We start from the raw sequence: 44,321 nt of genomic DNA on the forward strand, positions 1-44,321 counted from the left end.
GACTTTGAAAGGGGTAAAAAGTGACCTGTTGGCGAGGGAGCTTGCTCCCGTTGGACTGCGCAGCAGTCCCCATTTCCCATTTTTAGGGCCGCTTCGCACCCCAGCGGGAGCAAGCTCCCTCGCCACGGGTCGCTTTTCATTTGCACTCTTAGTAGATAGCCCCCGCCGCGCTGGCCGGCGCCGCTGAACCCTTGAACGCCGCCGCCAGGCTTTGCAGCCCACGCATCAGCACCGTGGTGTCCACGCCCACGGCGACGAACGCCGCGCCCAACTCAATGTAACGCCGCGCCAACGCCGGGTCGGCGCTCAGAATGCCGGCGGCCTTGCCGGCTTGGCGGATGCGTGCGATGGCGTCTTCGATCGCCGCCTGCACCTCGGGATGCCCTGGGTTGCCGCGATGGCCCATCGAGGCGCTCAGGTCGGCCGGCCCGATGAACACGCCGTCGACGCCTTCCACGGCCGCGATTGCATCCAGGTTGGCCAGGCCTTCACGGTTTTCGATCTGCACCAGCAGGCACATCTGCTCATCGGCCTTGTCGAGGTACCCGGCGATGCTGTTCCAGCGCGATGCGCGTGCCAGCGCACTGCCGACGCCGCGCACCCCCTTGGGCGGGTAGTGGATGGCGCTCACCAGTGCCTGCGCCTGCGCGGCGCTCTCGACCATGGGCACCAGCAACGTCTGTGCGCCGATGTCGAGCACTTGCTTGATCAGCGCCGTGTCGCCGATGACCGGGCGAATCACCGGATGGCTGGGGTAGGGCGCCACGGCCTGGAGTTGGCCGAGCATGCCGCGCAGGTCGTTGGGCGCATGTTCGCCGTCAATCAGCAGCCAATCGAAGCCGGCGTTGGCGGCCAGTTCCGCGCAGTAGGCATCGGCCAGTCCCAGCCACAGGCCGATCTGGGCTTCACCGCTGCACAGGCGTTGTTTGAAGGTGTTCACAGGCATATCCATCGAGCCGTCCTCCGCTTACACAAAACGACAGGCGATCGAGCCGAGCATGTCGTAGTCGACATGGAAGGTATCGCCGGGGTTGGCCGCCACCGGGCGGGTGAAGGAGCCGCCCAGAATGATCTGCCCCGGTTGCAGGGTCACGTCATAGGCGGCCAGCTTATTGGCGAGCCAGGCCACGCCCTTGGCCGGGTGGTTGAGCACGGCGGCCGACACGCCGGATTCTTCGATCACACCATTGCGGTAGAGCACGGCGGGCACCTTGCGCAGGTCGATCTCGGTGGGGCGCACGGCGCGCCCGCCCATCACCACGCCGGCGTTGGCCGCGTTATCGGAAATGGTGTCGAACACCTTGCGGGTCGCCTGGGTGTGCGGGTCGACCTGTTGGATGCGCGCATCAATGATCTCCAGCGCCGGGATCACCCATTCGGTGGCATCGAGCACGTCGAACAGGGTCACATTTGGGCCTTTCAACGGCTTGCCCAGGATGAACGCCAACTCGACCTCGACCCGCGGCACGATAAAACGCTCGAAGGGGATGTCGGTGCCTTCGTCGAAGAACATGTCATCGAGCAGCGCACCGTAATCCGGCTCGGTGATGTTGGAAGACACCTGCATGGCGCGTGAAGTCAGGCCGATCTTGTGACCGACCAGCTTGCGCCCGTCCTTGATTTTCTGGGCGACCCACGCGCGCTGGATGGCGTAGGCGTCGTCAAGGGTGATTGCCGGGTGTTCCAGGGAGAACTGGCGCACCTGTTCCCGGGAACGTTCCGCCTGGTCGAGGCGGACGGCGGCTTGTTGGATAAGCTGTTGATCGAGCATGACAAGGTTCTCTCAGTGAGGGTTGACGATGGCCGCCTGGGTGCGCAGCACCAGCACGCCACCGAGTGCAATGAGCAATGCCAGGGCGTAGAGGGCCAGGCTGGCGCTGTGGGTGGTGTCGCGCATCCAGCCGATCAGGTAGGGCGCGAAGAACGAAGCGATGCTGCCGAAGGAGCTGATCAAGGCGATGCCGGCGGCCTGGGTGTGGTTGGACAGGAACGCCGGAGGCAGTTGCCAGAACATCGGCAGCGCCGCGCTGGCGCCCATGCCGGCGATGATCAGGCCGCCCAGCACCAGGGTCGGGTTGGTGGGGGCGAGCCCGGCGATGGCAATGCCGCCCGCCGACATCAATAACGGCACGCACAGGTGCCAGCGGCGTTCGCGGTGGCGATCGGACGAGCGCCCGCAGCCGATCATGAAAAAGCAGCCGGCCAGGTACGGCACCGCGCTGAGCAGGCCAACCTTGCCGTCGCTGCCGACCCCGGCGCCGTGGATCAGCGTCGGCATCCAGAACGCCAGGGTATTGACCGCCAGCATCACCGCGAAATACACCGCCACCAACAGCCACACTTGCCGGTTGTGCAGAATGGCGGAGAACGAGGTGATGGATTTGCGCTGTTCTTCGCTGTGCAGTTGCTCGCGCAGTTGTTGCTTTTGCGCGGGTGTCAGCCAGGTGACACGCTCGAAACTGTCCGGCAGGCATTTGAGCACCACCAGCCCGAGCAGGATGACCGGCGCGCCCTCGATCACAAACATCCACTGCCAGCCGCGCAGGCCGCCCAGGTCATGAAAGTGCTCAAGGATGCCGCCCGAGAGCGGCCCGCCGATCACCCCGGCCATAGGCACCGCAATCGCAAACAACGCCGTGATCTGCGCACGCCGCCCAGCCGGGTACCAGCGGTTCAGGAACACCAGGATGCCCGGAAAGAAACCCGCTTCGGCCACCCCGAGCAAAAAGCGCAGCACATAGAAGCCCGTCGCGCTGTCGACCAGGAACATACAGGTCGACAGCGCGCCCCACACCACCATCAGCGTGGCGATCCAGCGTCGCGGGCCAACACGGTCCAGGGCCATGTTGCTTGGTACGCCGAACAGCGCGTAGGCGATGAAGAACAGACCGGCACCGAAGCCATAGACGGTGTCGCTGAAATTGAGGTCGGTGCTCATCTGCATCTTGGCGAAGCCGATGTTGATGCGGTCGAGGTGCGCGAACAGGTAGCAGATCAACAACAGCGGCATCAGCCGCCAGGTGATGGTGCTGTGGGTGCGATCGCGGACGACGCGCGCAAGGGTGTCGGCGGTATTGGCTGTGCTCATGGTTTTATACTTTTTGTCTGAGAGGCCGATGGAACGAACGGGCTGGGCGGGTTAACTCACCTGCGCCTTAAGGAAGGCGTGCACATTGTTCTGCTTGAAATTGAGCTGCTCGTGCAGTTCGATCATTTCAAACGACAAGGCCAGCAGGCGTTGGGCTTGCAGCTCGGCGAAGTGCGCGGTGATCACCTCGAAGAGTTTTTCGGCGACCTTCTGTCGGGTTGCCAGGTCACGGCCATGACCGACCTTGAGCGTCATGTGCACGAAGGCGTAGTCATGCTTGCCGTCGGCCATGCGCCAAGTGTCCAGGCGCACACCGCGGCTGCGGATGCCGCCCAGCGGGAACACGCCGCTGTCGCCCAGGGTGGCGTGGACTTTTTCGAACAGGCCCGGCAGGTCCGCCTGCTGTTCGAGGTTGTCGGTGTACTCAGCGATGAAGTGGGGCATGGGACCTCCTGCGTCGGTAGCTTTTAGCTTCAAGCGGCAAGTGAGTGTGGTCGGCTTGTAGCTTGAAACTTGCCGCTGCTCTCATTCAAACCGGGAAAATGGCGTTGATCTGTCCGGTGCCCGAGCTGCCGAAGGGTTCGGTGATGATCTCGGCGGGCTGGGTGTAGTCCGGCCCACCGAGCAACCCCAACAGCATGGCGGTGTCGTGCATCTTGCCTTCGCCAAAGCAGTGCTCGGCGTAGTCGGGGAGCATGGCGCAGAACTCTTTCCAGCGACCCTGGCGCCACAGTTCCACCACGTGCAGGTCGACCTGTTTGTCGAACTCGCGCGTCCAGTTATGAATATTGGCTTCGGCGTTGCGATCGTCTGAGAAACGGTGCGACAGCGACCCCGAGGCCAGCACCACGACTTTGCGGTCGCTCTTTTCGATGGCGCGGCGCACGGCGGCGCCGAAGGTGAAGCTGTCTTGCAGACGATGCCAGGCGCACCAGGCGGCAATCGACACCACGTTGAATTTTTGATCGTCCGGCACGCCCATGTGCATGTAGCGCATCGGCACCAGCGTGCCGTATTCCAGCTCCAGGCTCGGAATGTTGTGGGCCAGGGTGCGCACGTCGGCCGCATTGGCCTCCAGCGCAATCAGCTCGCCCAGCTCCGGGCAGCCCGGGTACTCGTACTCCATGTTCTTGATGAAGTGCGGCAGTTCGTTGCTGGTGTAGATACCCTTGAAGTGCTCGCCACTGTTGACGTGGTAAGCGCTGTTGACCAGCCAGTGCACATCGAACACCACGGCGGTATCTGCGCCCAGTTCGCGGGCACGCCGGCCGATTTCCTTGTGGCCGGCAATCGCCGCCTCACGGCAGCCATGGTGTTTGCCGGGCAGCTCCGACAAATACATCGAGGGAACGTGGCAGATTTTCGCGGCCAGGACGACTTCGCCCATGATGATTCTCCTGAAATTGTTGTTGTCTTAGGGGATTTTGGTGTTGCTCAGACGCCCCAGCGTGGAATGTGATGGCTGCCCATCGAGATGCATACGTTCTTGATCTCGGCGAACACCTCGAAGCTGTATTGGCCGCCTTCACGGCCGGTGCCGGAACCTTTCACCCCGCCGAACGGTTGGCGCAGGTCGCGCACGTTCTGGCTGTTGATGAACACCATGCCGGCTTCGATGCCATAGGCCAGACGATGCGCCTTGCCGATGTCCTGGGTCCAGATGTAGGACGCCAGGCCGTATTCGGTATCGTTGGCCAATTGCAGCGCTTCGGCTTCGTCCTTGAACGGAATCAGGCACACCACCGGCCCGAAGATTTCTTCCTGGGCGATGCGCATGTTGTTGTTCACATCGGCAAATACCGTCGGCTGGATGAACTGCCCTTTGCTCAAGTGCGCCGCCAGGTTGGCCGGGCGCTCCAGGCCGCCGGCGAGGAGGGTGGCGCCTTCTTCGAGGCCGATCTTGATGTAACCGGTGACCTTGTCGTAGTGGGCCTGGGTGATCATCGAGCCGACCTGGGTCTTCGGGTCTTGCGGGTCGCCGACAATCAGGCGTTTGGCGCGCGCGGCGAACTCAGCCACGAACTGCGGGTAAACGCTTTCCTGGATAAAGATCCGGCTGCCGGCGGTGCAACGTTCGCCGTTGAGCGAGAAAATCGTGAACAGCGCCGCGTCGAGGGCGCGCTCCAGGTCGGCGTCTTCGAAGATCAGCACCGGCGACTTGCCGCCCAGTTCCATGGAGTACTTTTTCAGGCCCGCGGTCTGCATGATCTTCTTGCCGGTGGCGGTGCCGCCGGTGAAGGAAATCGCGCGCACGTCCGGATGGCGCACCAGCGCATCGCCGGCGGTGGCGCCGTAACCCTGGATCACGTTCAACACGCCGTTGGGGATACCGGCTTCGACGGCCAGGCGCCCCAGTTCGTTGGCGGTCAGCGGTGACAGCTCGGACATCTTCAGCACGGCGGTATTGCCCAGCGCCAGGCACGGCGCGGTCTTCCAGGTGGCCGTCATGAACGGCACGTTCCACGGCGAGACCAACGCGCACACCCCTACGGGTTGGTACAGCGTGTAGTTGAGCATCTGGTCATCGACCGGGTAACTGTGCCCGTCCATGCGCGTGCAGACTTCTGCGAAGAAGTCGAAGTTGTGCGATGCGCGTGGGATCAACACGTTTTTGGTCTGGTGAATCGGCAGGCCGGTGTCGAGGGTTTCCAGTTCGGCCAGGCGCGGCACGTTCTGTTCGATCAGCTCGCCGAGTTTGCGCATCAGGCGCGCACGTTCCTTGGCCGGGGTGCCGGCCCACTTTGGAAAGGCTTCCTTGGCCGCCGCCACCGCCTGCGCCACTTCATCGGCGCCGCCGCTGGCGACTTCACCGATGGCTTCGCCAGTGGCCGGGTTGTAGTTGACGAACACATCTTTGCTTTCGACCTCACGGCCGTTGATCCAATGTTTGATCATGCTGCTCAAGCCTCTGTACGGGCGTTGAAGAACGCCGCTTCGCTGACAATTCGATTGACCAGGCGGCCTACGCCTTCAACCTCCACCACCACTTCATCGCCGGGCACCACATCCGCGAGGCCTTCCGGCGTGCCGGTGGCAATCATGTCGCCGGGTTGCAGGGTCATGAAGCCGGACAGGTATTCGATCAGGTAGGGGATGTCGAAAATCATGTCCTTGGTGCTGCCTTCCTGGCGCAGCTCACCGTTGATCCAGGTGCGCAGTGTCAGGTTGCTCGGGTCGGGCACATCGGCCACATCGACGATCCACGGGCCGACCGGTGTGGTGGCGTCGCGGTTTTTCACGCGCAGGTTGGGGCGGTAGTAGTTTTCCAGGTAGTCACGAATGGCGTAGTCGTTGCACACCGTGTAGCCGGCCACGTAGTCCAGGGCGTGTTCGCGCTTGACGTTGCGCGCCGGCTTGCCGATCACGGCCACCAGTTCACACTCGTAGTGCATGTAGGCGACGTTATCCGGGCGCCAGGTCACCTGGTTGTGGCCGGTATAGGTGCCGGGGGATTTGATGAAGGCCAGCGGCTCGGTGGGCGGCTTGAACGCCAGTTCGGCGGCGTGGTCGGCGTAGTTCAGGCCCAGGGCGAACATGCTGCCGGTGGCCGGTGGCAGCCACTGCACCTGGTCTTCGGCCAGCAGCCGACCATCGGCCAGGCGCACGGCGTTGTTGTCTTCGACATGGGCGAGGTGGACTTCGCCTTCAAACTGGATACGGGCGTGTTTCATACAAGCTCCTGTTACTCGGCCACGACGTGGTTGGCGAGGCGGCCCAAACCGCTGATTTCAACTTCAAGGGTGTCGCCCGGCTGCACGTCGACGCGACCTTCCGGGGTGCCGGTGATCAGTACGTCACCGGCGTGCAGGGTCATGAACTCGCTGATTTCGGCGATCAGCAAAGGAATGTTGCGCACCAGGTTGGCGGTGGTGTTTTGCTGGCGAATCTCACCGTTGACGTACAGCGTGATCGCCAGGGCGTGCGGGTCTTTGATCTGCGCGGCGGGGACCAACTCGGGCCCGACCGCACAAAAACCGTCACGGCATTTGGCTTTGACGGCAGGGCGGTAGTAGCTGTCTTCCGGCAGGCTGAATTCATTGACGATGGTGTAGCCGGCAACGTAATCGAGGGCATCGGCCGCGCTCACGCGGCTGGCGTTCTTGCCCATCACCACGCCGAGCGCCGGGCCGGGTTGCAAACGTTCGCCCTGGCCTGGATGCACCACCGCGGCGCCGTGCTGATTGCGCGTGTTGGGCGTCTTGATAAACAGCACCGGTTTGACCGGCGGCTTTTGATACGGCGGCTGTTCGAATTCGGCGAGACGCTGTTTGAGCAGCCCCTGGTAGTTCAGTGCGACACCGAACAGGGTGCCGGTGGCAACGTCATGCAAGGCACGGCTCATGCTTTCTCCTGGCAGAGCCATGGGGCTCCGATTTTTGTTAATGTGTTAACAGTTATAATTAAGATGTTAACTATCGTCAAGCGTGGCAGACTGTCTTCACGGTGGTTGCGCTGCGCGATTCGGTGCAGGATGAGCACCACGGCAATCACAATAAAAACGAGCAGCGTGCGATGACCGACCGTCAACCGATCCCGAACATCAACATCGGCCAGGTGTACGACCAGCGCTACAGCGACGCGCAGGTGCATTACGACCGGCTGGCCAACCTGGCGGGTTTCTTCGGGCGCAACATGCCGGTGCACCGGCACGACCGGTTCTTTCAGGTGCACTACGTCAAGAGCGGCACGGTGCGCGTGTACCTGGACGACCAGCAGTACGTCGAGTCCGGGCCGATGTTTTTCCTCACGCCGCCCACCGTGCCGCACGCTTTTGTGACCGAGGCCGACAGCGACGGGCACGTGTTGACGGTGCGTCAGCAACTGGTCTGGCAATTGATCGCGACCGACCCCAGCCTGGCACCGGCCGGGGCACAGCTGCCGGCGGCGTGTGTCGCGCTGGCGCGCCTGGGGCCGCACAATGCGGGTGAAATACGCCGGCTGGATTTTCTGTTCGATGAATTGAGCGAAGAGGTGGACGCCCAGCGCCCAGGGCATGGCGCTGCCCTGGACAGCTTGACGCGCTTGATCATGGTCAGCCTGTTGCGGCTGTGCTCCCATTCGTTGAAAGCCACGCCGGCGCGGCACGAAGACTTGAAGATTTTTCACCGTTTCAACGAACTGATCGAAGCGCACTACCTGCAGCACTGGCCGTTGTCGCGGTATGCGCAAGGCATCGGTGTGACCGAGGCGCGACTCAACGATGTGTGCCGACGCATCGCCGACCTGCCGTCCAAGCGCCTGATCCTGGAACGCCTGATGCAGGAGGCCAAACGCCTGCTGCTGTTCACCGGCAGCTCCGCCAACGAAATCTGCTATCAGCTCGGGTTCAAGGATCCTGCCTATTTCAGTCGGTTTTTCCAGCGCTACGCACAGCTCACTCCGGGGGAGTATCGCCAGCGGCAATTGGGTTTGCGTTGAGCCAGGCATGGGCCGTTGCGCCTTGGTGTTGTTGATCTTATAGCGATCAGCATGACCAGCGCGGCGCTTGGACAGAATGGCTTTTACGCGGAACCGATTGCACTTTTCACAGGCTTGCGTGCGTCGGTTGGCGACACTAAGCTGCCGACTCGCTCATCCACGTGGTGCCGATATGGCCAACCCCAGACCTTCGCTGACCCTGACCCTGCTGCAAGCCCGTGAAGCCGCGATGGCGTTTTTCCGGCCGCCTGAACAAACATGAACTGACCGAACAGCAGTGGCGGGTGATTCGCATCCTGCGCCAGCAGGGCGAGCTGGAAAGCCATCAACTTGCCCAGCAGGCGTGCATTCTCAAACCCAGCATGACCGGGGTGCTGAGCCGTCTGGAGCGCGACGGCCTGGTGCGTCGGCAAAAGTCCAGCCAGGACCAGCGGCGGGTATTCGTCGGCCTCACCGAGCGCGGCCAGCAGTGCTTCGTGTCGATGAGTGAAGGCATGGAAAGCAACTACCGCAAGATCGAAGAGCAGTTTGGCGCGGAAAAAATGGAACAGCTGCTGAGCCTGCTCAACGAGCTGAAGAATATAAAGCCTTGATGCGTAAAACTCATTAACAGGTGAACGTATTTGCCGGCTGGCGGCATGCAGGTGCTCCTTGCGCTATCCGTTTTCGGCACAAATGCGCGACCGGTCCTGAGTCCGGAATGGAACTTGCCTTGTAGATGACCCGTAAGCCTTGCAACTCAAAAAGGTCGGGTCCATGAACAACAATAATGAGCGGGTGCCTGCGGTTTCCAAGCAGGTTCGTTCGACGTCATCCCTGCAGCATTTCCTCACGAGCGATATCGATGAGCACGCCCGGAACATGCAGGGCTGGCAGGTTCGCTACGATCAGCTCTCGCCGGGCGCCTTTGAAGGCGAGCTGATCGCGTTCCGTTCGGAGTGGATGCAACTGGCTCGCGACCGCTCTAATCAAGCCATGATCAAAAGCGGAACGGCCTGGGACGGCGCAATCACCTTCAGCTTGCCGTTGAGTGCGCACGGCCCGGTGTACTGCGCCGGGCATCCGATTCACGAGCCCAGCCTGTTGGTTGCCCACGGGCACAACCTGCCTGAGCTGCACACGCCCCAGCACTTGGATCTGCTCAGTGTGGCGATTGACGAGCGCGTACTGGAACATGTGCTGGCGCGTCAGGGCAGTGCGTTTCGAATTACCGATCTTCCCAAGTGTTACCGCTTGGGCGACTCGCCTGTGCAACAGGAACTCGCGGTGTTGTTCGATGAACTGTCGGGCTACAACCAGGGGCGGGATGTATTGCTCGGGCACGACGCGATCCGTCGCGGCATACGCGATACGGTGATGCTTCATGTGCTGGAACTGATCGCGCCGGACCAGGCGCCCCCCCTCAATCCCACGGCACGTAAAAGGATGGTCGACCGCGCCCGTGAATATGCGCTGAGCCACCTCGACGAACCGTTGTCGATCCTCGACCTGTGCAACCACATCGGCGCCAGCCGGCGCAAACTCCAGTACTGTTTCCAGGAAACCCTGGGGATCAATCCGGTGGCGTATTTGCGTGCATTGCGCCTCAATGCGGTGCGTCGTGAACTGCGTATGAGCACGCAGTCCCAGGGCGTCCAGGAAGTGGCGGCACGCTGGGGGTTTTGGCATTTGAGCCGGTTCTCGGGCGATTACCGCACCCTGTTTGGCGAAAGCCCTTCGCAGACCCTGCGACGTGCTCAACTCTGCTGAAAACGGATAACCCGCTCGCGGCGCTGATTACTAGGATGGCCCACACCACTTGATGGGAGGGCATTCGATGATCAACAACAATAATGCAAACGCCGCACGCATGACGCTGTTCACCCTGGGGCTGCTCGGTTGCTGCGCCGGCGCCCAGGCCACCGAGAACGGCTCGCCGACCACGGCGGTCGGTGTGTATGACTTCGGCGCGGGGATGATGCCACCGGCCACGCCTTTCGGCACTCTGGGGCTGCGAACCGGGTTCTACTCAGCCAATGTGCAGAAGGACCGCAGCGGGCGCTCGGTCGACAACCATTTTTCACTGGATGTGTTGTCCATCGCTGCCGCCTATATGCACATGACGGATCACACCGTACTGGGTGCCAACTACGGCTACGGGGTGGTGGTGCCGTTTTTCAAGATGGACGCTTCCATCAAGGTCCAGACCCCGGTCGGGCCCTTGCACTTGGAAGCCGATCCATTTCGACTGGCCGACGTGCAATTTTTGCCGCTGATCCTGCAATGGAATCTGTCGCCGAACCTGTTCATCAACACCCAGTTGCAAATCCAGGCACCCACGGCGACTACGACAAAAATCGCCTGGTGTCGCCGGGGCTCAATCACTGGACATTCTCGCCGATCGTCAACGCCACTTACATCACCGACAGTGGCTTCGAGGTGTCTTCCAGCTTTGAAGTCGACGTCAACACCCGCAACCCCGCGACCGACTATAAAAACGGCGTCGAGTACCGCCACGAATTTGCCGTTGGCCAGCATGTGGGGCCGTGGACCCTGGGCCTGGGCGGTTATTACTACCGCCAGTTCAGCGATGACGACGCGCCGGGGCTGCAGTCGGGCAATCGCGCACGGGTATTGGCCGTCGGGCCGGCGGTAAGTTACTTCAAGCCCGGCCTGCCCCCCATCTGGCTGCATGCCTACAAGGAAACCGACGCCCGCAACCGGGCCGAGGGTTACACCGTGGCGCTGCGTATCTCTCAAAGTTTTTAAGGGGCCGGACATGAACCCATCACGTTCTGATAGTGCGTTACCCCGTCAAGCCACCGGCCGCCGTGAAGGGCTGGTGCTGATGCTGGGCAGCAGCCTGACCATCATGGGCGCGGCGATGGTCGCGCCGATCCTGCCCAAGCTGGGCGCGGCGTTTGGCCCGCTGGAGCCGCGTGCCGACCTGCTGGTGCCCTTGGCGGTGACCGGGCCGGCACTGGCGATTGCGCTGTGCGCACCCCTGGCCGGCTGGTTGGCCGACCGGGTAGGGCGCAAGGCGCTGCTGGTGATCGCCACCTTGTTGTATGCCGTGCTCGGGGCGTTGCCGGCCGTGCTCGATAACTTGCAGTCCATCGTGGGCGTGCGCCTGTTGTTCGGTTGCGCCGAAGCCGCAGTGATGACCTGTTGCGCCACCTTGATCGCCGACTATTGGCACGGCGAAGAACGCATGCGCTACATCAATCGACAGGTGGTGACCATCGGCCTCGTGGGCTCGCTGTTCTTTGTCGTAGGCGGGGCATTGGGCGAACACTCCTGGCGCCTGCCGTTCCTGCTGTACCTGCTGCCCTTGTTGCTGGTGCCGGTGATGATCAAGGTGCTGTGGGAACCCGAGGGCGTCCGGCAGCCGATCGATGCGCCTGAAGAGGGCCGGGTAGCGATCCTGCCCGTGGTGCTCGGTTACCTGCTGATTCTCAGCGGCATGGTCCTGAGTTTTGTGGTGCCGATCCAGGCCCCGATTCTGCTGGTTGGCCTGGGCGTGACGTCGAGCACGATGATCGGGCTGTCGGCCGGCCTGAGCCTGCTGGCGACCCTGGGCGGGTCGCTGGCCTGGCCGCTGCTGCGCCGCCGCATCGGTATCGCCGGTTGCAATGCGTTGCTGCTGACCTTGCTGGGACTGGGGCTGTGGCTGCTGATGCGCGCGCAAAGTTACAACGCGGTATTGCTGGCGACGCTGATCCATGGCCTGGGCGCCGGGCTGCTGGTGCCCAACGCGATGGCGCCGGTGATGAATGCCCTGAGCGCCAGGACCCGTGGGCGTGGCCTGGGCGGATTCACCTCTTGCCTGTATTTCGGCCAGTTCGTCAGCCCGTTGGTGGTGGCACTGCTCAGTGCCCGCTCTGGCGACCTGCGCCTCTCCATTCAGTGGCTGGCGCTTGCCAGTGTGATCGCGGCCCTGGTCTGGGCGCTGGCCGGCCTGCAAGCGCGGCGCAAGGCAGTCACCCGAACGCTCGGCTCAAGTCATTCGTAATCAAGAGGGCATGCACATGGACATCCACAACCTGCTGGACACCGAGGACGCGACCGGCTTGGCCGAGTGGCTGCGGCGCGGCGAGATACAACCCGGCGAGCTGCTGGAGGCGGTCATCGATCGCATCGAGCTGGTCGAGCCGCAGCTCAACGCTGTGGCCGAGTGCCTGTACGATTCGGCCCGTGAGGCCGCACGCACGGCGCGGCCCGGTGATGGGGTGTTTACCGGGGTGCCGACCTTGATCAAGGACCTGTTCTCACCGGTCAACGGCGCGGCGATGAGCAACGGTTCCCAGGCGCTGGGAGGCGCGCGCGCCGATTTCGATGCAGAACTGGTGACGCGTTTGCGCCGTGCCGGTTGCGTGATCGTCGGCACCAGCACCTCGCCTGAATTCGGTACCTCTTACTCCACCGAGTCCAACCGCTTCGGCGCCACCCGCAACCCCTGGAACACCAGCCACAGCGCGGGCGGTTCCAGCGGCGGCGCGGCGGCCCTGGTGGCGGCGCGCGTCGTGCCGTTTGCGCATGGCAACGATGGCGGCGGTTCGTTGCGTGTGCCGGCGTCCTGCTGTGGGGTGTTCGGCCTCAAGCCAAGTCGCGGGTTATTGCCGTCGGGCCCGATGGTTGGTGAAGGCTGGGCGGGGATGGGCACGCCCCATGCCATCACCTTGTCGGTACGCGACAGCGCCGCGTTGTTGGATGCGACGGCGGGCATCGACCTGGGCGCACCGTACGCCGCGCCCATGCAGGCACAGCCCTATGTCTCGGCGCTGCAACGTGATCCACGGCCACTGCGGATTGCACTGGTGGAACACCTCGGGCCGTGGTCGACATCCAGTGAAGCGGTCGAGTCCGTGCGTGCGGCAGCCAGGCTGTGCGAGTCCCTGGGCCACCGTGTCGAGCCGGTGAAGCTGCCGGTGGCGCTGCCGGAGTTTCTCGATCAGGTGTTTACCATCATTGGCGCCAGCACCCGTCATTACCTCGACGTGCTGGGGCAGATGCGCGGCTTTGCGGTGCAGCCTGAAGAGCTTGAAACCCGCACCCGGATTATCCTGCGCGGCAAGGGTGAGGTCAGCGGGGCGCAGTACGCCGGCGCGGTGGAATGGATCCATGCCTTGGGCCGTCAACTGGCGGTGTTCATGCAGGACTATGACCTGATCCTCACACCCACCCTGGCCCGTGAACCCGTACTGATCGGCGAGCTGGACTTGCAGGACGACCGCTTGAGCCTGGATGAGTTGATTGAGCGCTTCCACAGCTACTCGCCGTTCACCGCGCTGTTCAATGCCAGCGGACAGCCGGCGATGTCGGTACCGTTGCACTGGAGCGCGGCCGGCCTGCCGATGGGGGCGCATTTTGCTGCGCGTTTTGGCGAGGAAAGTACCTTGTTCGCGCTTGCGGCACAGTTGGAGCGGGCGCAGCCGTGGCGGGGGCGGGTACCGCTGATCAATGCCTGTGGCGAGGGAGCTTGCTCCCGTTGGACTGCGCAGCAGTCCCATTCTTTGTAAACAAAGAGCGGGCCGCTTCGCGGCCCAACGGGAGCAAGCTCCCTCGCCACAGGTTCAGGCCCACGCCACAGCCGTGTAGACACCCATGCCTTGCCGGCGTGGCGTTGCGCGCAATACCCGGCTCAAGGCAGTGACTTGATGGCCTGCACGAGTGCAGCTCAACGTGCGACAGCAACGCCTGGTACCGCTCCATCAACCGCTGGAACAGCAGCGCTTCCTTGCTCTCGACACGGTGATAAATCGCACGCATTGGGCGGTTGGCCAGACCGGCCCAATGCACAGCCACCTGATGTGCCTCGCTCAACCGAGCGTGTTCAAACACACCACTTTGGGTTGCGTCATTTCCTCGTAGGCGAAGCGCACGCCCTCACGGCCCAGGCTGCCGTATTTGGAACCGCCGAATGGCATCGCGTCGAAGCGATAGTCGGAAGAGTCATTGATCATCACGCCTGCGGCTTCGATCCTGCGCGCGGCGCTCAACGCCGTGGCCAAGTCGCGGGTGAAGATCCCGGCGTGCAGGCTGTAGTCGGGCTCGTTGGCCAGCGCGATGGCCTCATCGAACGATTCAAACCGCTGCAACACCACCACCGGTGCGAAGATCTCGTTGCGCCAGAGCTGGCTGGCGTGATCGACGTTTTCCAGCACCGTGGCGGCGTAGCAGGCGCCTTGGCGCTGATGCCCGCAAAGCAACGTGGCGCCCCGTGCCAGTGCGTCGGCTACTACACGCTCGGCATTCTGTGCCGCATGCTCGGTGATCATCGGTCCGATATCGGTCGTGGCAAGCATCGGGTTTCCCACCGTCAGCGCCTCGGTCTGGCTGACGAATCGCGCACGGAACGCCGCATAAATCGACGCATGCACCAATAGCCGCTGAGTGCCGATGCAGTTTTGCCCCGCCGCCCAGAACGCGCCCGATACGCAGCTCGCCACAGTGGCCTCAAGGTCGCAGTCCGCCATGACGATCACCGGCGCATTGCCGCCCAGGTCCATCGCCAATTTCTTCAAGCCCGCGGTGCGGGCAATCTGCTCACCGGTGACAAACCCGCCGGTAAAGGAAATCATGCGTACTTCCCGCGCCGCCACCAGGGCCTTGCCCAGCTCGGCACCGCCGGTGGCAACCGTGACCACCGATTCGGGCAACCCGGCCTCGACCAGGTACGCCACCAGTTTTATCGCCGACAACGGCGCCAGTTCGGACGGTTTGAGAATCACCGCGTTGCCGCCGGCAATGGCCGGGCCGAGCTTATGGGCCACCAGGTTCAAAGGGTCGTTGTAGGGCGTGATCGCGACGATCAAACCGAGGGGCTCGCGGGAGAACCAGCCCTGGCGCGACTCCGAGCCTTCATACGCATCGAATGGAATCACTTCTCCAGCATTGCGCTTGGCTTCTTCGGCCGACAACTTGAGGGTGTTGATACACCGCTTGACCTCCTTTTCGGCCTGCTTGAGGGTCTTGCCGGCTTCGTCGACGATCAGCCGGGCGAACGCGCGGGCATCGCGCTCGACGTGCAAGGCCGTCCGTTCGAGGATCTGCGCCCTGCGGTAACGTGGCAACGCAGCGCAAGCGCGGACGCCGTCGCGTGCCTGTTCCAGCAGGTGTGGAACCTGCGACGCACACACATCCGCGACGGTGCCGACCGGCGTACCGTCAAAAGGATTGAAGACTTGGATCTGCGGTGCCACGACCGTGCGGGCCAGGTGCGAGACGTTCATTGGTTTGCTTCCCGGTGCTGTGCGGCGGATTGATGGAGGCTGATGATGTCCGACAGCAGCGCGAAGGCTGTTTCCGTGCGTCCGGCGCCGGCCCCGAAACCGTCACCGTGCCGATCAGGTCGGTGGTGAACGACACCGCATTGGTGGCGCCGCCGATGCTGGCTAACGGATGATCGTTGCTCAACAGGCGCGGCTCGACGCTGGCGCTGACCGAGCCGTCGGCCTGGCGCGTGGCGGCGCCGATCAGTTTCCAGCGCGCGTTGTCTTGGCGAGCCTGGTCGATGTCGCCGCGGGTGAGGGCGCTGATACCCTTGCAGCGCACATCGCTGACATTGATTCTTGCATCGAGCAGTTCGTTGGCGAGGATCACCACCTTGAGCCGTACGTCATGACCTTCGACATCCGCCGTCGGATCGGCTTCGGCATACCCCAGCGCCTGCGCCTGCTTGACCGCCTCGGCAAAACCCAGGCCGCTCTCCATGCGGGTGAGGACGAAGTTGGATGTGCCGTTGAGAATGCCCTCGAAACCGCTGATGGTGCTGCCGGCCAGCAACTGCCTGGCCAGGCGTATGACCGGTGTGCCACTCATCACCGCACCTTCGTATTCGAAGCCCACGTGGTTGCGCTGGGCCAGGGCTTTCAAGGCTGCACCGTGCAGGGCGATCGGCCCTTTGTTGGTGGTGACGACATGCTTGCCATTTTCCAGCGCCCAGCGACAGAACGAGGTCGCCGGCTCACCGTCCACCGGGTTGGTGAACGTGGCTTCGGCAATCATGTCGGCGCCGGAGTCTTTGATCACGGCTTCATTGAGGGCTGCCGCGTCGCCCCCCGGCAGTTGCGCCAGAGCGCCTTGGGACATGGGCAGAGTCGCCAATAAGGCGGCATCCAGCCCTTGGCGATCGATCACCGAGCCGAGGAACAGGTCGGTGACGCCGACGATTTTCAGGCTAAAACCCAGTTCGGTTTTCCAGCGCTCATTGCGCTCGGCGATCAGTTGCGCCAAGGCCCGGTTGACACCGCCGAAGCCGACCAGCGCCAGTTTGTATTCAGTCATTTTTATTGCCCCTGATCTGGGTGAGGAGTGGTTGGGCTCTAGATTAGGCGGCCAATCAGGGCAGTGAAATATGCCTATTTGCTCTATTTTATGGGCATTTTGACCAAGGGCCGGCGTGCCCGCCCGGCATAAAAAAAGCCAGCGAAGGCTGGCTCTTTCAGCGGCGGCGAAGGGCTCAGACGACGGACGTCAAGACGAAAGACGTCACCGTGTTTTCAACGCCCGCCAGCGCAGAAATCTGACTCCACACCTGATGCACCCGCTGCGGGTTCGTTGCGCCGACACGCAGCATCAGGTCGAACTCACCGCTCATGACGTCGCACTGGATGACTTCGGGGATTGCACGCAGTGCCTGCAATACATCCTCTCCGCGCATACGGTCATAGCGATAGACGAAGATCACCGCATTGATCTGCGCGGCGGCTTGTCCACCGTCGCCTGTCAGGACGGTATAGCCCCGTATGGCGCCGTCACGTTCCAAGCGTTCGATGCGCTGGCGCACGGCGTTGCGCGACAGATTGACCTTGGCCGCCAGCTCCGCGTGGGCGGCGCGGGCGTTGAGCCGCAGCTCGGCGATGATGCGTTCATCGAGAGGGTCCAGAATGCGCTTCATTGAGCCTCCAATTACCGCGCCCTCACAGCGCGTCGAGCTGTTGAAGGAGCGGGGCAATATCGTCGGGCCTGATCCGCTTATGCGCCGGTCCGCCGGGCGCAGTGTCCCGGCAAGCCTGGCGCGGCACACTGATCCCCAACGTGTCGAGCAGCGCCGTCGATTTGACCGGCGAGATTTCCCCCAGCGTGACCATTGGCGCCACCAGGCTGCGACGGTACAGGCGGGCGGCAAGCACGCCGGTGGCGGTGTGAGGATCGACGATGTAGCCGGTGTCACGGTACAACTCGGTCATCTCATTCAGGGTTTCAGTATCGCTGACCGCGTAGGAGTCAATGATCATCCGCGCCTGCAACCAGCATTCATTGGCGATGCTCATCTCGCCACAGGCCTCCAGCCCGGCCATCAAGGCGCTCACCGCCTCGGCATCGTGTTCGTAAACCTCCCAGAGAAAACGCTCCAGATTGGAGAACGTCGACAGGTCCATGGCCGGTGACAAGGTGGTGTTGGCGCGCAGCCTGGAATAATGGTTCTTCAGGAACAGCTGGTGCAGGGCGTCGTTGGTATTGGTGGCCACGATCAGCTGGGTGATGGGCAAGCCCATTTTCTGTGCGATGTAACCGGCATAGACTTCAGCGAAACTCGCCGCCGGCACACTGAAGCCGATCGGGCGCTGGCCGCCGCCCAGTTGCAGGACCGCGTGGAAATACACCACCAACTGGGCCAGCACGTTGACCCAGTTGCTGGAGTTGAAGCTGATCGCCGCGTACGGTGCGCACGGCCATTGGTTGAACAGCCCGCTCACTATGCGCTGGCACTCGTCGAAGCTTCCGTCGACAGCGAACAGATGCATAGTGGGCTGCGCCACCGCCAACAGCGCCTGCAACTGATGCGGGGGCACGCCGTGTTCGGGATAGAGCACCACCACGTGGGCCTCGGCACAGTCTTTGAACGCTTCAATGGCCGCCAGGCCGGTGTCGCCGTTGGTGGCGCCGAGCACCACCGCGCGTCGACGCCGCTGGTGCAGAAAGTGCTGCACCAACTGTGCCTGCAACTGCGCGGCGAAATCCTTAGAGGAGCGGGTAGGGCCGTGGAACAGTTCCAGCACCCATTCGTTGCGGTCGACCTGATGCAAAGGTGCTACGGCACGGTGCTGAAACCGGCTGCTGGCGGCTTTGAGCAGGCGCTTGAGGTCTGTTTCGGCAATCGTCGCCCCCACGAACGGCCGGATGATCCGATAAGCCAGTTCGTCGTAGGGCAAGGTTGACCAGTTAGCGATGTCGTGGGGCGCGAACAACGGCAGATCGAGAGGGACGAACAACCCGCCGTCGTCGGCGATGCCGGACAACACGACCTTTTCGAAGTCGGCCTGCACGGCCGCATTTCGGGTACTTATGTAGCGCATGGTTCGGCTCCGGCCGGTTATTTGTAACGGTGTGCCTGCTCGACCAGCCAGGTGGAAAACATCACGGCGTCGGGATGCTCGTCGGCGCCTGAACCGCGTACCAGGTAAAACGACTCGCTGGCCTCTATGCGCTGGTCGAATGGTTCAACCAGGCACCCGTCCTGGAGCATTTCGTCGACCATAGAGGAGCGGGCCAGTGCAATGCCTTGCCCCAATTGCGCCATGCGCAACGTCGAGATCAACGTATCGAACTGCAGGCCGCGCGATGAGTCGACCGCGTCGGCGCCGACCATCTTCAACCAGTATCCCCAGCCCTCTTCGTAACCCAGCACATGCAGCAGCGTGTGCTGGGCGATGTCGTTTGCCGTGTTCAGGGGGGCGTGCGCCATCAGGGTCGGCGAACAGACCGGAAACAACGTGTCCCAGGTCAGGCGCTGGGACACCAGGCCGGGCCATTGGCCGTGGCCCCAGCGAATCTCCATATCGTCTTCGCCATCCAGTTCCTTGACCCAGATATTGCTGATGTAGCGGATATCGACGTGCGGGTGCCGCTGACGAAAGTCCACCAGCTTGGGTGCCAGCCAGTGCACGAAAAACGCCAGGCTGCCGCGCACCTTGATCGGCCGGCGTTTGTGTTGGCCGAAAATCTCGCTGGTGCCCACCGCCAGTCGTGTGATCGCGTCCTGCACCACCGGCAGATAGGCCTGGCCCTCTTCGGTCAAGCCCAGGCCCCGGGGCAGGCGTTTGAACAGGGCCACCCCCAGATGGCTTTCCAGTTGGCGGATCTGTTGACTGACCGCGCCTTGGGTCAGACACAGTTCGTCAGCGGCGTGGGTGAAGTTCAGGCAGCGAGCGGACACCTCGAAGGCTCGCAGCCAGTTCAAGGGGGGTAGCGGCTTTTGCTTCATGGTCTGGACCTCATCGACGCTGCACTGAGCACGCTGACCCACGCCGTCGAACGCGCCTAGAACGCATCGGACGGTTGTACCGTGGACGTGAGCGACAAGCGTCGTTCGCGGCTGTTGCGGGTAATGTAATACACGAAGTAGCACCATGCGATGAAGGGGATGCCGAAGTACAACGCTACCCGCTGTTCCGGATCGAAAGCGATCCCCACACAGGCCAGGCTGCAGCACGCCAGTGCGCCCAGCGGCACCCACGGGTAACCCCGAACCCTGAACTTGAGCTCGCGCACATCGCCGCCGTTGGCCACATAGTGCCGGCGAAAGGCAATTTGGCTGGCGGCGATGCTCATCCACACCACCACCACCGCCAGCCCGGAGATCGATACCAGCGCCAGGTACACGGTGTCGGCGGCGAATACGCTGCTGAGCAGGGATGCGCCGCCGCCGATCATGCTCAAGATAATCGCGTTCAACGGCGTACCCATGCGGGTCAGTTGCGAGAACTGCTTGGGCAGGTGGCCCTGGTCGCTCAAGGTCCAGAGCATCCGTGAGGCGGCGTAGAGCCCGGAGTTGGCCGCCGACAACAGCGCGGTAATGATCACAAAGTTCATGATGTCGGCCGAGTAGGGGATGCCGATATAGGTGAACACCGTCACAAAGGGGCTCTCCACCAAACCGGCCTGTTCGCGGGGCAGCAGGGTGGCCAGGACAAAAATGGTGCCGACAAAAAAGATCGCCAGGCGCAGCACGGTGGTGCGAATGGCCCGTGGCACGTTGCGTTGAGGGTCTTTGGTTTCGCCGGCGGCGATGCCGATCAGCTCGGTGCCCGAAAACGCGAACGACACGGCCAGCAAGGTCATCGCAATCGACATGAAACCGGTGGGGAACAAGCCTTCCCGAGTAAAGTTGGCCAAGCCGATGCTGTGCGCCTGATCGATATTCAACAGCCCGAGAATAGCCCCGCCGCCGATGACCAGAAACACCACCACCGTCACGACTTTTATGAGCGACAACCAGAATTCGGTCTCGGCGAACAGACGCACCGAGACCACGTTGGTAAGGAACACCGTGCCGGCGAACAGCGCACTCCAGATCCATACCGGCGTGTCCGCAAACCAGCGGGTCATCAGGATCCCGGCTGCGGTGAATTCCGAGCCAATGGCCACGGTCCATGTCAGCCAGTACAGCCAGGCCACGGTGTAGCCGGTGCCCGGGCCGAGAAAGCGGGTTGCGTAGGTGCTGAACGAACCGGTTTCGGGCATCTGCACTGCCAGCTCACCCAGGCACATCATGACCATGTAGACCATCAGTGCGCCGATAATGTAGGCGATGACTGCCCCTAAGGGGCCTGCCTGGTTGACGGTGTAGCCGGACGTCAGAAACAAACCGGTGCCGATTACGCCGCCCAAGGCCAGCATGACAATATGGCGCGTCTGCATTTCCTGTTTGAAACCGGCGCGTGCGTTGAGTTTTTGTTCTTTTATGGACATGGTTGTTCTCATGAAAGTTGTTAGGGCAGGTCGCAACCTCGCCACTACGTTTTATTATTATTCCTCTTCATGAAACGCCCCGCAGACGGCCCTGTCGTGGGGTTTGAGACTTCAGTTCAGGCCGGCTCGCGGCTTTTTTCCTCGCGCAGGCAGCGCACAAACGCGAACGCCTGTTTCAGGTCGTCAAGCAAGTCGTCGGTGTCCTCGATGCCCACCGAAACGCGCACCAGCCCTTCGGAAATACCCAGCGCCTGGCGTTCTTCCAGCGTGTTTTCCACATGGCTGGTGGTGCGGGCCGGGCCGTAGATGGTTTCGACCGCTCCGAGGTTGCCGGCGCAGTGAGCAAATCGCAGGCGCGGCAGCAGCACCTTGACCGAGTCCATGCCGCCAATCAGCACGAAACTGACAATGGCGCCAAAACCGCCCATTTGCGCGCAGGCCACCGCGTGGTTCGGGTGACTGGGAAGACCGGGGTAATTGACGGACGCGACCAAGGGTTCAGTGCACAGGAACTCCGCCAGGGCATAGGCGCTGCGTTGCTGTTGGCGCATGCGCAGCACCAGGGTCTTCATGCCGCGGATGATCATATAGGCCGAGAACGGATCGAGTGTGGCGCCATTGATTTCGCGGTAGTGCCGAACCTGGGCCATCAGCGCTTCGGTGCCGCAGACCAGGCCGCCCAATACGTCACCATGGCCACTGAGAAATTTGGTCGCGCTGTGGATGACCACATCCACCCCCAGTGCCAGCGGGTTCTGATTCAGCGGTGTAGCGAACGTGTTGTCAGCCACCACCAGGGCGCCGACACGCTTGGCCGCTGCCACCAGGCGCTGGATATCAAGGATTTTCAGGGTCGGGTTGGTCGGCGTTTCCAAGTACAGCAGCCGGCAGCCGTTGGCGATTTCGCGTTCGATCGCCTCGTGGTCGAAGGTCTCGCACAAGGTGACCTCCACGCCCATGCGCGGCAGGAACTCCTCGAAAATCTTGTTGGTTCCGCCATAGCTGTCCTTGGTGGACACCACGCGGTCGCCCTGGGCCAGGAAGGTGTAGAGCACACTGCTGATGGCCGCCATGCCGCTGCTGAACGCAACCGCGGCTTCGGCCATTTCCAACTCACCGATTTTGGCTTCGAGGGTTTCGACCGTCGGGTTGCTCATCCGGCTATAGATGAAGCCCGGGGATTTCCCCAGCGCCACGTCGTACCAGACGTCGATGTCGTCGTAACCGTAGGCGGCGCTGACCACGATAGGCGTCTGCGTCGCGTTGTAGGGGTGCCTGACTTGCTCTCCGCCCCAGACCGCCCGGGTCCCGGCGCCCGCATTTTCAAGTCCAACGCTGTGAGGTTTATCGTTCATTGAGGCTACTCGCACTGATGGAGTGACTGTCGGTTCGTTCACTGGATAGTGCGGCTCAATATAGGGATCGGTGGTGCGCCCGAGAAACGATGTTATCGGTGCCAAAGGGCAGCTTTTTTTAATGGGTATACGGATCGCCACTGGCGTTGCGCTGCCAATAGCAACCGCCTGTCAGCCCCGTGCGCGGTTTTGTTGAACGTATCGTGATGATGTCCGGCCAGATAAATCAGGGACTGGGCCAATGGTCGGCTCAGTCATCAACCCGTCAGCAGGTGACTCATCATGAAGAAATTCAGTCTGGTACTGTGCAGCATGTTGCTGCTGCACGGCTGTTTCGACAGCGCCGATAACGCCACCAAGAACAATACCGACGGCAGCAAATCGTCGGTGCAGATGCAGGAGGGCAAGGCGCAGGAGAGTCAGTAACCCCGGTTGCCTATCACGCGTGTCTACGTTGTCGTACAACCAATGCGCTATGATGCGCATTCCTCCGTAAACCGAGATTTGTGTTCTTGATGGACAACCCTAACGTCCAGCCCACGGTTCGCCGCCGGCACCGCAGCCTGGCCGAAGACCTGGTCACTGAGCTTTCCCGACGCATCTGTGCCGGTGAGCTGGCCCGGGGCACAAAGATGCCCACCGAATCGCAAGTGATGGCCGAGCACGGTGTGAGCCGTACGGTGGTGCGTGAGGCCATCTCGCGTCTGCAAGCCTCGGGCCTGGTGGAAACCCGGCATGGCGTCGGTACGTTTGTGAAGGATATCCCGAGCCCCAGCGGGTTTCGGATCGACCCGGACACCATCGTGACCCTGCAGGATGTGCTGGCGGTGCTCGAATTGCGCATCAGCCTGGAAGTGGAGGCTGCCGGCCTGGCGTGCCTGGGGCGTACCGACGAGCAACTGCGGGTGATGCGCGACTCGCTGGATGCGCTTGATTCGCGGGCGGTGAGTGCCGACTATGCGGTGTCGGCGGACTTTCAGTTTCACCAGCAGATCGCCCTGGCCACCGGCAATCGCTACTTCACCGATATCATGCTGCACCTTGGGATGAACATCCTGCCGCGTACGCGCCTGCACTCCAAACGCTTGGCCAACGACAATAAGGAGCCCTATCTGGAGCGCTTGAGTCGTGAGCATGAGGACATCTACAAAGCCATCCTGCGTCGCGATGCCGACGCCGCTCGCGCCGCGATGCGCCTGCACTTGTCCAACAGTCGCGAGCGCATGCGCCGCGCCTATGAAGCTGCCGCCGCCGAACTGTCGAACGGCCCGGCCGTGGTGAGCGCGTCGCCCTGAAACCTGCTGGTCGGCCCATCAATTGAACTGAATGCAGCTGGCTTGCCTGGCGCACGATGCGCGTGCGCCAGGCAAGTCGTGGGCTGCGTTACATGAAGTTGTACTGCACGCCCAGGCGCCAGCGTGCCTGGCGGTCTTCAGAGGTGGCGTTGACCTTCACATCGCCGATCTCCATGAACGGTGCCCATTCCTTGGTGAGCTTGTATTTGACGATCAGGTTCTGTTCGTAGTCGCTCTTCTTGTTGTCGTAGCGGATGTAGTCGGTCTTGAAATAGATGAACTGATATTCGTACGCCCATTTGCTCGCCGGCGTGTAGCCGAGCCAGCCCTCAAAACGATGCGTAGTCTGGTCATCCTTGATGTGGTCGGGCAGGTCTTCGTCGACCTGGTCGCGGTCGAGCTTCTTGGCGTCGAGGCGATAGCGCGTGGCCGCATAGAAGGCATCGTTGATCTTGTAGTTGTACTTGAGCCCGAATTTGTAAGTGGTCGAATCCTTGGAACTGTCCATCTGGAAGGCCGGGGTCAAGGTCGATTGCGGGCTGAGCTTGTAGTTGTAGCTGACGGTGAACTCGTGGCCGTTGTTGACCATGTTGTCGTAGGCCACGTCTTCGCGGTCGCCCGCCGTGCGGTATTTCATTTCTGCTTCAAAACCCAGGCCGCTGTCCAGGCGATAGTTGAGCTTGATTCGATCGGCGTGGGCGCTGTCTTCCTCGGTGAACTGGTGGCGGTAGTTGATGCTGGCAGAGTCAGCGCTGACATAGAGCGGCAGGCTGAAGGTCAGGGCGGTAACAAGCGTGCGTAAGGTGGTGTTCATACGGTCTTCTTTTTTGTTTTTGTTAGGGTCGTTTGAGGGTGTTTCGGCACTGGGTTGTTGCGTATGGCTCTCATCTATGCTGCCGATATACGTTATCGTACGACAAGATGACTCGTCTATGGGTTATCTGCTATTTTGAAACATCTTGAAATATATATACCCAGTGAATAGGGCTACAAAGCAAATGCAGTTATTCCTTGGTTGTCTTTAAAAACGGGGCTTTTGTTGGTTCTTTCGGAAAATACGCGGGTGGTGAAGGGAGGTTATTGGGTCTTTTCAAGCGTTGTACGATGACCTATGATCGATCGCAACAGACGACATCTCCCGTCTCAAATCCAATAAGAAGGCTCAAGACGTCCATGAGAATCACAGCAGTCAACGTCCAGGTTTTTTCCTACCCGACCCGCCGCGCAGTGGACAGCGCCGGCCACGCTCACCCCGGTGACGTCACCCAGGCGCAGATGGCTTTGCTGCGCATCCAGACCGAAGATGGCCAGGAGGGTTATGCCTTTGGCGCGCCCGAGTTGATCCGCCCCTATGTGCTCGATGGTTTTGTGCGCAAAGTGCTGGTGGGACAAAACGCGTTTGACCGCGAGAAAATCTGGCACGACCTGGCGCATTGGCAGCGTGGCAGTGCCAGCCAGTTGACCGACCGCGCGCTGGCCCTGGTTGAACAGGCGCTGTGGGATTGGGCGGGGCGCAAACTGGGCGTGCCGGTGCACAAGTTGATCGGCGGGTTCCGCGACAAGGTGCCGGCCTACGGCTCGACCATGTGCGGCGATGAATTGCCCGGCGGCCTGGCCACTCCCGACGACTACGGCCGGTTCGCCGAAACTCTGGTGCAGCGCGGCTACAAGGCCATCAAATTGCACACCTGGATGCCGCCGGTGTCCTTCGCCCCGAGCCCGCGCATCGATGTCGCAGCCTGTGCGGCCGTGCGTGAAGCGGTCGGGCCGGACATCGCATTGATGCTCGATGGCTATCACTGGTACAGCCGCACCGAAGCGCTGTATATCGGGCGCGAGCTGGAGAAGCTCGACTTTGCCTGGTTCGAAGAGCCGATGATGGAGGAGTCCGCGGAGTCCTATGCCTGGCTTGCGGGGCAACTGGATATTCCGGTGTTGGGTCCGGAAACCCTGTCCGGCAAACACCTGAGCCGCGCCAGCTGGGTCAAGCACGATGTCTGCGATATCTTGCGTGCCGGTGTGGCGGGCGTCGGCGGCATTGCACCGTGCCTGAAGGTGGCGCATCTGGCCGAGTCGTTCGGCATGGATTGCGAGATCCATGGCAACGGCGCCGCCAACCTGGCGGTGGTCGGCGCTATCAAGAATTGCACCTGGTACGAGCGTGGCCTGCTGCACCCGTACCTGGACTACGACGAAGTTCCGGCCTACCTCAAGCGTCTTGTAGACCCTATGGATAACGACGGTTTTGTGCACCTGTCCGACCTGCCGGGGCTGGGTGAAGACATTGACTTCAACTACATCGAGACCAACACGCTTAACAGCTTCTGACCTTTACACGGGTGGCTCGGCATGCGCCGGGCTGCCCAAGAGCCGTATAAATATAAAAAAGGCACTCGTGTTATGACTATTTTCCCTTCGCTGTGGGCGCGGGTATTCGTCGCCGCCCTGGCTATCACTGCGGTACCTGCAAGCTTTGCCAAGACCCCGGCCGATCAGTTGATCGTCGGCATGAGCATGATCAACCTGCTGTCCCTGGACCCGGCGGCCGCCACCGGCCTGGACGTGTCGGAGATCAATGCCAACCTCTATGACATGTTGCTGGTGCAGGACGTCGCCCAGCCTGATCGCCTGGTGCCGGCGCTGGCCGAGCGCTGGCAGGTCAGCGATGACCGCAAGACCCTGACCTTCAACCTGCGCGACGGCGTGAAATTCCAGTCCGGCAACGCCCTGAGCGCCGAAGACGTGGCCTGGTCGCTGCACCGCGTACTCAAACTCAACCTCGCCCTGGCGTCGACCTGGAAAGCCTACGGTTTCACCGCCGAAAACGTCGAGCGCTATATGCGCGCCACCGATGCCTCGACCTTCGTGATCGAGCTGCCGCGACCTACCGATCCGCTGCTGGTGCTCAACACCCTGGCGACCTCGCCGAGCGCATTTATCCTCGACCGCAAAAAAGTCCTCGAACACCAGAAAAACAACGACATGGGCGCCGCCTGGCTGGTGACGCACGCGGCCGGCAGTGGCGCGTTCGTGCTCAACGACTGGCGCGCCAACGATGTGATCCTGATGAGCCGTTTCGACGGCTACTGGGGCGGCCCGGCCAAGCTCAAGCGCATCGTCATGCGCAACATGACCGAGTCGCAGTCGTTGCGCCTGATGATCGAGCGCGGTGACCTGGACATTGCCAAAGGCATGTCCGCGCCGGACATCGAAGCCCTGCAAAAAAGCGACAAGGTGCGCACCCAGACCCTGCAGCGCGGCACCCTGTATTACGTGGCGCTGAGTGTGAAGCAGCCGATGTTTGCCGATGCGCGCGTGCGCAAGGCCGTGCGTTCGCTGATCGACTACCAGGGTATCAATCAGACGGTCATGCCGCATTACGGCGTGATCAACCAACGCCCGATGCCGTTGGGTTTGGCTGCGCGCCTGCCCGATCCCGGCTATACGCTCAACGTTGAACAGGCCAAGGCCTGGCTGGTCGAAGCCGGCTACCCGAACGGCTTCAAGACCACCATCCGCGTGTTGGCCGAGCCGCCGTTCATCAACATTGCTTCCAACCTGCAGTCGACCCTGGCCCAGGCCGGTATCCAGGCCAGCATCGTGACCGGCACCGGCAACCAGGTCTACGGCGCGATGCGTGAGCGCAGCTTCGACATCATCGTCGGGCGTGGCGGTGGCGGGGCGGAGCGTCATCCGCATTCCAGCCTGCGCACCCTGGTGTACAACCCGGATAACCGCGATGAGGCCAAGCTCACCAACTTCCAGGGCTGGCGCACCTCGTTCTACAGCCCTGAGCTGAACCGGTTGATCGAACAGGCGGAAGTCGAGCCCGATGCCGGCAAGCAACTGGCCCAGTACCGGGCTATCCAGGAGCAGGTCGATCAGCAAGTGGGCGCTATTTTGCCCGTCTCGCAAATGACCGACACCGTGGTGGTATACACCGACGTGGCCGACTTCCAGGGCCATACCGCTGCGACCACGCGCTACAAAGACGTCTACAAAAAGCGCTGATCGATTAATCAGGAGCTCACTATGTTTGTTATGACTGCCTCTGTCATGGGCGCTCGCGCTTCCAATACCCTGCGGCGTACCGGCACGGTGCTGGTGACCTTGCTCGGCCTGTTGGCGCTGACCTTTATCATCGGTCGGGTCATGCCGCTGGACCCGGTGCTGGCCGTGGTGGGGCCGGACGCGGACGCGTCCACCTACGACCAGGTGTACCGTTCGATGGGCCTGGATAAACCGATATGGACCCAGTTCGGGCTTTACCTCAACGACTTGCTCCACGGCGACTTCGGCAACGCGCTGTTGACCGGCCACCCGGTGCTGGACGACATCCTGCGCGTGTTCCCGGCGACCATCGAGCTGGCCACCCTGGCGATTCTGTTCGGCGTGCTCATCGGGTTGCCGCTGGGGGTGTGCGCGGCCAGTAACCAGGGGCGCCTCGGCGATCACGTCGCCCGGGTGATCACCTTGTTCGGTTACTCCACGCCGATTTTCTGGCTGGGCATGATGGGCCTGCTGGTGTTCTACGCCTGGCTCGGTTGGGCCGGTGGAGCAGGGCGCATCGACCTGGCCTATGACGGCATGGTGCCCGAGGTCACCGGCCTGCTGCTGATCGACACCAGCCTGGCGCGCGACTGGGAAGCCTTCGCCAGCGCCTTGCGCCACATCGTGCTGCCGGCACTGATCCTGGGCCTTAACTCAGTGGCGTACATCAGCCGCATGACCCGCAGCTTCATGCTGGAGCAACTGTCCCAGGAGTACATCATCACCGCGCGGGTCAAGGGTTTGTCCCGTCGCCAAGTGGTGTGGGGGCATGCGTTTCGCAACATCCTCGTGCAGTTGCTGACGGTGGTGGCGCTGGCGTACGGCTCGCTGCTGGAAGGCGCGGTGCTGATCGAGACGGTGTTCGCCTGGCCGGGGTTCGGCCAGTACCTGACCAGCAGCCTGATGCTCGGTGACATGAATGCGGTGATGGGCTGTGTGCTGGTGATCGGCTTGATTTTCGTCGCGCTCAACCTGATCAGCGACGCCTTGTACAAGGTGTTCGACCCACGCACCCGCTGATGCGCAACGCAGTACCGATAAAACTAATAAGAAGAAGGATTTTTTCATGACATTTTCGAAACTGCACCTTGGCCTGTTCGCGGCCGCACTCACCCTCGGGCCGATGACCCTGGCCCACGCCAAGACCCCGGCCGATCAACTGATCGTCGGCATGAGCATGGTCAACCTGTTCTCCATCGACCCGGCCAACGCACCCGGCCTGGATGCGTCCGGCGTCAACGCCAACCTCTACGACACGCTGATCAAGCGCGACCAGGGCAACCCGGAAAAACACCTGCCGCAGTTGGCCGAACGCTGGGACATCAGCGAGGACGGCAAGCAGGTGACGTTCCACCTGCGCCAGGATGTGAAGTTCCATTCGGGCAACCCGCTGACTGCCGAAGACGTGGCGTGGTCGCTGTACCGCGTGATGAAGCTCAACTTCGGTCTGGCCACCACTTGGAAGGCCTACGGCTACAGCGTCGACAACATTCAATCGCTGATCCGCGCCACCGACACCCACACCCTGGTGATCGACCTGCCGCAGACCATGGACCCGCTGCTGCTGGTGGACTCCCTGGCGATCTCGCCCAGCGCCGTGGTGGTGGACCGCAAGACTGCGCTGGCGCATGAAAAAAATGCTGACCTGGGTGCCGGTTGGCTGGTGACGAACGAGGCGGGCAGTGGCCCGTTCGTGCTGAGCAAATGGAGCGCCAACGACTCGCTGCTGCTGACCCGTTTCGACGGTTACTGGGGCGCGCGGCCAAGCTCAAGCGCGTGGTGGTGCGGCACATGACCGAATCCCAGTCGCTGCGCCTGATGCTTGAGCGCGGCGACCTTGACCTGGCCTATGGCATGGCCGCGCCGGACATTCGCGCCATCGATGGCTCGGACAAGATCCAGGTGCAGTCACTGCCGCGCGGGACGATGTACTACGTGGCGATGAGCATGAAGCAAGCCGAGTTTGCCAAGCCCCAGGTGCGTGAAGCAGTGCGCAACCTGATCGACTACAAGGGCTTGGATGAGCAGGTGATGCCGTACTACGGCAAGCTTAATCAGCAACCGATGCAGCTGGGGTTGCAAGCGCGCTTGCCGGACCCGGGTTATCACATGGATGTGACCAAGGCGAAAAAGCTGCTTGCCGAGGCGGGCTATCCCAACGGTTTCAATACCACCATTCGCACCTTGTCAGAGCCGCCGTTCATTGATATCGCCGCGCGCCTGCAAGCGACACTGGCCGAAGGCGGGATCAAAGCCAGCATCGTCACCGGCACCGGCAACCAGGTGTACGGCGCAATGCGTGCGCGCAATTTCGAGATCATCGTGGCGCGGGGTGCCGAGCGTTATCCGCACCCGTATTTCAGCCTGCGGACCTTCGCCTACAACCCCAACAACAGCGACGACGCCGGCTTGCCGAACTTCCAGGGCTGGCGCGCTTCGTTCTTCAACCCGCAACTCAACAGCCTGATCGACCAGGCCGGGGTCAGCCGCGACCCGGCGCAGCGCATCAGCCTGTACCACCAGGCGCAGAACCTCTACGACCAGCAGGTGGGGCCGATCCTGATGATCTCGCAGATGACCGACACCGTGGTCAGCGCGGCCGACGTCAAGGGTTTCAGTGGTGACGATGCCGAGGCCACCCGTTACCTGGGTGTCTACAAGCAGCGTTGAGTGCTTCCACAATTCACACAGAGAAGATGCTTATGAATGCCAACCTGTCTTCCATAGAGTCGGCGGCGAAGCGCCCGGTGGATCGTACGCCAGGCTCCAGCTTTGACGCCTTTTGCAAGAGCAGCCTGCGGGTGTTGCGGCATTTGTTGCGCAACCCCATGACCCTGGCGGGCCTGCTGGTGGCGTTGCTGTTGGTGGTGGTCGCGGCCTTCGCGCCGTGGATCGCCACCCACGACCCGGTGGCGCAAAACCTCGCCAACGCCTTGCAGGCACCGGGCGCGGCGCACTGGTTCGGCACCGATGAATATGGCCGGGATATTTTCAGTCGCCTGGTCTACGGCTCGCGCATCACCCTGTACATCATTGGCCTGGTTACGGTGATTGTCGGGCCTATCGGGCTGTTTATCGGCACGGTGTCGGGCTATTTCGGCGGGGCGGTGGACACGGTGTTCATGCGCTTGACCGATATCTTCATCTCCTTCCCCAGCCTGGTGCTGGCGCTGGCGTTCATCGCCGCCCTGGGCCCCGGCCTGGAGCACGCGGTGGTGGCGATTGCCTTGACCTCCTGGCCGCCGATTGCGCGGCTGGCGCGGGCCGAAACCCTGTCGCTGCGCAATGCCGATTTTGTCGTCGCGGTGGAGCTGCAAGGCGCGTCGCCGGCGCGGATTATCCTGCGCCACATCGTGCCGATGTGCCTGTCGTCGGTGATCATCCGCCTGACCATGAACATGGCCGGGATCATCCTGACCGCCGCGGCCCTGGGCTTTCTCGGCCTGGGCGCCCAGGCGCCGCTGCCGGAATGGGGCGCGATGATCTCCACCGGTCGACGCTACATGCTCGAATGCTGGTGGCTGGTGGCGGTACCCGGGGCGGCGATCATGCTGGTCAGCCTGGCCTTCAACCTGTTGGGCGATGGCCTGCGGGACATCCTTGATCCGCGCAGCGAATAATCGGAGGAACACCTTTATGTCCGCCATCAAACTGAATGTCGAAGGGCTGAATGTGCGCTTCGTCAGTGGCCAGAAAGAAACCCACGCCGTGCGCGATGTGTCCTTCACCCTGGGTCGGGAGAAACTGGCGATTGTCGGTGAGTCCGGTTCGGGTAAATCCACGGTGGGGCGCAGCCTGCTCAAGCTGCATCCGCCCAGCGCGAAAATCACCGCCAAGGCCATGGCGTTTGGCGAAGTGGACTTGCTGTCGGCCAGCGAAAAGGCCATGCAGAAGATCCGTGGCCAGCGCATCTCGATGATCATGCAAGACCCCAAGTACTCGTTGAACCCGGTGGTCAAGGTGGGCGATCAGATTGCCGAAGCCTACCTGGCCCACCACAAGGCCAGCCGCGGCGATGCGCGCGAGCGTGTGTTGCAGATGCTCGAACAGGTGCACATCCGCGACCCGCAACGGGTCTACAACCTGTACCCCCACGAAGTGTCCGGCGGCATGGGCCAGCGCATCATGATCGCGATGATGGTGATCACCCGTCCCGAAGTGATCATCGCCGACGAGCCCACCTCGGCGCTGGATGTCTCGGTGCGCCAGCAAGTGCTCAACGTGCTGGAAGAGCTGGTAGACCAGCAGCAGATGGGGCTGATTTTTGTCAGTCACGACCTCAACCTGGTGCGCAACTACTGCGACCGCGTGCTGGTGATGTATGCCGGGCGCGTCGTCGAATCCCTGGCCGCCTGCGACCTGCAGTACGCCGAGCATCCCTATACCCGTGGCCTGCTGGCCGCACTGCCGAGCATGGACAACCGCCGCGTGCACCTGCCGGTGCTCAAGCGCGACCCGCTCTGGCTGACCCAATAAGGAACCTGACCATGCCCATGATCCAAGCACACGCCTTGAACCTGAGCTTCGGCACAGGCGCCGCCATCAACCAGGTGCTGCACGATGTGAGCCTGAGTGTCGCCGACGGTGAATCGTTCGGCCTGGTGGGGGAGTCCGGCTCGGGCAAGACCACTGTGTTGCGCTGCCTGGCCGGGCAGTACCGACACTGGAGCGGCGCGCTGAGCATTGCCGGCGCGCCGTTGCAGCACAAGATTCCCAAGGCGCATTTTCGCAAGGTGCAAATGGTCTTCCAGGACCCCTACGGCTCCCTGCATCCCAGGCACACCATCGACACCGCACTGCGTGAGCCGCTGATTATCCACGGGGTAGGGGACAGGGATGATCGTATCAACGAGATCCTGCTCAAGGTCGGCCTGAACGATAGCTTCCGCTTCCGCTATCCGCACCAGTTGTCCGGTGGGCAGCGCCAGCGCGTGGCGATTGCGCGGGCGTTGATCCTGGAGCCACGTGTGTTGCTGCTGGATGAGCCGACCTCGGCGCTGGACGTGTCGGTGCAGGCCGAAATCCTTAACTTGCTGGCGGACCTGCGCCAGCGCGAGAAACTCACCTATCTGCTGGTCACCCATGACCTGGGGGTGGTCACCCACTTGTGTGATCGGGTGGCGGTGATGCAGCACGGCAGGATCGTCGAGTTGCTCGACTGTCAGGCGCTGAGCCAGGACCTGGCCGCTCACGACTACACACGCATGCTGGTGCAGGCCAGCCGAGACTTCAGTCAGGCGTCGGAGCGGCGTCGCGTAGGCTAAAAATGCATAGTCATCGTACGACTTTGTATTGGTCGTACGAATTTTATTTCGTTATTTCCTCATATTTTGCTAGGTATTATCCCGAAAGCTCCATCGCGTGCGTTTAGGCGGTAGCTTTAATAATAGTGTAGTTGTACGATGACTTACCTCTTAAGGTATTCCATTCATTTTCGATGTGAGGTTTGCGAACCATGACGCCACAAGAACTAAAAACAGTCCTGTCTTCCGGCTTGCTCTCGTTCCCGGTGACCGACTTTGACGCCGCCGGCGACTTCCGCGCCGACACCTACGCCCGTCGTCTTGAGTGGCTGGCGCCCTACGGCGCCAGCGCACTGTTCGCGGCCGGCGGCACCGGGGAGTTCTTCTCTCTGGAGGCCAAGGAATACACGCAGATCATCAAAACGGCCGTGGACACCTGCAAAGGCCAGGTGCCGATCCTCGCCGGTGCCGGTGGCCCCACGCGCCAAGCCATCGCTTACGCCCAGGAAGCAGAGCGCCTGGGTGCCGCCGGTATTCTGTTGATGCCGCATTACCTCACCGAAGCCAGCCAGAAGGGCCTGGTGGCGCATGTGGAGCAAGTGTGCAATTCGGTGGATTTCGGTGTGGTGGTGTACAACCGCAACCTGTGCCGTCTCAACGCCGACAGCCTGGAACAGTTGGCCGAGCGCTGCCCGAACCTCATCGGCTTCAAGGACGGCATTGGTGAAGTCGAATCGATGGTCAGCATCCGTCGCCGCCTCGGCGACCGCCTGACCTACCTGGGTGGCCTGCCGACCGCCGAAGTGTATGCCGCCGCCTATAAAGCCCTCGGCGTGCCGGTGTATTCCTCGGCGGTGTTCAATTTCATCCCGAAAACCGCGATGGATTTCTACCACGCCGTGGCCGCTGACGACCACGCCACGGTGGGCCGCTTGATCGATGATTTCTTCCTGCCGTACCTGGCCATTCGTAACCGGTGCGAAGGCTACGGCGTGAGCATCGTCAAGGCCGGTGCGCGCCTGGTGGGGCATGACGCCGGCCCGGTGCGCGCGCCACTGACCGATCTGCTGCCGGACGAGGTGGAACAACTGGCGGTACTGATCGAGGCCCTCGGCGCCCAGTAAGGCGCTCGCCAGGATCACCTGTGGGAGCTGTCGACATGTCATCGGCTGACGCGCCAACGCTCGACAGCTCCCACCTGCCACCTGCCTCGGTGTGATGACCGGCAAAACAAGGAGAACAATATGCCGCTTCAACCCTCGAAAAAGTCCTCGGTGCGTTGCGCGCTGACCCTCGCGGCCCTGGCTTGCAGCCCGCTGTCATGGGCGCTGCAAGCCCCGTCCAAGCTGCAAGTGCCCACGCTGGCCTATGACGATCAGCAGATCATCCTGGTCTGGGAAAAACCCACCGGGCACGCCGATGTCCAGGACTACCGGGTCTACGCCAACGGTAGGCTGCTGGGCTCCAGCAATGCCAACAATGACCAGGTGTCGCCAGCCAAGCCCTATATCGACCAGTTCTATCGGCAAGACACTGCCCATTTCCACCATCGCATCGGCATTCACAGCTACACCGCGCAAGGCCTGAAACCCGACACGGCTTACCGTTTCACCGTGCGTTCGGTGGACGGCAAGGGCAACGAGTCCGCCGACAGCGCACCTGTGATGCAGCGCACCACGAAAGTCGCGGCGGTGTTTGACGTGAAACGCTATGGCGCCAAAGGCGATGGTATCCATCTCGACACCCTGGCGATTCAAACGGCCATCGATGCCTGCTCCCCAGGCTGCAAGGTCTTGCTGCCCAAAGGCACCTACAAGAGCGGCGCGCTCTACCTCAAGAGCAACATGACCCTGGAGGTGGCCGAAGGCGCGACGCTGCTGGGCTCCGAACGCGCCGAAGACTACCCGCTGGCGGGTTACATCCAGTACCCGTATTCCACGACGGTGCGCCCGGCCTCGCTGATCAACGCCTTGCCCCGCGATCCGCGCCAGCACCAGGCGTTCGAAAACATCCGCATCGTCGGCAAGGGCACGATCGACGGCAATGGCTGGAAGCGCAACGCCGATGTCGTCGATGAGCGTGGCCAGGCCCTGCCGTTCTACGTGCCCAGCGACAATACACGCTATGCCCAGGACGGCGTCCTGGCCAAGGCGCAGGTGGAGCAGGCCGTGGCGCGGGGCATGAATGTCAAGGACGCCTACGGGCAGATGCGTTCCTCGCTGATCACCCTGCGCAACGTCAAGAACGTGTTCTACGGCGGCTTCACGGTGCTGAACCCGGCGTTCCACGGGATCATGAACCTGGAGACCGAAAACGTGGTGCTGGCCAACACCACCCACAAGACCTACGACGCCAACAACGGCGACGGTATCGAGTTCGCCAACAGCAAAGGCGCCATGGTCTTCAACAACTTCTTTGACACCGGCGATGACTGCGTCAATTTCGCCGCCGGCACCGGCGCGAACGCCGTGCATCAGCCGCCCCAGCAAGACGCGTGGATTTTCAACAACTACTTCCGCAAAGGCCACGGCATGGTGGTGGCCGGCAGTCATACCGGCGCGTGGATCCAGAACATCCTGGCCGAAGACAATGTGTCCGACGGCACCGACGCCGGGTTACGCATGAAGAGCACCAACTTCATGGGCGGCGGCGCGCGCAACGTCACCTTCCGCGATTCGGCGATTCGCAACACGCTCAAGCAGGCGTTCATCTTTACCCTGGACTACAACGACCCGAACGCCAAACTCGATTACCAGCGTTCCACGATTGCCGGGCAGTTCAAGGCTATTCGGGTGAGCGACGTCAGCGTCGAGAACGCCCAGGGCCGGGCGATCGAGGTCAAGGGCGACAGCCAGCACAACGCTTACCACGAAGGCCTGGTGTTCCAGCGCGTGCGTTTGCGTGGCGCGGCCGGGGCGCGGATCGACGGCTTGAAAGACTCGCGTTTTGAGGCGGTGGTGTTCAGCGAACACGGCAGCGCCAACCCGTGGCAGGTGACGGGCAGTTCGGGGCTGAGTTTCAAGGATGTGCAGCCGGTGCCGTAGCCCCGGTATCTGCCATCCGGACCTTCTTGGCAACCGTCTGCATGAGTGTCACTCTTGCGCAGTTTTCAGAATGGATAGATGTGCACGGTATGCCCAAGGATGCAGCAGCGACTCATACAAGCAAACGCGCCGGCGGAGCGGCCAACGCAAGAGGGATCTATTTTCAAGCCTCTGCTACGGCCTATGTCTGTCTTCGTATGTTGCAGGGAAAACCTGTCAGTTGGTTCAAGGATCTGTGCGCTGAGGCGCCTGTTGCGGTCATGCCTGAGAGTGGCGGCCCTGGTGACGATATTCGTATCGAGTTCAGCAATGGGATCACGGCGGAAGTTCAAGTAAAAAAGGGGCTGAAAGCGCGTAAGTTGCTTTGGGAAGTCTTGAACGCCTTGGCGCTGGCGATTCACCAGGGAAAGCTTGCTTATGGGATTCTCGTCGTCGATCCAGAGACGAGCAAAGCTATCCGACGCGATCTCGCCGACGCTATTGTTCGCGTCAGTGAGGGCCGGGAGGTTTCATGGAAGGGCGATATCGGGTGTTGGAAAGAGCAGCTTGAGTCAGCGAACATTCCGATCCAATCGGTTTGCGAGCGAATCAGGATCCAGATATTTCACGGCACTGAAGAGAATTGTTCGCAGGTCGAGCATGCGATTGATGCGCTGGGTCTTCTATTGTCGCCTGGCCATGATCCGCGACATGCGTGGAACACGCTTCACTATGCGGTAGAGCGTAAAACAGGTTCTCCCGGCCGAATGACCAGCGATTCACTGGTCGATATGTTCACCCGTGAGGGTTTTGCCCTCAATTCGACGAGGTGCTCGGCGGCTTTGCATGCGCAGTACCGAGGTTGGGTGGAAAAAAACCATTCGACCTTTTCTTTGCCGGGCAGAGGGCGGCGCTTGCCACTCCATAGTCGCCTTCCGATGGTGGTTTGCCGTTATGAGCACCGTACGCGCCATGGTGAAGATGTTCAGACCGTGGTTAAGCGCTATCGGGCGGGAGCGGAAGGTAAACGATCCAGCAAGAAATTCGACATCGACTGGCTCGCTCGTTTCAAGAGGCAGGCGGTTATTGTCGCAGGCCCTGGCATAGGCAAGTCCATGGCCTTGACGGTGCTTGCGCATCGTTATTGTGTGGATGGCTATTTCGTGCTGTTCGTGAAGCTCAAACAGGTCGTCAAGACGCTGAGTACAGGCTTGACCTTCAAGTCCGCATTGATCGATACGGCAATTGGCAGCTCAGTTCTTAGCCGCGAGGCATTCTTGTTGATTGACCCACGCCGGTGGGTGTTGCTGGCTGACGGCCTGGACGAGTGTGGATATGAGCGCGACTCGATAGCGCGAGAGTTGGAGCTTTTCGTGTCGGGTCACTCCGGCATGCGGGCCGTTATCACCACGCGGGTTGTCGGTTACGAAACCGATCAGCTTAAAGAATGGGAACATTACGAGATCATTCCTCCTGCGAAGGACGACGGGCCCGCCAATCTGGCCACGCTGATGAAGGCGGTTGCCGGTGACGACCGGACGCAAGAAGAGTGCGAACGGATTGCGAATGCTCAACTGCATAAATCACCAGCGTCTGAAGCCATCAGCACCAGCCCACAGCTGCTTGGGATGTCCGCATGTCTGCTGCTTAAATACGACCAGTTGCCGGAAAGCAGGACTGCGTTGTATATCCAGTTTTTGCGGCTGTACGACCAGCTTCCTTCCACGCTGAGTGTTGAAAATAAACGAGTGGCACATACGGTATTGAACGCACTCGGTTGGTGCCTGCGTCAAAAAACAGCGGTCGAGCGCGAAGAACTGGAGGCTCGTTGCATTGAGGAATTGATGTTCGTCTCAGGTTTTGCGGAGTACGACGCCGCAATCAGAGTGGACACCGCACTTTCACATTGGGAGAAATTGGGGCTGATTGAAGTGTTGAGGCACAGCAACACAGAGTTGCTTACCTTTACGCATCTGTCTTTCGCGGAGTTCCTCGCGGCACGACACTTGCTGGCGCAACAAACGCGACTGCTGGGTGAGGTGGTGTATGACCCACAATGGCAGGAAGTCTTGGGCTATGCCGTAGAACTGGGTATGGCCTCGTCGCTGTTCGACTACCTGCTTGCACGTCACGAAGAGGGTGATCCCGAGGCGCTGTATCAGGCCTTGCTCTGGTGCTCAAAACCCGGGGCCGCAGCCAGTGAGGCCTTATATGAGCAGTTAATCCAAGCCTCCCTCGCGGTTCTTGACAGTCCCACATCGCTACCTGAGTCGCTGCATTTCAAAGTGGGGCATGGTTTGTGTGAAATCGGCCCAAAGGCAAGCCGCTTTCTGATGCCTTGGGTAAACCGTCACCTTGAGTCCTCTGACGCTGCTCTCAAGCTTGTGGCGTGGAGCATTGCTTCACAATGTGCCTTTGCGCTGCCTGAAACGCTGCCGCCACGCTTGGTTTTCTCCGAACTGTTGGGCATTTATGGCAAGCCTTTTGATATTCAAGAGATACTCTCGAAGCGTGTGTGGCATGAAAATTTTTTGCTTCAATACATCGCCCTGCTAACACTCAATGCTTGCGCGCAGGAAGAGAGAGAAGCGTTTTCGAACGACCTGTTGGCAGATGGCCGCTTGCGCAAGTCCGACGCGTTCAGGCTTCAGCTTTACAAGTTTCGTTATGAACACGGCATTCGAGAGAAAACCACTCGCAGGGAATTAACCTTGCGTGATTCCTTCCCTGGGCAGCGGCCATCTCCCGAAGTTATTGAGCGCTATAGAGCTTTCAAACGTCGTGTAGAACGACTTTTGGCGGGGGCGTTTTGCACGGGGGCTGTACAGAAACCTATCGATGCTTTTCCGCAATTCGCTGCGTTTTTTCTGGCTACTAAAATTGATGGTTTCGACCTGCATGAGGCATTTGAGGGTGATTGGCCAGAAGACCTTCACAGCCTTGGCTTGACCTTCAGAGATTTCGCACGGCTTCAGCGACTGAATCTGGTTGAGCTCGCGGCGGAGGCCGGCGAGATCCTGAGGCGGCTCGAAACGGATCCGAAGTTTTCCCTGTTCAACGAGTTGCCCCGTGTAGACTTTGATGCCGACGATGGAGTCCAGAACCCTGGGTTTCAAGTAGGTCTGGAGCATGCGAAGCACAACTTTCTGCGGGGCTCGCGCAAGGTAATGTTCATCGCCGCCTTGGTCCTGCTCAAAGCCACTCTCTCCGAGCGCGATGTCACTGAGTTGCTGTACAGCGCACCTGACTCGGCATTAGCGTGTGCCTGCCTGCTGGTTGAAGTGAAACACCCTGAGCGTGCCGTCCAATTGCTTGTTCGCTATTTGCAGGATGTTGACTGCAAGGGCGCTGAGTGCATCCTGCAAAGCCTGGTGAGGCTGCAGGCGCCGCCGACAGCGACACTTGAGGCGCTCGCTATCGGTTACCTCACCGATAACAATCGTGAAGCCGTGGCCAGTGCTATCGACGTTATCCAGAGCTGGGTGGAGAAGGGCCAGTTTTCGCGCACGCAGCCTATCGACCGCGCATTGGCGTACTGGAAAGACCTGCCCCACATTTGTGATCAATCAGACCGGGATATTTGCTCTGAACTGAAGGGGTTACGGGCCGCTATGGCTGAGGTCGGTTAGTTCGCCGCAACCCTTCCTTATCAACGCATCTGCAAAATGATCGGACTGCTGCTCGCCGGGTCGGTGTGCCCGCGCAGCTTCTCGACAGCTTTTACCTCCACGGCGCCACCCCCATTGCCCCACGTACTGCGCACATACGTCAGCACCTCGGCAATCTCCTGGTCGGACAATTGCTCGCGAAAGGCCGGCATGCGGTACGCGTCCGGCACGCCTGCGGCCACGATGCGTTGCGAGCCGTTGAGCGTGATGTTGATGGCCGAGGCGGTTTCCTTGGCGAGAGCCGAAGTGGCGCCGGCCAGCGGTGGCATCCAGTCGGGCTGACCTTTGCCATCAGCGCCGTGGCACGAGGCGCAGCGCGTGGCGTAGGTGTGGGCGCCCGGGGTGGCGGCGCTGTGCGTCGCGACGGCCTGGTAAGCCCACGGCGTGCCGTCGCGTTGTGGGTCACCGGGCAGTGACTTGAGGTAGCGGGCGATGGCGGCCAGGTCGTTGTCGGCCATGAACTGCGTGGAGTTGTTGAACGCCTCGGTCATCGAGCCGTAGACCACGGCGTGTCGGTTGCGCCCGGTCTTGAGCAATTGCACGATCTCCGGCTCGCTCCAGCGGCCCAGCCCGGTGTTCGGGTCCTGGCGCAGGCTGGGTGCATACCAGCCGTCGAGCAGGGCGCCGGCGAGGAAGGGCTTGCCGGATTCGTCCAGCGCCTTCTCGTTAAAGGCCAACCCACGCGGCGTGTGGCAACTGCCGCAGTGGCCTGGGCCCTGGACGATATAGGCGCCGCGATTCCACAGCGCGTCCTGCTCAGGCTTGGCCGCATAGGTGGCGGTCGGTGCGAACAGATCGTTCCACAGCGCGATGGGCCAACGCATGTTCAGCGGCCAGGGAATATCGCTGGGGATGTTCGGTTGGTTGGCCGGCTGCACGCCTTTCATGAAAAACGCATACATCGCCCGTATGTCGTCGTCACTGAGCTTGGCGTAGGACGGGTAGGGCATGGCCGGATACAGTCGGCGGCCGCCCGGTGCCACGCCGTGGCGTACGGCACGGTCGAAGTCGGCCAGGCTGTAGGCGCCGATGCCGCTGTCTCGGTCCGGCGTGACATTGGTCGCGTGGATGGTGCCCAGCGGCGTGGCCATTTCCAGGCCTCCGGCAAATGGCGTCTTGCCCGGCAGGCTGTGGCAGGCCACGCAATCGCTGAGGCGCGCGACATACTCGCCGCGACTGACCTGAGCCGGGTCGACGCTGGCGGCCTGTTGCTGTTCGAACGGTGTTGCGGGTTGACGGGTGACGTACCAGGCCAGCAGGCCGGCGGCGACCACGCAGGGCAGCGCGAGCCAGCCTACGGTTCTTGCGAATCGACGGGTGTTCATGGGCGGTCTCGCTCGGTTAGCTGAAGGTGTGTCGGCTCAGGGGCAGGCTGCGAATACGCTGGCCGGTCAACTGCGCCACCGCATTGGCCACGGCCGGTGCCACGGCGGGCAGCGGCGGTTCACCAATGCCGCCCATCTTTTCGCCACTCTCCACAATCTTGACGTGCACCTGGGCCATGCGTGACGGCGGCAGAATCGGGTAAAGGTCGTAGTTGCGCGCCCGTGGTTTGCCGTCCACGTACACCGCTTCTTCCAGCAAGGTTTGCGATAAGCCCAGCGCGACCGCGCCGTTGACCTGCGCCTCGACAATCGCCGGGTTGACGATGCTGCCCGGATCGATGGCCTCCCAGATGTGGTGCACCTTGACCTGGCCTTTCTCGATCGACACCTCGGCGATCACTGCCGCGTGCGAACCGAACGGCGAGGCCATGGCCACGCCACGGGCACGGCGTGTGCCGTCTTCGGCGGTGTAGGGGCCGCGTTTCCAGCCGCCGGACAACTCGGCCACCGCCTTGAGCAGGGTGGTCAGCCGCGGGTTGTCGCGCAGCAGATGCAGGCGCAGCTCGTACGGGTCGCGTTTGCCGGTGTCCGCCAGTTCATCGAGGAAGGCTTCGTAGAAAAAATCATTGAGCGAATTGCCCACCGAACGCCAGTAACCGAGCATGGCCGGGCCTTTGACGTAGATCTGCGCGATGCGTTTGTTGGGGATGGCGTAGCTCTTGCCCGACAGCCCTTCGAGGGCGGTGGGGTCGATTTTATCGCCCTGCTTGCCGGCGATGGCTTCGGTGGGGCCTTCGGTGGCGCTGACCGCTTCAATAGCCGTCGGCAAGCCGTCGGCGTCCAGCGCGGCGCGGAACTTGACCACTGCGACCGGGCGCAGCACATCGCGCAGGAACTCTTCTTCGCGGCTCCAGATCAACTTGACCGGGCGGCCCACCGCCTTGGCCAACGCAATGGCCTGCGGGTAGGGGCTGGCCGAGTCATAGAGGAAATGCCGGCCGAAAAAGCCACCGAGCAACGGCGAGTGCAGGTTGATCTGCTCAAGGGCCAGGCCGGTGCGCTTGGCGATGTCGGCGCGGAACATGTCCGGTGCCTGGTTGGGCAGCCAGATATCCAGTGAACCGTCGGCGTTGAAGCGCGCCAGCGCTGAGGGCGGCTCCAGCTGGGCGTGGTTGACGTATTGGTTGTGGTAGGTGGCTTCGACCTGGGTCTTGGCGTTTTTCAGCGCGCCGGCCACGTCGCCTTCGTTCTCGTCGTCGCGGGCCGGGCCTTGTTGGGTCGCGAGAAAGTCACGGTAGCCATCGCTGGAAAAATCAGCCGGCATCGCACGCACTTTGGAGTCGGCCGTCGGTTCCAGCCAGTCGACCTGAATCGCCTCCACCGCACGCTTGGCATGCCACCAGCGTTCTGCCACCACCGCTACGGCGCCGGGCAGTTGATGAACGGAATGCACGCCCTTCATGGCCTCGACCTGCGTCTGGTTGCGCAGGCCGCCGACGGTCATGCCCAGGCGCGGCGCGTGTTGCACGGCCGCATGGAGCATACCGTCGACCTTCAAATCGATGCTGTACAACGCCTTGCCGGTGGATTTGTCGTAGGCATCCAGGCGCTTGACCGGTTTGCCGATCCAGCGGAACTGGCCGGGGTCGCGCAAGGTGATGCTCGCGGGGTCAGGCACCGGCATGTCCAGCGCGCGACCGGCCAACTCGCCATAACCCACGGAGCGGCCGGACGCGGCGTGTACCACGCGGCCGGGTTGGGTGGTCAACTCACTCACCGGCACGCGCAACTGCTCGGCACCGGCCTGCAGCAACATGGCGCGGGCGAGGGCGCCCAGGCGGCGCATGGTCGGGTAACTCATGCGCACCGACATGCTGCCGCCGGTGATGCGCATACCGTTTTCCATCACCACGTAGGCTTCGCCGGGCGCGCCGCTTCGACGATGAAGGTGGCCGGGTCGGCATCCAATTCTTCACCGACGATCTGCGCCATGGCGGTGTGGGTGCCCTGGCCGCCTTCCATGAAGGGGCTGAGCAGGCGCACCGTACCGTCCGGGCGAATCTCCAGAAAAGCCGGCACTTGCGTGCCGCGCGCTACGCCGGTGGCCGCCTGCACCGGCCGGAACCGAGCGGCAGGCCGAAACCGATGACCAGCGCACCGACGGCGGTACTCGCCAGAAAACGCCGGCGCGACAGGTTGATCGGCTCGCCCAGGGGCACACCGGGGATCAGTTCAGGTGTGTTCATCAGGCGGTCTCCTTCCCGGTGGCCAGGTCAGACATGGCGGTGTGGATGGCGTTGTAGGTGCCGCAGCGGCACAGGTTGACCATCGCCGCGTCGATCTGGTCCCTGGTGGGGGCGGGGGTGTGCTTGAGCAGCGCGGTGGCCGCCATCACCTGGCCGGACTGGCAATAACCGCATTGCGCCACCTGATGCTCGACCCAGGCGCTGACCACGCGCTTGCCCACTTCATCGGCCTCGATGGCTTCGATGGTGGTGATCTCGCGACCAACCACACCGGCCACCGGCGTCACGCAGGAGCGCACCACGTTGCCGTCCACCAGCACCGAACAGGCGCCGCACTGGGCCAGGCCGCAGCCGTATTTGGTGCCGGTCAGGCCCAGGTCGTCGCGGATCACCCACAGCAAGGGCGTGTCGGCGTCGGCGTCGACCTGATAGGCCTTTTGGTTGATACGTAATTCCATGGCGGGCTCACCTGCTGATCATCGGTTGGTGGTGCTGGTTTCTTATAGGGGTGGTGCGACTATAGGTCGCCCATCGTCGAACTCTAGACTACCGCGCAAGGGGGATCTATCTGAGGGGGCTCAAGTTCAGAGGATCAGGCAAGTATTCAACAGGATTGGGTGACTGCGTTGGGCTTTGGTGGCCCGCTGTCTGTGGGGTGGGCGGGCTTGCTTGCGTGACGGCCTGATAGCCGACGCGTCATCTAACTGATGCCCTCGGTCAAAATGTGGGAGGGGGCTTGCTCCCGATATAGGTAATCCGCACCGCTATCGGGAGCAAGTCGAATCGTCGAACAGCCCCTCCCATATGTTCAACCGTGCCCACTTGAGATATCGCGCAGCTGCCTATCCCCTGCTAGATTGATCATTTTCCAAATGCCAGGGAACCACCATGGGCCACTCACTGAAAATCCTCGGCCGCACCTCCTCCATCAATGT

Annotated in this window: 32 protein-coding genes and 6 pseudogenes; 18 read left to right on the forward strand and 20 right to left on the reverse strand. The window is 61.9% G+C overall.

Annotated features, from left to right (window positions below; all coding sequences use genetic code 11):
• Window positions 1–148: 148 nt before the first annotated feature.
• The 8 genes from hpaI to JWR98_RS11410 form a co-directional block, all read right to left on the reverse strand.
• Window positions 149–952: a 4-hydroxy-2-oxoheptanedioate aldolase gene (gene hpaI, locus JWR98_RS11375; RefSeq protein WP_205490067.1), complete on the reverse strand. Its 804-nt coding sequence runs from the start codon at window positions 950–952 to the stop codon at window positions 149–151.
• A 15-nt stretch (window positions 953–967) separates the two neighbouring features.
• The gene (gene hpaH / locus JWR98_RS11380) at window positions 968–1,771 is read right to left on the reverse strand and encodes a 2-oxo-hept-4-ene-1,7-dioate hydratase (RefSeq protein ID WP_078732663.1); all 804 of its coding nucleotides are present in this window, start codon (window positions 1,769–1,771) and stop codon (window positions 968–970) included.
• A 12-nt stretch (window positions 1,772–1,783) separates the two neighbouring features.
• Window positions 1,784–3,088: an MFS transporter gene (locus JWR98_RS11385; protein ID WP_078732664.1), complete on the reverse strand. Its 1,305-nt coding sequence runs from the start codon at window positions 3,086–3,088 to the stop codon at window positions 1,784–1,786.
• A gap of 51 nt (window positions 3,089–3,139) precedes the next feature.
• Window positions 3,140–3,532 carry a 5-carboxymethyl-2-hydroxymuconate Delta-isomerase gene (locus tag JWR98_RS11390; protein ID WP_078732665.1) on the reverse strand — a complete coding sequence of 131 codons (393 nt, stop codon included), beginning with the start codon at window positions 3,530–3,532 and terminating at the stop codon, window positions 3,140–3,142.
• 85 nt (window positions 3,533–3,617) lie between these two features.
• A complete protein-coding gene (gene hpaD, locus JWR98_RS11395) occupies window positions 3,618–4,475 on the reverse strand; it encodes a 3,4-dihydroxyphenylacetate 2,3-dioxygenase (RefSeq protein ID WP_078732666.1) in 858 nt (285 codons plus the stop codon).
• A 47-nt stretch (window positions 4,476–4,522) separates the two neighbouring features.
• The gene (gene hpaE / locus JWR98_RS11400; RefSeq protein WP_205490069.1) at window positions 4,523–5,983 is read right to left on the reverse strand and encodes a 5-carboxymethyl-2-hydroxymuconate semialdehyde dehydrogenase; all 1,461 of its coding nucleotides are present in this window, start codon (window positions 5,981–5,983) and stop codon (window positions 4,523–4,525) included.
• A 5-nt stretch (window positions 5,984–5,988) separates the two neighbouring features.
• Complete coding sequence (locus JWR98_RS11405) at window positions 5,989–6,759, reverse strand: fumarylacetoacetate hydrolase family protein (RefSeq protein WP_205490078.1); 771 nt, start codon at window positions 6,757–6,759, stop codon at window positions 5,989–5,991.
• Window positions 6,760–6,770: 11 nt separating this feature from the next.
• On the reverse strand, window positions 6,771–7,430 hold the full coding sequence (locus JWR98_RS11410) for a fumarylacetoacetate hydrolase family protein (RefSeq protein ID WP_078732669.1): 660 nt from the start codon (window positions 7,428–7,430) through the stop codon (window positions 6,771–6,773).
• A gap of 170 nt (window positions 7,431–7,600) precedes the next feature.
• Here JWR98_RS11410 and hpaA point away from each other — a divergent pair, with 170 nt between their 5' ends.
• The 6 genes and pseudogenes from hpaA (at window position 7,601) to JWR98_RS11440 (ending at window position 14,004) form a co-directional block, all read left to right on the forward strand.
• On the forward strand, window positions 7,601–8,506 hold the full coding sequence (gene hpaA / locus JWR98_RS11415; protein ID WP_078732704.1) for a 4-hydroxyphenylacetate catabolism regulatory protein HpaA: 906 nt from the start codon (window positions 7,601–7,603) through the stop codon (window positions 8,504–8,506).
• Between the two features lie 172 nt (window positions 8,507–8,678).
• A pseudogene (gene hpaR / locus JWR98_RS11420) lies at window positions 8,679–9,099 on the forward strand (homoprotocatechuate degradation operon regulator HpaR).
• A 163-nt stretch (window positions 9,100–9,262) separates the two neighbouring features.
• Window positions 9,263–10,255: a helix-turn-helix domain-containing protein gene (locus tag JWR98_RS11425; RefSeq protein ID WP_078732671.1), complete on the forward strand. Its 993-nt coding sequence runs from the start codon at window positions 9,263–9,265 to the stop codon at window positions 10,253–10,255.
• A gap of 67 nt (window positions 10,256–10,322) precedes the next feature.
• A pseudogene (locus JWR98_RS11430) lies at window positions 10,323–11,254 on the forward strand (SphA family protein).
• 10 nt (window positions 11,255–11,264) lie between these two features.
• Window positions 11,265–12,497, forward strand: coding sequence for an MFS transporter (locus tag JWR98_RS11435; protein ID WP_078732672.1), 1,233 nt, complete (start codon window positions 11,265–11,267; stop codon window positions 12,495–12,497).
• Window positions 12,498–12,513: 16 nt separating this feature from the next.
• A complete protein-coding gene (locus JWR98_RS11440; protein WP_205490080.1) occupies window positions 12,514–14,004 on the forward strand; it encodes an amidase in 1,491 nt (496 codons plus the stop codon).
• 157 nt (window positions 14,005–14,161) lie between these two features.
• Here the strand turns inward: JWR98_RS11440 and JWR98_RS29395 are convergent.
• From JWR98_RS29395 to JWR98_RS11475, 8 genes and pseudogenes are all read right to left on the reverse strand, one after another.
• A pseudogene (locus JWR98_RS29395) lies at window positions 14,162–14,248 on the reverse strand (TetR/AcrR family transcriptional regulator); the annotation flags it as partial.
• A gap of 56 nt (window positions 14,249–14,304) precedes the next feature.
• A complete protein-coding gene (locus JWR98_RS11445) occupies window positions 14,305–15,717 on the reverse strand; it encodes an aldehyde dehydrogenase family protein (protein WP_078732674.1) in 1,413 nt (470 codons plus the stop codon).
• A pseudogene (locus tag JWR98_RS11450) lies at window positions 15,714–16,771 on the reverse strand (homoserine dehydrogenase). Before JWR98_RS11450 ends, JWR98_RS11445 begins: the two are co-directional and overlap by 4 nt.
• Before the next feature lie 175 nt (window positions 16,772–16,946).
• Window positions 16,947–17,384: an Lrp/AsnC family transcriptional regulator gene (locus tag JWR98_RS11455; protein WP_078732676.1), complete on the reverse strand. Its 438-nt coding sequence runs from the start codon at window positions 17,382–17,384 to the stop codon at window positions 16,947–16,949.
• Between the two features lie 22 nt (window positions 17,385–17,406).
• Window positions 17,407–18,786 (reverse strand): threonine synthase, encoded by a 1,380-nt coding sequence (gene thrC, locus JWR98_RS11460; RefSeq protein ID WP_205490082.1) that lies wholly within the window; start codon window positions 18,784–18,786, stop codon window positions 17,407–17,409.
• A 17-nt stretch (window positions 18,787–18,803) separates the two neighbouring features.
• Entirely contained in the window at window positions 18,804–19,694 is an 891-nt protein-coding gene (locus tag JWR98_RS11465) for a LysR substrate-binding domain-containing protein (protein WP_003173255.1), read from the reverse strand.
• Between the two features lie 56 nt (window positions 19,695–19,750).
• Entirely contained in the window at window positions 19,751–21,181 is a 1,431-nt protein-coding gene (locus tag JWR98_RS11470) for an amino acid permease (RefSeq protein WP_078732678.1), read from the reverse strand.
• A 116-nt stretch (window positions 21,182–21,297) separates the two neighbouring features.
• Entirely contained in the window at window positions 21,298–22,536 is a 1,239-nt protein-coding gene (locus JWR98_RS11475; protein WP_205490084.1) for a cystathionine gamma-synthase family protein, read from the reverse strand.
• 282 nt (window positions 22,537–22,818) lie between these two features.
• On the opposite strand from JWR98_RS11475, the gene JWR98_RS11480 reads away from it, so the two are divergent.
• Both JWR98_RS11480 and JWR98_RS11485 read left to right on the forward strand, forming a co-directional pair.
• Complete coding sequence (locus tag JWR98_RS11480; protein ID WP_179119911.1) at window positions 22,819–22,962, forward strand: hypothetical protein; 144 nt, start codon at window positions 22,819–22,821, stop codon at window positions 22,960–22,962.
• A gap of 89 nt (window positions 22,963–23,051) precedes the next feature.
• Complete coding sequence (locus tag JWR98_RS11485) at window positions 23,052–23,831, forward strand: FadR/GntR family transcriptional regulator (RefSeq protein ID WP_003173261.1); 780 nt, start codon at window positions 23,052–23,054, stop codon at window positions 23,829–23,831.
• A gap of 88 nt (window positions 23,832–23,919) precedes the next feature.
• Here the strand turns inward: JWR98_RS11485 and JWR98_RS11490 are convergent, their stop codons facing one another.
• A complete protein-coding gene (locus tag JWR98_RS11490; RefSeq protein WP_003173262.1) occupies window positions 23,920–24,645 on the reverse strand; it encodes an oligogalacturonate-specific porin KdgM family protein in 726 nt (241 codons plus the stop codon).
• Window positions 24,646–25,004: 359 nt separating this feature from the next.
• Here JWR98_RS11490 and JWR98_RS11495 point away from each other — a divergent pair, with 359 nt between their 5' ends.
• The 10 genes and pseudogenes from JWR98_RS11495 (at window position 25,005) to JWR98_RS11540 (ending at window position 39,776) form a co-directional block, all read left to right on the forward strand.
• On the forward strand, window positions 25,005–26,159 hold the full coding sequence (locus JWR98_RS11495) for a mandelate racemase family protein (protein ID WP_078732680.1): 1,155 nt from the start codon (window positions 25,005–25,007) through the stop codon (window positions 26,157–26,159).
• Between the two features lie 72 nt (window positions 26,160–26,231).
• A complete protein-coding gene (locus tag JWR98_RS11500; protein WP_205490086.1) occupies window positions 26,232–27,842 on the forward strand; it encodes an ABC transporter substrate-binding protein in 1,611 nt (536 codons plus the stop codon).
• A gap of 21 nt (window positions 27,843–27,863) precedes the next feature.
• A complete protein-coding gene (locus JWR98_RS11505; protein ID WP_205490088.1) occupies window positions 27,864–28,901 on the forward strand; it encodes an ABC transporter permease in 1,038 nt (345 codons plus the stop codon).
• Between the two features lie 46 nt (window positions 28,902–28,947).
• Window positions 28,948–30,551, forward strand: a pseudogene (locus JWR98_RS11510) (ABC transporter substrate-binding protein).
• A 32-nt stretch (window positions 30,552–30,583) separates the two neighbouring features.
• Window positions 30,584–31,501 (forward strand): ABC transporter permease, encoded by a 918-nt coding sequence (locus tag JWR98_RS11515; protein WP_003173267.1) that lies wholly within the window; start codon window positions 30,584–30,586, stop codon window positions 31,499–31,501.
• A gap of 16 nt (window positions 31,502–31,517) precedes the next feature.
• Window positions 31,518–32,357 carry an ABC transporter ATP-binding protein gene (locus JWR98_RS11520; RefSeq protein WP_078732684.1) on the forward strand — a complete coding sequence of 280 codons (840 nt, stop codon included), beginning with the start codon at window positions 31,518–31,520 and terminating at the stop codon, window positions 32,355–32,357.
• Between the two features lie 11 nt (window positions 32,358–32,368).
• Window positions 32,369–33,145, forward strand: a complete 777-nt coding sequence (locus JWR98_RS11525; RefSeq protein ID WP_078732685.1) for an ABC transporter ATP-binding protein — start codon at window positions 32,369–32,371, stop codon at window positions 33,143–33,145.
• A gap of 191 nt (window positions 33,146–33,336) precedes the next feature.
• Window positions 33,337–34,248, forward strand: coding sequence for a 5-dehydro-4-deoxyglucarate dehydratase (kdgD, locus tag JWR98_RS11530; protein ID WP_078732686.1), 912 nt, complete (start codon window positions 33,337–33,339; stop codon window positions 34,246–34,248).
• A gap of 120 nt (window positions 34,249–34,368) precedes the next feature.
• Window positions 34,369–36,168: a glycoside hydrolase family 28 protein gene (locus tag JWR98_RS11535; RefSeq protein WP_205490090.1), complete on the forward strand. Its 1,800-nt coding sequence runs from the start codon at window positions 34,369–34,371 to the stop codon at window positions 36,166–36,168.
• A 41-nt stretch (window positions 36,169–36,209) separates the two neighbouring features.
• Window positions 36,210–39,776 carry an NACHT domain-containing protein gene (locus tag JWR98_RS11540; protein ID WP_205490092.1) on the forward strand — a complete coding sequence of 1,189 codons (3,567 nt, stop codon included), beginning with the start codon at window positions 36,210–36,212 and terminating at the stop codon, window positions 39,774–39,776.
• A 20-nt stretch (window positions 39,777–39,796) separates the two neighbouring features.
• Here the strand turns inward: JWR98_RS11540 and JWR98_RS11545 are convergent, their stop codons facing one another.
• From JWR98_RS11545 to JWR98_RS11555, 3 genes and pseudogenes are all read right to left on the reverse strand, one after another.
• Window positions 39,797–41,140: a c-type cytochrome gene (locus JWR98_RS11545; protein ID WP_205490093.1), complete on the reverse strand. Its 1,344-nt coding sequence runs from the start codon at window positions 41,138–41,140 to the stop codon at window positions 39,797–39,799.
• Between the two features lie 16 nt (window positions 41,141–41,156).
• Window positions 41,157–43,386 (reverse strand): annotated as a pseudogene (locus tag JWR98_RS11550) (xanthine dehydrogenase family protein molybdopterin-binding subunit).
• On the reverse strand, window positions 43,386–43,844 hold the full coding sequence (locus JWR98_RS11555) for a (2Fe-2S)-binding protein (protein WP_078732690.1): 459 nt from the start codon (window positions 43,842–43,844) through the stop codon (window positions 43,386–43,388). The pseudogene JWR98_RS11550 and the gene JWR98_RS11555 overlap by 1 nt, the downstream one beginning before the upstream one ends.
• Between the last annotated feature and the right edge of the window lie 477 nt (window positions 43,845–44,321).

Source organism: Pseudomonas lactucae, assembly GCF_016937615.1.
Taxonomy (GTDB): Bacteria; Pseudomonadota; Gammaproteobacteria; order Pseudomonadales; family Pseudomonadaceae; genus Aquipseudomonas; species Aquipseudomonas lactucae.

What these genes read in the sequence shown, in the direction of transcription:
- hpaI (WP_205490067.1), bottom strand. Translation starts at nt 952, where the DNA reads ATGGATATGCCTGTGAACACCTTCAAACAACGCCTGTGCAGCGGTGAA.
- hpaH (WP_078732663.1), bottom strand. Translation starts at nt 1,771, where the DNA reads ATGCTCGATCAACAGCTTATCCAACAAGCCGCCGTCCGCCTCGACCAG.
- JWR98_RS11385 (WP_078732664.1), bottom strand. Translation starts at nt 3,088, where the DNA reads ATGAGCACAGCCAATACCGCCGACACCCTTGCGCGCGTCGTCCGCGAT.
- JWR98_RS11390 (WP_078732665.1), bottom strand. Translation starts at nt 3,532, where the DNA reads ATGCCCCACTTCATCGCTGAGTACACCGACAACCTCGAACAGCAGGCG.
- hpaD (WP_078732666.1), bottom strand. Translation starts at nt 4,475, where the DNA reads ATGGGCGAAGTCGTCCTGGCCGCGAAAATCTGCCACGTTCCCTCGATG.
- hpaE (WP_205490069.1), bottom strand. Translation starts at nt 5,983, where the DNA reads ATGATCAAACATTGGATCAACGGCCGTGAGGTCGAAAGCAAAGATGTG.
- JWR98_RS11405 (WP_205490078.1), bottom strand. Translation starts at nt 6,759, where the DNA reads ATGAAACACGCCCGTATCCAGTTTGAAGGCGAAGTCCACCTCGCCCAT.
- JWR98_RS11410 (WP_078732669.1), bottom strand. Translation starts at nt 7,430, where the DNA reads ATGAGCCGTGCCTTGCATGACGTTGCCACCGGCACCCTGTTCGGTGTC.
- hpaA (WP_078732704.1), top strand. Translation starts at nt 7,601, where the DNA reads ATGACCGACCGTCAACCGATCCCGAACATCAACATCGGCCAGGTGTAC.
- JWR98_RS11425 (WP_078732671.1), top strand. Translation starts at nt 9,263, where the DNA reads ATGAACAACAATAATGAGCGGGTGCCTGCGGTTTCCAAGCAGGTTCGT.
- JWR98_RS11435 (WP_078732672.1), top strand. Translation starts at nt 11,265, where the DNA reads ATGAACCCATCACGTTCTGATAGTGCGTTACCCCGTCAAGCCACCGGC.
- JWR98_RS11440 (WP_205490080.1), top strand. Translation starts at nt 12,514, where the DNA reads ATGGACATCCACAACCTGCTGGACACCGAGGACGCGACCGGCTTGGCC.
- JWR98_RS11445 (WP_078732674.1), bottom strand. Translation starts at nt 15,717, where the DNA reads ATGAACGTCTCGCACCTGGCCCGCACGGTCGTGGCACCGCAGATCCAA.
- JWR98_RS11455 (WP_078732676.1), bottom strand. Translation starts at nt 17,384, where the DNA reads ATGAAGCGCATTCTGGACCCTCTCGATGAACGCATCATCGCCGAGCTG.
- thrC (WP_205490082.1), bottom strand. Translation starts at nt 18,786, where the DNA reads ATGCGCTACATAAGTACCCGAAATGCGGCCGTGCAGGCCGACTTCGAA.
- JWR98_RS11465 (WP_003173255.1), bottom strand. Translation starts at nt 19,694, where the DNA reads ATGAAGCAAAAGCCGCTACCCCCCTTGAACTGGCTGCGAGCCTTCGAG.
- JWR98_RS11470 (WP_078732678.1), bottom strand. Translation starts at nt 21,181, where the DNA reads ATGTCCATAAAAGAACAAAAACTCAACGCACGCGCCGGTTTCAAACAG.
- JWR98_RS11475 (WP_205490084.1), bottom strand. Translation starts at nt 22,536, where the DNA reads ATGAACGATAAACCTCACAGCGTTGGACTTGAAAATGCGGGCGCCGGG.
- JWR98_RS11480 (WP_179119911.1), top strand. Translation starts at nt 22,819, where the DNA reads ATGAAGAAATTCAGTCTGGTACTGTGCAGCATGTTGCTGCTGCACGGC.
- JWR98_RS11485 (WP_003173261.1), top strand. Translation starts at nt 23,052, where the DNA reads ATGGACAACCCTAACGTCCAGCCCACGGTTCGCCGCCGGCACCGCAGC.
- JWR98_RS11490 (WP_003173262.1), bottom strand. Translation starts at nt 24,645, where the DNA reads ATGAACACCACCTTACGCACGCTTGTTACCGCCCTGACCTTCAGCCTG.
- JWR98_RS11495 (WP_078732680.1), top strand. Translation starts at nt 25,005, where the DNA reads ATGAGAATCACAGCAGTCAACGTCCAGGTTTTTTCCTACCCGACCCGC.
- JWR98_RS11500 (WP_205490086.1), top strand. Translation starts at nt 26,232, where the DNA reads ATGACTATTTTCCCTTCGCTGTGGGCGCGGGTATTCGTCGCCGCCCTG.
- JWR98_RS11505 (WP_205490088.1), top strand. Translation starts at nt 27,864, where the DNA reads ATGTTTGTTATGACTGCCTCTGTCATGGGCGCTCGCGCTTCCAATACC.
- JWR98_RS11515 (WP_003173267.1), top strand. Translation starts at nt 30,584, where the DNA reads ATGAATGCCAACCTGTCTTCCATAGAGTCGGCGGCGAAGCGCCCGGTG.
- JWR98_RS11520 (WP_078732684.1), top strand. Translation starts at nt 31,518, where the DNA reads ATGTCCGCCATCAAACTGAATGTCGAAGGGCTGAATGTGCGCTTCGTC.
- JWR98_RS11525 (WP_078732685.1), top strand. Translation starts at nt 32,369, where the DNA reads ATGCCCATGATCCAAGCACACGCCTTGAACCTGAGCTTCGGCACAGGC.
- kdgD (WP_078732686.1), top strand. Translation starts at nt 33,337, where the DNA reads ATGACGCCACAAGAACTAAAAACAGTCCTGTCTTCCGGCTTGCTCTCG.
- JWR98_RS11535 (WP_205490090.1), top strand. Translation starts at nt 34,369, where the DNA reads ATGCCGCTTCAACCCTCGAAAAAGTCCTCGGTGCGTTGCGCGCTGACC.
- JWR98_RS11540 (WP_205490092.1), top strand. Translation starts at nt 36,210, where the DNA reads ATGAGTGTCACTCTTGCGCAGTTTTCAGAATGGATAGATGTGCACGGT.
- JWR98_RS11545 (WP_205490093.1), bottom strand. Translation starts at nt 41,140, where the DNA reads ATGAACACCCGTCGATTCGCAAGAACCGTAGGCTGGCTCGCGCTGCCC.
- JWR98_RS11555 (WP_078732690.1), bottom strand. Translation starts at nt 43,844, where the DNA reads ATGGAATTACGTATCAACCAAAAGGCCTATCAGGTCGACGCCGACGCC.